Below are 41,799 nucleotides of genomic sequence, written 5' to 3' on the forward strand. Positions count from 1 at the left end.
CAGCGTGGTGACCACTCCGGCTTCCAGGGCGGCCAGTTCGGTCAGCGCGGGCCGGTCCCCGGGGGTGGGCGGTACGCCGCACTCGGTGAGCTTGCACTGGAGTGCCAGCCGGTTCGCGTCGGCCGGGCTCCGCCGCAGAACGCGCACCGCGGACCGGTCGGTGCCGTCCGAAGGCGCCTGCGCGGGCCGCCACGGAGCGGCGGCGGTGCCGGTGGCCGCTCGGTCGAGGGGCAGCAGGGGCTTCGACAGGACGAGGGTTGCGGCGGTTGCGGCGTCGGGCTCGAACATCGGGCGGCCTCCGGTCGTCGTGGTCCTGGCTTGCGCGCCCTGGAGCGGGCGGCTCGCTGACCGTCCCGACTGCCGTGCGCGGGTGTCCGGTTCCGCCCGCGGCGCGCTGTCACCCGATCGGCCGCGCGGCGGCCGCCCGGGGCCCGGGGGTTGGCGGGCCCGAACCGGTAGCGTCGCCGGTATGCATGCGATCACGATTCCCGAACCCGGCGGCCCCGAGGCACTCGTGTGGGCCGAAGTCCCCGATCCGGTGCCCGGTGAGGGCGAGGTCCTCGTCGAGGTGGTGGCCAGTGCGGTCAACCGGGCCGACACCCTCCAGCGGAAGGGCTTCTACGACCCGCCGCCCGGCACGTCGCCGCACCCGGGGCTGGAGTGCTCCGGCCGGATCGTCGAGGTCGGTGCCGAGGTGGCCGGCTGGGCGGTCGGTGACGAGGTGTGCGCCCTGCTGACAGGTGGCGGCTACGCCGAGAAGGTCGCCGTTCCGGTGGGCCAACTGCTGCCCGTCCCCGAGGGGGTGGACCTCGTCGAGGCGGCGACGCTGCCCGAGGTGACGTGCACGGTCTGGTCCAACGTCTTCATGATCGCGCACCTGCGTGCCGGCGAGACGCTGCTGGTGCACGGCGGGGCGAGCGGTATCGGTACGACGGCGATCCAGCTCGCCAAGGCGTTCGGCGTGCGGGTGGCGGTGACGGCGGGGAGCCGGGAGAAGCTCGACCGCTGCGCGGAACTCGGCGCGGACATCCTGATCAACTACCGCGAGCAGGACTTCCCGGCGGCGCTGGCCGAGGCCACCGACGGGGCGGGCGCGGACGTCGTCCTGGACATCATGGGTGCGAAGTACCTGGACCGGAACATCGACGCCCTCGCGGTGAACGGGCGGATCGCGGTGATCGGGATGCAGGGCGGCACCAAGGGGGAGCTGGACCTGGGCAAGCTGCTCGGGAAGCGCGGCGCCCTCACCGCGACCACACTGCGGGCACGGCCCGCGGCGGAGAAGGCGGCCCTCGTGGCGGCCGTCCGCGAGCACGTCTGGCCGCTCGTCGCCGACGGCCGGCTGCGGACCGTGGTGGACTGCCAAATTCCGATGGCGGAGGCCGCCGAGGGGCATCGGCTCATGGAGAGCAGCGGCCACGTGGGCAAGATCCTGCTGGTGCGCTGACCCGGTCCACCGATGCGGACGCGGTCCCGCGCGAACCGTTGACGCTCCGTCAAGCTGTACCCCGAGGGTGCCGGACGGGGGTATCCATGTGACCCTGGTAACACACATCGGACCACGGTCCTGCTCCGGGAAGGACTCCACCCGTGAAGGCGTGTGTGATCGGGCTGCTCGTCAGTACCGCGGTACTCCTCCCCGCTTCGGACGCCCTGGCCACTCCGAGCACCGACCCCCCTCCGTCGGGTTCGCCCTCGTTCCCCCTCCCGGGGGGCGAGGGCTTTTCGCTGTTCCCGCGGGAGCCACCGGACGTCCCGGCCTTCGAGCCGCCCGAGGCGTCGTCCCCGCCGGAGCCCTCGCAGGCGCCCTCGGAGTCCGCCTCGCCCAGCGGCAGCCCCTCCGCGTCGGAGTCCGTCTCCCCCGCCCCGTCGCCGGAACCCACCGAGGACGAGGTGTGGCGTCCCGTGCCGCCGCCCGCCCCCGAACCCCACTGGGTCCCCGCCCACGAGGTGCGCGAGGAGCCCGAGCCGGAGCCGCAGAAGGAGCGCGGCGACGAGGACGAGGGGGGTGAGGAGCCGGAGGGCGAGCAGCTCACCTTCCCCGGGGGCGGTGGTCCGCTGCTGCCGGTGCTGCCGCTCGGTGCGGGCATCGCCTCGCTCGGGGTGGGCCTCGGATTCCTCGCCCTGCGCCTGCGGCGGCAGTGACGGTGCTGCGCGGGCGGCGGCGACCGTACGGCGGTGACGAGCGGCGCAGGTGGCCATGCGGGGCAACGACCGGGCGACGGCATGCAGAATGGGGGTATGACACAGCCGACGAACGAACGGTCGCAGGAGCATCAGCAGGTCCTGGTCGTGGGGCCGGACGGCATGGCCCTCGGCAGCACCGCGGACAAAGGCAGCGGTGAGGAGGGCTCCCGCGAGGTCCCGGTGACCGAGATGGTCGAACAGCCGGCGAAGGTCATGCGAATCGGCAGCATGATCAAGCAGCTGCTCGAAGAGGTGAAGGCCGCGCCGCTGGACGAGGCGAGCCGGGCCCGGCTGAAGGAGATCCACTCCAGTTCGGTCAAGGAGCTTGAGGACGGTTTGGCGCCGGAGCTCATCGAGGAACTGGAGCGCATCTCGCTGCCGTTCGTCGACGACGTGGTGCCCACCGACGCCGAACTGCGGATCGCCCAGGCGCAGTTGGTCGGCTGGCTTGAAGGGCTGTTCCACGGCATCCAGACGGCGCTGTTCGCCCAGCAGATGGCGGCGCGAGCCCAGTTGGAGACGATGCGGCGGGCGCTTCCTCCGGGATCGGTGCCGGAGGACGGCGAGGTGCCCGAGCACCCCGGCGGTCAGACCCGCTCCGGCCCCTATCTCTGACCGGACCCGGCCCTCCGGACACCTGAGCGGCCGTGAGGCACCACCGCGGATGACTGTCGACATCCCCGAGAGGTGAGCGCCGGGCGGTCGGGCCCCGCCCGTGCAGGGCGGGGCCCGACCGTCAGGACCAGGTGATGAGCCGCTTGGGGTGCTCCAGCACGGCGGCGATGTCCGCGAGCACCTTGGAGCCCAGCTCGCCGTCGACCAGCCGGTGGTCGAAGGAGAGCGCCAGCGTCGTCACCTTGCGCGGCTTGACCTTGCCCTTGTGCACCCAGGGCTGGTCCCTGACCGCGCCGAAGGCCAGGATCGCCGACTCGCCGGGGTTGAGGATCGGGGTGCCGGTGTCGACACCGAAGACGCCCACGTTGGTGATCGTGACGGTGCCTTCGCGCATGTCGGCCGGTGCCGTCCTCCCCTCCCGCGCGGTCGCGATCAGCTCGCTCAGCGCCCCCGACAACTCCGGAAGCGTCTTGGCCTGCGCGTCCTTGACGTTCGGCACGATCAGCCCGCGCGGGGTCGCTGCCGCGATGCCCAGGTTGACGTAGTCCTTGTAGACGATCTCCTGTGCGGCCTCGTCCCAGGCGGCGTTGACCTCCGGGTGGCGCCGGATCGCGACCAGGAACGCCTTCGCGACCAGGAGCAGCGGATTGACGCGCAGCCCGGCCATCTCGGGGTCGGCCTTGAGCCGCTGCACGAGCTTCATCGTCCGGGTGACGTCGATCGTCACGAACTCGGTGACGTGCGGTGCGGTGAAGGCACTGGAGACCATGGCCGCCGCCGTCGCCTTCCGCACCCCCTTGACCGGCACCCGGCGCTCCCGGATGGCCGCCATCGACTGCGGCTCGACCGAGGGAACGCCCTGCTCCGGCGCGGTCCGAGGCGCCTGAGCCGCCGGAGCCGCCGGAGCCGCCGGCGCGGCGGGCGCGGTGGCGGACACGCCGGCGGCGGCCGCGTGCACGTCCTCACGGGTGATGACGCCGTCCGGCCCGCTGGGTACGACCCGGGCCAGATCGATGCCCAGGTCCTTGGCGAGCTTCCGGACCGGCGGCTTGGCGAGCGGACGCCCGCCCGTCGGGTCCGGCGGCGCCCCCTCGGGGGCACCGGCCGCCGTCGTGCCCGCGGAAGCGCTCGGGGCCGTGCCCGGGTCGGTGCTCGGGGGCGTGCCGTTCACCGGCTCGGGGGTCGGCTGCGGCTGCCCCGGCTGCGGCTTGCGCGGGCGGCGCTTGGTGGACGGGTTGGACACCCCGTAGCCCACCAGTACCGGCTGGCGCTTGCCGTCCCCGGACTCCGCGCCGTCCGCCTCGTCCGACGCGGGCGCGACCTCCGCTGCGGGCGCCGCGGGCGCGGCAGCGGCGGGAGCGGGCGCCGCCTGGGCGGACGCCGAGCCCGCCGGGTCGGTGTCCACGGTGATGATCGCGGTACCGACGTCGACGGTGGTGCCCTCGCCGAAGCGCAGCTCACCCACGGTGCCGGTGAACGGGATCGGCAGCTCCACCGCCGCCTTCGCCGTCTCCACCTCGCAGACGACCTGGCCGTCCGTCACCTGGTCGCCCGGCTGCACGAACCACTTGAGGATCTCGGCCTCGGTGAGGCCCTCGCCCACGTCCGGCATGTTGAACTCGCGGACCCCGGGTCCGCTCCCCGCCGCACCGGACGCGGTGGTCGCAGTAGTCATCGTCACGACTCTCCTCAGCCTCTCAGTACGCCAGGGCGCGGTCGACGGCGTCGAGCACCCGGTCCAGTCCCGGCAGGTACTCGTCCTCCAGCCGGGCCGGCGGGTACGGCGCGTGGAAGCCGCCGACGCGGAGCACCGGCGCCTCCAGGTGGTAGAAGCAGCGCTCCGTGATCCGGGCCGCCAGCTCGGAGCCGGCGCCGAGGAAGACCGGTGCCTCGTGCACCACCACCAGCCTGCCGGTCTTGACGACCGAGTGCTGGAGGGTGTCGAAGTCCATCGGGGAGATCGACCGCAGGTCGACCACCTCCAGCGACCGGCCCTCCTGCTCGGCCGCGTCCGCGGCCCCCAGACAGGTCTTCACCATCGGGCCGTAGGCGGCCAGCGTGAGGTCCGTACCGGACCGGGCGACCCGGGCCTGGTGCAGCGGGTACGGGAGGGCCGAGGTATCGACTTCGCCCTTGTCCCAGTAGCGCCGCTTGGGCTCGAAGAAGATGACCGGGTCGTCGCTCTCGATGGCCTGCTGCATCATCCAGTAGGCGTCCGCCGCGTTCGAGGGGGAGACGCACTTCAGCCCCGCGACGTGGGCGAACAGGGCCTCGGGCGACTCGCTGTGGTGCTCGACGGCGCCGATGCCGCCGGCGTAGGGGATGCGGATGACCACCGGCATCCTCACCTTGCCCAGCGCCCTGGCGTGCATCTTCGCGAGCTGGGTGACGATCTGGTCGTAGGCGGGGAAGACGAAGCCGTCGAACTGGATCTCCACCACCGGGCGGTACCCGCGCAGCGCGAGGCCGATCGCGGTGCCGACGATGCCGGACTCGGCGAGCGGGGTGTCGATGACCCGGTCCTCGCCGAAGTCCTTCTGGAGCCCGTCCGTCACCCGGAAGACGCCGCCGAGCTTGCCGACGTCCTCCCCCATGACCAGGACCTTGGGGTCGTTCTCCAGCGACGTGCGCAGCGACTCGTTGATCGCCTTGGCGATCGGCAGCTTCCTCACGGTCTCGGCAGCCATCTCACTTCACCTCTCCGGCGGGCTCCGCCTCGTCCGCGAAGGACGCCAGGTACTCGGCGAACTGCGCACGCTCCTCGTCGACGAGGGCGTGGCCGTCGGCGTAGACGTTCTCGAAGATGGCCATGGTGTCCGGGTCCGGCATGGTGCGGATCTTCTCCCGGACCGAGGTGCCCAGCTCCTCGCTCTCCGACTCCAGCGCGGCGAAGAACCCGGCGTCGGCCAGGCCCTCCTTCTCCAGGTAGGCGCGGAGCCGCTCGATCGGGTCCTTGGCGGCCCAGGCCTCGCGCTCCTCGTCGGTGCGGTAGCGGGTCGGGTCGTCGGACGTGGTGTGCGCGCCCATCCGGTAGGTGAACGCCTCCACCAGCATCGGTCCCTGTCCGGACCGGGCGTGTTCGAGCGCGGCCCGGGTGACGGCCAGCACGGCCAGCACGTCGTTGCCGTCCACCCGGACGCCGGGGAAGCCGTAGCCCTGGGCGCGCTGGTAGATCGGCACCCGGGACTGCTTCTCCGTCGGCTCCGAGATCGCCCACTGGTTGTTCTGGCAGAAGAACACCACCGGGGCGTTGTAGACCGAGGAGAAGGTGAAAGCCTCGGCCACGTCGCCCTGGCTGGACGCACCGTCGCCGAAGTAGGCGACGACCGCGGAGTCCGCGCCGTCCTTGGTGACGCCCATCGCGTAGCCGGTGGCGTGCAGGGTCTGTGAGCCGATCACGATGGTGTAGAGGTGGAAGTTGTTGCTCGCCGGGTCCCAGCCGCCGTTGTTCACGCCGCGGAACATGCCCAGCAGATTGGCCGGGTCGACCCCGCGGCACCAGGCGACGCCGTGCTCGCGGTAGGTGGGGAAGACGTAGTCGTCCTCGCGCAGCGCGCGGGCCGAGCCGATCTGCGCCGCCTCCTGGCCGAGCAGCGAGGCCCACAGCCCCAGCTCGCCCTGCCGCTGGAGCGAGGTGGCCTCGGCGTCGAAGCGCCGGGTCAGCACCATGTCGCGGTACAGGCCGCGCAGCTCCTCGGCGCTCAGGTCGATGGCGTAGTCCGGGTGCTCGACCCGCTCGCCCTCGGGGGTCAGCAACTGTACGAGGTCGGTCTGCGAGGCAGCGGCACCGGCGGCCGGACGCGCCCCGCGGGACGCCGCGCCTCTGCCGGAGCTCTTCTTCGCCGGGGCCTTCTTCGCGGTCTTCTTCGCCGCGGGCCTCGTGGCTGCGGACTTCGCCGGTTTCGCAGCGGTCGCCCGGTTCGCCGGCCTCGCGGGTGCCTCGGCGGCGCCGTCAGCGGCTGCCGCCGCCGGGCGCGTTCCGCCGCTGCGCGATTGTCCGCGCGCGGCAGTGCTCTCCACGGTCACGTGTGCTCCTCCGTCTGTCCGGCCCCCGGGGTCTCCGGAAGAGCCAGTGCGGCTCGCCCGGTACCGCTGCGCCGCACGGGGTGGGTGCGGCACGGACGGCCGGGCGGTGACTTCTGTCCCGTTCGACGGCCCGCTGGAACAGCACGTTACCCAGTATCTCCGCATGTGTGCGAAGAGGCCCTGACCTGCAATTTTCCTTGGTAATCCAAGTACATCGCGTCAGTCGGGAACATTACTGGTCACAGCCCCGCAAGCCTGTAGGACCCACGCACGTTAACCCCTGGGACGTGCCCTCGGGAAGGGTGGAGATCCGATCAGTATGTGAGACCGTCCGGGTGAGCGGAGCGCCGAAGGACGGGTTCAGCCACAGAAGGCGTCCTCGACCCGGGCGTACTCCCCGGTCCACCAGACCACCAGCGCCGCGGCCGCCGGGAACTGCGGGTCCGCCCTGCGGTCGTCCCGCTGGTAGCGCCAGCGCAGCATCCAGAAGTCGTTCAACCGCTCCCACCAGACCCGGTGCACGGCGGCGGCCAGCTCCGCACCGTCCGCCCGGGCCGCGCGCCGGTAAGCGCGGGCGTACCGGCGCACCTTGTCCAGCTCCAGCGTGCCGTCCGGCCGGACGAAGAAGATGGCGGCCGCCCGTACCGCCTCCTCGGCGCGTGGCTGCACCGCCAGTCGGTCCCAGTCCACGATGGCCACCGGGTCGAAGGGCGCCTCGGCCCGGTAGAGCAGGTTCAGCGGGTGGAAGTCCCCGTGCACCCAGCCCGTCACCGGGGCGGCGCCCGCCGGCGGCCGGCGGTGGCCGTGCCGGTCCAGCAGCTCCCGGCGCTCGGCCAGCCGCCGCCGGGCCAGGGCGTCGAAGCCGTCCGGGACCCGGCGGTCGCGGATCCGGGTGAGCAGTTCGTCGATCAGGTGCCGGGTGTCCTCCGGGTCCGCGCTGGGGTGCCCCTCGTCCTCCGGGCGTGCGGAGTGCGGTATCACCTGCTCCAGCCGGACGTGCACCGTGCCGAGGAGCGCGCCGAGCCGGCGGCACTGGCCCGCGGTCAGCTCCCCGCCGGCCCGGTGCCGCCCCTCCACCCAGGGATGCAGGGCGAAGCAGCCGCCGTCCACCAGGGCGACGGTGCCGCCGTCGGCGTCCGGAACGGGGGGCACTGTCGGCACCCCGAGTGCGCCCAGCTGGACGGTCGCCCGGTGCTGGTTGCCGATGGCCTCCGGATCGCCGTCCAGGTGGTGTTTGAGGAAGTACCGCCCGCGCGTGGTGGCGACCCGGTAGCCCCGGTTGAGCAGGCCCTCGGAGAGCGGTTCGCAGGAGAGCGGCTCCCCGGCGCAGTAACGGCGCAGGAGGGTGGTGAGGGTGCGCGAAGGGAGCGCTCGGGGTGGTTGCACGACCGGAATGCTAGATCACCCACGGCATCCGACCGGATGCTTTCGGTGATTCCCTTGCGGTTTCGGCTGCCGCTTGGTAGGGCGCGCGCCCACGGAGGCGGGTCGGGCGCGCAGGAGCGGGAAGGTCGGCGGGCACGGCCGAGGGCGGACAGCGGCGGGAGCACCAGGGGGCTCCCGCCGCCGGATCACTCCTCGGTGCCGCTGTTGGCCGCCTCGCCGGAGCCCTCGGAGCCGCCGGCCTCTCCGCCGCCTGCGGCCTCTCCGCCGCCTGCGGCTTCCCCGCCGCCTGCGGCTTCCCCGCCGCCTGCGGCTTCCCCGCCGCCTGCGGCTTCCCCGCCCTCGGAACCGCCTGCGGCTTCCCCGCCGCCGTTGCCCTCGGAGGCACCGCCCTCGGAGTCGCCGTTCTGGCCCTCGTCCGCGCTGCCGTCGGTGGTGCCCTCGTTCTCGTTGCCCCCGCCGGTCTCCGAGGGGTCACCGGACGGGTCGGGCTGTTCCGGAAGGGTCGGCTCCTCCGGCTGCCAGGACGGCACAGTGCCCTGCTGCCCGGTGTCGCCGGTGCCGCTGTCCGGCTCGCTCTCGCTCTCCTCCGGGGTGGACGGCTCGTCGGAGGGCTCGTCCTCGGACTCCGAGGTGCTGGACTCGATCGGCTGCTTCGGCTCGTCCCCGCCGCCACCGGTGTTCTGCATCACGAAGAAGATGCCGGCCGCGACTGCGAGTACCGCGAAGAAGGCGATGAGGGCGTATTTGACGCCACCCCCGCGGCCGTCGTCCCGCGGGCCGCCGTCGAAGCCGCCGTCGTCGTCCCGGTCCGGGCGTCCCATCAGCATCGGCGGGCCGAGCTGCGAGGTGTCGCCGTGCTGCGGGTAGTGGGCGGTCTGCTGCGCGCCGGGCGCGGGCGCGGTGCTGTGCACCGGCCCGGTGTTCCACAGACCGCCGGTGTGGCTGCCCTGCTCGTGCAGTTGGCGCAGCGCGTACTGGATCAGTCCGCGCATCTCCTCCGCGGACTGGAAGCGGTCGTCCGGCTCCTTGGCGAGTGAGCGCATCACCAGCCCGTCCAGCTCCGGCGGCACCTCGTCGGAGACCTCCGAGGGCACCACCGGGTCGTCCTGGACGTGCTGGTAGACCACCGACAGCGGGGTCTCGCCGGTGAACGGCGGGCGGAGCGTGAGCAGCTCGTACAGCATGCAGCCGGTGGCGTACAGGTCCGAGCGGGCGTCGACGGTCTTGCCCAGCGCCTGCTCCGGGGAGAGGTACTGCGGGGTGCCCATGACCATGCCGGTCTGCGTCATGGTCTGCGAGGCGCCGTGCAGCGCGCGGGCGATGCCGAAGTCCATCACCTTCACCGCGCCGGTGTTGGTGATGATCGCGTTGCCCGGCTTGATGTCCCGGTGCACGATGCCGTGTTGGTGGCTGTAGGCCAGCGCCTCCAGGATTCCGGACACGATGATCAGTGCCTGCTCGGGGGGCGGGGCCTCGGCGTTCAGCAGCAGGTCGCGGATGGTGCGGCCCTCGACCAGCTCCATCACGATGTACGGGACGACGTTGCCGTTGACCTCGTCCTCGCCGGAGTCGTAGACGGCGACGACGGCGTGGTGGTTCAGCCCGGCGACGGACTGCGCCTCGCGCGTGAACCGGGCCTTGGACACCGGGTCCTCGGCGAGGTCGGTGCGCAGCAGCTTCACCGCGACCGTCCGCCCCAGCCGGACGTCCTCCGCCGCGAACACCTCAGCCATGCCGCCGCGGCCCAGTCTGCCCGTGAGCCGGTAGCGGCCGTCACCGACGAGGCCGTTCTTTCCCCACAGTTCCGGCGAGCCGGCCCCACCGTTTCCGGTGTCCTCGGGCTCCGCTGGGTCTCCGGCGGCTTGCCTCTGTGCCATCAGTCCTCGCCGTAGTTGGAACCCGCTGGGGGCGGGCAAGCGTGTGGGGAAGTGGAACAGGCCATCCAACCCGCTCCGCGGAGGGGCTGGCAAGTTTGTGTCCATGCGTCCACACGTGAGCCGCGTGCCCGCACGTATTATCCGAGCATGGCAAGCGTCTCGTGCATCGGGTCACGGAACGGACCAGCGGCTTGACTCGTCACACCCCTGGGGCAGACTTGCCCAGGAACGCCGATCGATGGCAACCGTACACGCGCAGAGCCCGGGCCGGAGCGGCCTGTGGCGCCGAGGGGGAAGCAGTCAGATGAGTGACATCGGCGCACAGCCGGGCAATCCGGGTGATCACACGGGCCGGACGGTGGGCAACGGGCGGTACCAGTTGCGCGAGCTGCTGGGCGCCGGGGGCATGGCATCGGTGCACCTCGCCTACGACTCGGTGCTCGACCGCCAGGTCGCCGTCAAGATGCTGCACTCCGACCTCGGCCGCGAGGCCGCCTTCCGGGAGCGCTTCCGGCGCGAGGCGCAGGCGGTCGCGAAGCTGACGCACTCCAACATCGTCTCCGTCTACGACTCCGGCGAGGACCGCCTGGACGGCGCCCTGGTGCCGTTCATCGTGATGGAGTACGTGGACGGCCAGCCGTTGCGCGGCGCGCTCGACGAGGACGTCGCCCGGCACGGCGCGATGTCCACCGAGCGGGCGCTGAAGATCACCACCGACGTGCTGGCCGCGCTGGAGGCCAGCCACGAAATGGGCCTGGTCCACCGGGACATCAAGCCGGGCAACGTGATGCTGACCCGCCGCGGCGTGGTCAAGGTCATGGACTTCGGCATCGCCCGCGCCATGCAGTCCGGCGTCACCTCGATGACCCAGACCGGCATGGTCGTCGGCACCCCGCAGTACCTCTCGCCCGAGCAGGCGCTGGGCCGCGGGGTGGACGCCCGGTCCGACCTCTACACGGTCGGCATCATGCTGTTCGAACTCCTCACCGGGCGCCTCCCGTTCGACGCCGACTCACCGCTGGCCATCGCGTACGCGCATGTCCAGGAGGAGCCGGTCGCGCCGTCCTCGATCAACAGCTCCGTCCCGCGGGGGGTGGACGCGCTCGTCGCCCGCGCGCTGCGCAAGAACCCCAACGAGCGCTTCCCGACGGCCGAGGCGATGCTCCAGGAGTGCGAGCGGATCAACCGCTCCGGCACGGCCACCGGCGTCTCGCCGATCATCATCAGCGGTGGACCGCCGGCCGGGAGCGGCCAGGACGTGGCGCAGTCGGTGTTCCCGTCGATCAGCGCCACCGGCACCCCGCCGCCGCCCACCACCGTGCCGATGAGCGGCCAGGCGCCGGGGTACCCCACCCCGTACGGCCCGATGCAGGGCGGCTACGGCCCGTCCACGCCGCCGCCCGCCGGCGGCATGCAGCAGGCGGCCCACGGCTACCCCACCCCGTCGCCCTACGGCACCCCGCCCCCGCAGGCCCGCGGGGGCAACCGCGCGATGATGTTCATCGCGGTCGCCGCCGTGACGGCCCTGGTGGTGCTCGGGGGACTGATCGCGATAGGCCTCGCGGTCGGCGGTGACGACGACACCCGCGCCGGCACCGGCAACTCAACCGGCGGGGACGGCGGCAGTGACAGCGCGGGCGGCACCGCCGGCGGCGACGACACGAACACCGGTACGGACACCGACTCCGGCACGGGCGGCGCCGCCGATGACGCCGACGACGCCGATGACGCTGACGACGGGTACAGCGGCTTCAAGGACGAGGACAAGACCAAGACCATCGACGCCACCGAGTGCACCGAGGCGAGCGACTACTACGCCGACCAGGACGGGGACGAGCCCCGCAAGGCCATGCCCGACCTCACCTTCAAGCACCTGGACTCGGTGAAGGACTGCATCCGCAAGGCCGGCTGGATTCTCGACCCGGAGCTGTCCTACGAGGACGAGAACATCTACGGCAAGAACCTGGTGCTCAAGCAGTCCCCGAAGAACTACGAGGCGCTGGACCCGGAGGAGGACCGCATCAAGCTGACCGTCTCCACCGGCAAGTCCTGAGCCGACCCGTCCCCGAAGCGGGCCCGGCACGCTCCCTCGGGAGCGTGCCGGGCCCGCTTCGCGCGCGGCCGCCCCCGGTCCGCAGCGGTGCCCACCGGGCGGCCTAGCGGCCCCGTGCGGCTCTCCGATGTCCGGATCGCGGAAGCCGCTACCGACGGCGCCGCTGATGTATCTAAGGTGTGCACATGCCCTCGCCGCCCGCCCCCGCCGCCCACGATCCCGCCGCCCGGCCCGGTGCGCCCGGGCAGCGCCCGGGCGCACCGCAGGCCAGGCCCGTCAAGCAGCCCCCGGCCGCCGAGCGGGTGTACGCGCACGTCAAGCAGGCCGTCCTCGATCGCCGCTACGCCGGCGGTGAGCTGCTGACCGAGGGAGAACTGGCCGCGGCCGTCGGCGTCTCCCGTACCCCCGTACGGGAGGCGCTGCTCCGGCTGGAGGCGGAGGGGCTGATCCGGCTCTACCCGAAGAAGGGCGCGCTGGTGCTGCCCGTCTCCGCGCAGGAGATCGGCGACGTCGTGGAGACCCGGCTGCTGGTCGAACTGCACGCCGTGCGCAAGGCGTCACCAGTGCCCGCCGGGCTCATCGACCGGCTGGCGGAGTTGCTGGAGCAGCAGCGCCGGCAGGCGGAGGCGGGCAACCTGGCCGAGGTCGCGGCCACCGACCGCTGCTTCCACGCGACGCTGGTGCGCAGCACCGGCAACGAGATCCTGATCCGTCTCTACGACCAGCTCCGCGACCGGCAACTGCGGATGGGCGTGGCCCTGATGCACGCCCACCCGGAGCGGCTCGCAAAGAACATCACCGAGCACGCCGAGATCCTCGCGGCGGTCAGGGGCGGCGACACCGGGGCCGCGGTCGCCGCCGTCAGCCGACACGTCGGCTCCGTGCACGGCCTGCTGCGGGGCGAGGTGCGATGAGCTCGGCGATACGGCTGCCGGGCGACCCGCCCGGCGGCAGGCCCGCGGTGCTGATGTGGAGCCTGGGCGTCTCGGTCTACTTCGTCGCGATCACCTACCGCACCAGTCTGGGTGTGGCCGGTATCGAGGCGGCCGACCGCTTCGGCATCAACGCTTCGGCGCTTTCCACCTTCTCGATCCTCCAACTCCTCGTCTACGCCGGGATGCAGGTCCCCGTCGGACTGCTCGTGGACCGCTGGGGCACCAAGCGGGTGCTGATCCTGGGCATCGTGCTCTTCACCGTCGGCCAGTTCGGCTTCGCCCTGTCCGAGAGCTACGCGACGGCCCTCGCCAGCCGCGGTCTGCTCGGCTGCGGCGACGCCATGACGTTCATCAGCGTGCTGCGCCTGGGCTCGCGCTGGTTCCCGGCGAAGCGGGGGCCGCTCGTCGGGCAGATCGCCGGGCTGATCGGGATGGCGGGCAGCCTCGTCACCACCCTGCTGCTGGCCCGGTTGCTCGACTCCCTGGGCTGGACGCCCACCTTCGCCGGCAGTGCCGTCGGGGGCGCGGTGGTGCTGGTCCTGGTGCTGCTGTTCCTGAAGGACCACCCCGAGGGCTTCGCCCCGCAGCCCGTGCGGCACACCGGCGGGGGCTACGTCCGGCGGCAGATATCCGAGGCCTGGGGGGAGCCCGGCACCCGGCTCGGGATGTGGGTGCACTTCACCACGCAATTTCCCGCGATGGTCTTCCTGCTGCTGTGGGGGCTGCCGTTCCTGGTGCAGGCGCAGGGGATGACCGCCGCCGGCGCCGGCAGTCTGCTCACCGTGGTGGTGCTGTCCAACATGGCGATCGGGTTCGTCTACGGCCAGATCATCGCCCGGCACCACCGGGCGCGGGCCCCGATCGTGCTCGGCACCATCGGCACCACCGCGCTGGCCTGGGCGACCGTGCTCGGCTGGCCGGGCCAGGCGCCCGGCTGGCTGCTGGTGGCGCTCTGCATGGTGCTGGGCGCCTGCGGCCCGGCCTCGATGGTCGGCTTCGACTTCGCCCGCCCCGCCAACCCGCCGCACCAGCAGGGCACCGCCTCGGGCATCGTCAACATGGGCGGCTTCACCGCCTCGATGACGACCCTGTTCGCCGTCGGGGTGCTGCTGGACCTCACCGGCGACAACTTCCGCATCGCGTTCGCCGGCGTCTTCGTGCTCCAGGCGCTCGGCGTGAGCCAGATCCTGCGGCTGCGTAGGCGTGCCGACCGCCGTGAGCGGGAGCGCCTCGTCGCCAGCCGGGTCGAGGCGGTGCACGTCCCGGTGTGAGGCGGGTCCGCGGCGCCGCCCGTGCCGGGTGGCGGTCCGGTGGGTGCCACGGGCGGCGGGACCCGGCACGGGCGGCGCCGCGGAGGCGGTCAGGGGGTGACGGCGAAGTGGTCCAGGACCGCGTCGGCCATCTTCGGGTCGCCCTCGACCTTGATGCGCTCGCGCACCGCGGCGGGCCGGACCCGTCCGCAGGCCAGCCGTACGTAGGTCTCCCAGTCCATCGAGAACGTCGCCAGGGGCCCCAGCGAGGGGCTGCCGCTGACCGAGCCGCGGCCCTTGTCGTCCACCCGGACCGTCCGCATGAACTCCAGCGGACCGCTCACGTCCAGCACCACCGCCGAGTTGTGCGGCGCCCCGGCGTCCTTGGCGACCACCTTCGGCAGCCCGGCCAGGAGCATGTCCCGGGCGACGAGGGCACCCGGGGAGTCGAGGTTGCCGGGCTTGCCCAGCGCCCGGCGGAGGTCCTGCTCGTGCACCCACACGTCGAAGGCCCGCATCTGCAGCTGCCACTCCAGCGTGACCTCGTCGCGGCCGGGCAGCACCGAGCGGACCACGGCGTCCGGGGCGCGCTTCTCGTTGCGGAGCTGCCGCTGCCGGCGGATGAGGGTGTACTCCAGTTCGCCGGTCATCTCCGGGCCCGTGTGGTGCCGGCGGACGTCGACCTGCACCTCCATGTAGCGGCTCGTCTCGTCCGTCACGTGGTACAGGTCGCGGGGCAGGGTGTGGATCGGCCGCGGGTCGCCGAGGAGTTCGCACTCGATGCCGATGACGTGCGACACCACGTCCCGCACCGACCACGCGGGGCATTCGGTGCGCCGGTTCCACTCGCCCTCGACCAGCGGTGTCACCAGCTCGGATATTGCTTCGACGGAGTGGGTCCAGGCGTCAACATAGGGCTGAAGGCGTGGATGCTCGGTCACGGGACCCCTCGTGGCAGCGGTGCGGATCGGTTGTTCGCGGTGTGGGTGCTATCAAGTTAGTCTGCGGACAGGCACCCTGGCAGTGCTTTTGAGTGACGATCGTAGGACGCTTTGACGGGGAGGGTTTAACCCCCTCGGACCCACGGACGGTGGTACGGTGCTCGCTTCGTTGATCCAGATCGGTGTGGACCAGGACGAATCGGTCACCGCCCGTCGTGAACGCGCCGCCGCGCTGGTGCGCGACCAGGCGGCGTCCGACCTCGTCGTCCTTCCCGAGCTGTGGCCCACCGGCGCGTTCGCCTTCGAGCGGTTCGACGCCGAGGCGGAGAGCACCGAGGACGGCCCGACCGCGGTGGCGATGAGCCGCGCCGCGAGGGACGCCGGTGTCTGGCTGCATGCCGGGTCGGTCGTGGAGCGCGCCGGGAGTGGGGAGTTGTACAACACCTCGCTGGTCTACTCACCCGACGGCGAACTCACCGCCCGCTACCGGAAGATCCACCGCTTCGGCTTCGACCGCGGCGAGGCGACCCTGATGTCCGCCGGACGCGAACCGGTCACGGTCGAGGCCGCGGGGGCGACCCTGGGCCTGGCCACGTGCTACGACCTGCGCTTCCCCGAGCTCTTCCGGGCGCTGACCGATGCGGGCGCCCAGGTGCTCGTCGTGCCCGCCGGTTGGCCGGACAAGCGGGCCGCGCACTGGAGCCTGTTGGCCAGGGCCCGCGCGGTGGAGAACCTGACGTACGTCCTGGCCTGCGGCACCGCAGGAAGCCACGCGGGCGTGCCGCAGGCCGGCCGCAGCGCCGTCATCGACCCGTGGGGCGAACCGCTGGCCGAGGCGGCGGACGCGACCGAGCAGGTCATCAGGGCCGACCTCGACCTCGGCCGACTCGCCGCCGTCCGCTCGGAGTTCCCCGCCCTCAAGGACCGCGTCCCCGGCCTCGGCGGATAGCGCCACGCGGACCGCGCCCCCGGGACGGCCCGGCGCGGAATGCCGCCGGGGGCCGGGCGGTTGCACAGCGGCAAACGGGTGCGTCCGGCACGCAGCGGTGTACGGGCGCCCCTCGACGTGCGGAAACGGCAGGGAGTGCGCGGATGGGTGTGTTCGTTGTCGACGGCCACGGGACCGGCGCCGTCGCGCTGGGCCCGGCCGAGTCCCACGGGCAGATCGCCCGGGCCGACGTCGCCGCCACGCTCGCCGCGCTGCTGCACGAGTCCCGCATCGGCCGACAGATCCTGGAGCTCGACACGGGCTCCACCTCGATCGGGGACGCCGTCGCCGCCAACGTCCCCGGACCGCGCGGCTGAGCGTGCCGCCCGCGGAGGCCGGCGCCGGGCACGGGCGCGGGGGCGGAGTGCGGGCGCGTGGGTGAGGTCGCCGACCCGGGCTCCCGACGGGTGGTGGCCGACCCGTGCCGCCCGGCCCTCCGTGCGGGGGATCTCCGGGGTCGAGCGGCCTCGGGGGCGGAGGCGCCCGTCAGGGCCACCGTGCGGTGCGGGGATGCCCCGATCCGCGCCCGGGGCTCTGGGTGTAGCGCCGGTAGGTCGCTACCGTTTCAAGCGGTCTAGACCAAAGGTCCGGACCTGCACCGGCACTCGCATGCCGTGCCGCTCTCCCCCCACTTCAGGAGCCCTCCCATGCGACAGACGCCTGCCCTGCCCGCGGCCCTACGCGCCACCCGCCCCGCGGGGAGGCGCTCGTGAACCGCCTCGACGACCTGCGCGAGCACGTGCTCGGCCTGTTCCGGATGGTCGTCGGCCTGCTCTTCGCCTGCCACGGCGCCGCCTCCCTCTTCGGGGTGCTCGGCGGACCGCACGGCGGTCAGCCGCCTGCCCTCGGCCAGTGACCGGGCTGGTGGGCGGCCGCCATCCAACTCGCGGGCGGTGTCCTGGTGACGACGGGCCTGTTCACCCGGATCGCCGCGCTCGTCTGCTCCGGCTCGATGGCCTACGCCTACTTCGTGAAGCACCAGCCCGGCGGCCTCTTCCCGATGGAGAACGGCGGCGAGGCCGCTGCCATGTTCTGCTGGGCGTTCCTGCTGCTCGCCGCCCTCGGTCCCGGCCGATGGGCGCTCGACGGTCTGACCGGCCGGAGCCGCGAACGCGACCGTACCCGCACCCCCGGCGCGGTGGAAGGCGGTGTCCTCGCCCCCCTGAGCGCCCCGCGTCCGCCCCCGCCCCCGTCTCCCAGCCCAGGCAGCCGCGCCCACGCCGGGGGAGGCGGGGGCGCGGCAGCAACGTCTGCCAGGAGTGGCCCCGGCCACGTCCCGCCGAGTCGGGCCCGGCCACACGGCTGCGGTGTCCGGCGCGGTGTCCGCGACCGGTCATGATCTGTCGCAGCGAACTGTGAGCGTTCTCGACGAAGTTCGAGTGCTGCGGAGGGAGGTGGCCGGAGCCACGGGGCGGGTGGCGCCCTCAGGTAGCTGGGGTGTGCCAGGCGGTTTCGGCGTCCTGGGCGGTGCGGTAGGTGGGGAGGACTCGGTCCAGGCCGACGATGCGGAATATCCGGCTGACGCGGTCAGGGACTGAGGCCAGCGCAAGGCTCGCCTCGGCGGCGAGGGCGCGGTTGTGTGCGGCGATGAGCACGGTGATGCCGGTGGAGTCGCAGAAGGTGAGGGCGCCGAGGTCGAGCACGAGCTGCTGGCCAGGGTTCAGGTGGAGAGCCCGCAGTACGCCGCGGATCTCGGGTGCGGTGTGGTGGTCGAGTTCTCCTTCGAGCTCGATGACCCGCCCGGCCGGAGTGGTGCGGGTGTTGAGGGTCAGGTGCTTGGTCACTGCTGCTCGTCACTGGGGGGCTGGGGCACGTGGATGGCCAGGACGGCGGTGTCGTCGTCGACACCAGTGCCGAAGGCGTCGAGCAGGCCGCGGACCGCGCTGATGGTGCCCGTGGCGGTGGCGGGGGCCAACGCGCGGCCGAAGTCGAGGAAGGCGTCGTCGCCGTAGCGTTCGTCGTCGTCGTCGTCGCCGCCGCCGTCGCCGACGGCGGCGTTGGTGTGGGCTTCGGTGAGGCCGTCGGTGTGCAACAGGAGGGTGTCACCGGGGGCAAGGTGCACTGTGGCGGTGGAGATGTGGGCGTCTGGCAGGACGCCGATGAGCTGTCCGCCGGGGGTGGGAAGAAAGTCGGCGGTGCCGTCGTCGCGCATCAGCAGGGCCGGGGGATGGCCGCCGCTGGCCAGGGTGATCTGGAAGCCGCCGTGGAGACGGTCGGGGGTGAGCAGGCCGAAGATGACGGTGCAGAAGCGGGGGTCGCTGCCGTTGTATTCGTGGTTGAGGACGGTGTTGAGGTTGCCGAGTACGGCGACCGGGTCCGGGTCGTAGACGGCTGCGGCGCGCAGGGTGTAGCGGGCCAGCGAAGTGACGGCTGCCGCGGCGGCGCCCTTGCCGCAGACGTCGCCGAGGAACATTCCCCAGCTGCCGGCGGCGAGGGGGAAGAGGTCGTAGAAGTCGCCACCGACCTCGTCGACGGAGGCGACGTGGTAGTACGCGGAGACGTCCAGGCCGGGGACGTTCGCCAGGGCCGGCGGCAGCAGGGTCTTCTGCAGGGTGGATGTCAGCGTCTGGAGGCGGTCGCGTTCCCGGTCGGCGGCCTTGCGGGCGCGCAGCAGCTCGGTTTCGTAGGCGCGGCGGTCGCGGGCGTCGAAGATCGTGGTGCGGATCAGCAGCGGCTGCCCATCGCGGCCCTCCTTGACTGTGGAGGTGACCAGGACCGGGAGGTGCGAGCCGTCGGCGGCCTTCAGCTCCAGGGCGATGCCGTTGATCTCTCCCTGCATCCGCAGCATCGGGGCGAAGTGCGTCTCGTGGTAGAGCCGGCCGCCGACCGCGAGCAGATCGGAGAAGTGCTTGCGGCCCACCAGGTCCTTGCGCTGGTAGCCGAGCCAGTCCAGCAGGGTGGTGTTGACTTTCGCGATCCGGCCGTCGAGCTGGGTGGAGAGGTAGCCGCACGGCGCGTGCTCGTACAGATCCTCGGCACTGTCCTCAAGCAGCGCGGAGAACTGTGCCTGATCATTCACCGGCCCCTCGTCTCCTCTCGCTCCACCCTGTTCTTCGTCGTTCGTCCTGCTCATCACCGGGTGGCCTCCGCGAAGGCGGCGATCGTCGCGGCGGTCTCCTCGGGAGCGGCGAGCTGCGGGCAGTGCCCGGTCGCATCCAGCGTGACCAGCCGGCTGCCCGGTATCTGTGCCTGCACGAAGGCGCCCACCTCGGGCGGGGCGATCGCGTCGCTGGAGCACTGGGCGACCAGGGTAGGCACCCTCACCCTGGCGAGGTCGGCGCGGTTGTCGGACAGGAACGTCACCCGGGCGAACACCCGCGCGATCTCCGGATCGGTACGGCAGAAGCTGCTGGTCAGCTCCTCACCCAGCTCGGGCCGGGCCGGGTTGCCCATGATGACCGGGGCCATCGCACCCGACCAACCCAGGTAGTTCGCATCGAGCGACTCCAGCAGCTCGTCGATGTCCTCAGCACTGAACCCGCCTCGGTAACCGGCGTCGGGGTGGTCGATGAAGCAGGGCGACGGCGCCAGCAGCACCAGACCTGCGAATGCCCCGGGCTCTCGCGTGGCGGCCAGCACGCCCATCATGGCGCTCACCGAGTGCCCGACGAACGTCACCGGGCCCAGTGCGAGCTCCCGGCACAGTTCCAAGAGGTCGTCGACGTACCCGTCCAGGGTGGAGTACCGCTCCCGGCTCCACGCCGACAGGTCCGAATTTCCCGCTCCGACGTGGTCGAAGAGGACCACGGTGAAGTGGCGCTCCAGCTCCGGTACCACCAGGCGCCACATGTTCTGGTCGCACCCGAACCCGTGCGCCAGCACCAACGCCGGCCCACCATCCCGGCCGCTCACCCTTACGTGGTTCCTGCTCCGCACGTCCATGCGGCACATCGTCCCAGACCGGGTCCGCCATCCGCGCCCACCACAGTGACCTCTCCAGATCACCGGACCTCGGCGTCACTCGACCTTCGCCGGGGAACAGCGGCCACCCGCCTTCGTTGCGAGTCACCCAGCCTTCGGTGTGAGGAATCAGGTCTTCAGCCCCGCGCGGGAGTCAGGACGCCACGAGTCCGCTCGCTACGGCAAGGTCGTGGGGTACGGGCGTGACGTCCGCTGCCGATGGCTGTACGGCCGGGTGGCTCTACCCTCACGCAGCGGGCGGGGGCACCGCAGCAATTCCGTGGCTGTCGGGGGCTTGGGGCTCGGGGCATCGGAGCATCGGAGGCGCGCACACGCGCCGGCGTCCGCGCCGGGCCGACGGCCGTTCCCGGCGCGGCAGTGGCACCCTGGAGGGATGAGCAAGCGAGCCCGCGTCCGCGCCCCTGAGCTGCGAGGACGCTCCTGGATCAACACCGGCGGCAAGGAGCTGTCCCTCGCGGACCTCCGGGGCCGCATCCTCGTGATCGACTTCTGGACCTCCTGCTGCATCAACTGCCTGCACGTCCTGGACGAGATGCGGGAGTTGGAGGAGAAGCACCGGGACACCACGGTGATCGTCGGGGTGCACTCGCCGAAGTTCGTGCACGAGGCCGAACCGCAGGCGGTGCGGGACGCGGTCGAACGGTACGAGGTGCACCACCCGGTGCTGGACGACCCCGAACTGACCACCTGGAAGCAGTACGCCGTACGCGCCTGGCCCACCCTCGTCGTCGTCGACCCGGAGGGTTACGTGGTGGCCCAGCACGCCGGTGAGGGCCACGCGCACGCCCTCGCTGCCCTGGTGGCCGAGCTGGAGGAGGAGCACGCCGCCAAGGGCACCCTGCGGCGCGGGGACAGCCCGTACGTCCCGCCGGAGCCGGTGGCCGGCGAGCTGCGGTTCCCGGGCAAGGCCCTGCAACTGCCCGGCGGCACCTTCCTGGTCTCCGACACCACCCGGCACACCCTGGTCGAGCTGGACACCGACGGCGAGAGCCCGCTGCGCCGGATCGGCACCGGGCAGCGCGGGGCGGCGGACGGGCCGGCCGGTCGGGCGCAGTTCAGCGAGCCGCAGGGGCTCGCCCTGCTGCCGGACGGCAGCGTCGCGGTGGCGGACACCGTCAACCACCTGCTGCGCCGCTTCGACCCGGTCGGCGGCGAGGTGTCCACCCTGGCCGGTACCGGGACGCAGTGGTGGCAGGGCTCGCCCACCGCGGGGCCCGCCCGCGAGGTGTCGCTGTCCTCGCCCTGGGACCTGGCGTGGTTCGCGGACCGGCTGTGGATCGCGATGGCGGGCGTCCACCAGCTGTGGACGTACGACCCGGCAGACGGGCGGGTCGGTGCCGGGGCGGGGACGACCAACGAGGGACTGGCCGACGGCCCGGCGGCCGAGGCGTGGTTCGCCCAGCCGTCCGGCCTGGCGGCGACGGAGGACCGGCTCTGGGTGGCCGACTCGGAGACCTCCGCCGTGCGCTGGCTGGACCGCGACCTCGCGGTGCACACCGCCGTCGGTACCGGCCTGTTCGACTTCGGGCTCCGGGACGGTCCTGCCGGGCAGGCGCTGCTCCAGCACCCCCTCGGGGTGACGGCGCTGCCGGACGGCTCGGTCGCCGTCAGCGACACCTACAACCACGCGCTGCGCCGGTTCGATCCGGCGACCGGGGAGGTCAGCACGCTCGCCACCGGGCTGCGGGAGCCCTCGGACGCGGTCCTCGACGCGTCCGACCCGGGAGTCGTGGTGGTGGTCGAGTCGGCCGGGCACCGGCTGACCCGGCTGCGTCTGCCCGAGGAGGCCGTGCGGGTGGAGTCGGTGGCGCACCGCACCCAGCGCTCGGCCACCGAGGTCGCGCCGGGTGAGTTGGAGCTGGACGTCGTCTTCCAGGCGCCGCGCGGGCAGAAGCTGGACACCCGGTACGGGCCGTCCACCCGGCTCCAGGTGAGCGCGACACCACCGGAGCTGCTCGTCGAGGGCAGCGGTCAGGGCACCGAGCTGGGCCGGCGGCTGGTGCTGGACGGCAGCGTGCGGGAGGGGGTGCTGCACGTGTCGGCGATGGCGGCCTCCTGTGACGACGACCCGGCGAATCCGTACCCGGCCTGTCACATGCACCAGCAGGACTGGGGTGTGCCGCTCGTCCTCACCGAGGACGGCGCGCACCGGCTCCCGCTGGTCCTGGCGGGCGTGGACGAACGCGCCTGAACGGGCCCGGACCGGCGGACGTCCGCGCGAGCGGCAGACGCCGCCGCGCGTCGCCGCAGGCGGCGTGCAGAGGGGCGGACCGGTGTGCACCGATCCGCCCCTCTCCCCCCGTGCCCCCCGCAAAGACAAGCCTGTTGTCCGATCTTCACCACAGTGTCATGGGCGTTTCCCGGCTGTGTGACAGTCCGTCCCCGCGGTGTCACGGAGGCCGGGCCCTCGGGGAGGCGCGAAGGGTTCCGGAGACGGAACGTCAACCCTGGAGGAAGGCGGCCAGGGCCGAGGTGAGCAAGCCCGGGTCCGCAGCGCCGGCCAGTTCCCTGGCCGAGTGCATGGAGAGGATCGCGACCCCGACGTCCACCGTGGCGATGCCGTGCCGTGCCGCGGTGATCGGCCCGATCGTGGTGCCGCAGGGCATGGCGTTGTTCGAGACGAAGCTCTGCCACGGCACCTCGGCCCGTTCACAGGCGGCGGCGAACAGCGCCCGGCCCGTGCCGTCCGTGGCGTAGCGCTGGTTGACGTTGACCTTGAGGATCGGGCCGCCGTTCGGCATCGGGTGGTGCGTCGGGTCGTGCCGCTCGCCGTAGTTGGGGTGGACGGCGTGTCCGGTGTCGGAGGAGAGGCACACCGAGCCGGCGTACGCGCGGGCCCGCTCCTCCGGGCCGCCGCCGCGGGCGAAGACGGTCCGTTCCAGCACGTTGCCGAGCAGCGGGCCGTCCGCGCCGGTGTCGGACTGGCTGCCGTTCTCCTCGTGGTCGAAGGCGGCGAGTACGGGGATGTACGGGAGCCCGCCCTCGCTGGCCGCCCCGGCGGCGTCGGCCAGGGCGACCGTGCCGGCGTGGACCGAGAGCAGGTTGTCCATCCGGGGCCCGGCCAGCAGCTCTCGCTCCCTGCCCAGGTAGGCGGGCGGCTCGACGCTGTGCACCATCAGGTCCCAGCCGGTGACCTCGGCCGGTGCCAGGCCCGCCTCCTCGGCCAGGAACTCGATCAGCTCGCCCTCACGCGGGGTGCCCAGGCCCCACAGCGGGGTCATGTGCCGCTGGCGGTCGAGCTTGAGCCCGTCGTTGACCTGGCGGTCCAGGTGGATGGCGAGCTGCGGCACCCGCAGCAGCGGGCGGTCCACGTTGACCAGGCGGGTGGTGCCGTCCTTCAGGACGAGCCGGCCGGCCAGCCCGAGGTCGCGGTCGAGCCAGGTGTTGAGCAGGGTGCCGCCGTAGACCTCCACGGCGAGCTGCCGCCAGCCGTGCGCCCCGGTGTCCGGGGAGGGCTTCACTCGGAGGTTGGGAGAGTCGGTGTGCGCGCCGACGATGCGGAACGGCGTCGCCGGGGTGGCGTTCTCCGGGACGTACCAGGCGAGGAGTGCGCCGCCGCGCCGGACGTACCGGCCGCCGGCCGTTCCGTCCCAGGGGTCGGTCTCGGCCAGCTCGCGGAAGCCGGCCTTGTCCAGCCGCCCGGCCGCGGACTCCACCGCGTGGTACGGGGTGGGCGAGGCGGTGAGGAAGGCCACGAGGTCGTCGCTGTGTCCGCGGTCGAACCGCGCGGGTGTGTGCTGCATGGCGTCCAATATACGAACGCCGCACGCGACGGCGGAGGTCCCGCCTCCCCCGACCGGGGGCGGGACCTCCGCCGTCGCGCCGTGTCCGTGCCGCGGCACGGGCCCCGGGATCAGAACCCGGCTTCGTCCAGCTCCATCACGGAGAGGTCGATGGCCTCGGCCGCGCGCCGTTCGGTGGAGACCCCGGGCAGCACGTTCGCGGCGAAGAACTTCGCCGCTGCGATCTTGCCCTGGTAGAAGGGCACGTCCTTGGCCGGCGCGTCGGCCAGCTTCCCGGCGGCGACGGCCGCACCACGCAGCAGCAGGTAGCCGATGACGACGTCGCCCGAGGCCATCAGGAACCGGGTGCTGTTCAGCCCGACCTTGTAGATCGAGTTGACGTCCTTCTCGGTGGCGGCGAGGTCGGTCAGCATCGTGCCGACGATCGCCTCCAGGTCCGCGGTGGCCTGCGAGAGCTGCTCGCGGGCCGGTGCGAGGTCCTCGCCGCCGGGCGCCTCGACGAGGAACTTCTTCATCTCCTCGGAGAGCGAGGTCAGCGCCTGGCCCTGGTCGCGGACGACCTTCCGGAAGAAGTAGTCCTGACCCTGGATCGCTGTGGTGCCCTCGTAGAGGGTGTCGATCTTGGCGTCCCGGATGTACTGCTCGATCGGGTACTCCTGGAGGTATCCCGAGCCGCCGAAGGTCTGGAGCGACTGCGCGAGCTGCTCGTAGGACTTCTCCGAGCCGTAGCCCTTCACGATCGGCAGCAGCAGGTCGTTCAGGCGGACGGCGGCCGAGGCGTCCTCTCCGGCGTCCTCCTTCATGAGGATCTCGTCCTGCACCGAGGCGGTGTAGAGGACGAGGGCGCGCATGCCCTCGACGTACGCCTTCTGCGTCATGAGCGCGCGGCGGACGTCCGGGTGGTGCGTGACGGTGACGCGCGGCGCGGTCTTGTCGGTGAACTGCGCCAGGTCGGCCCCCTGCACCCGCTCCTTGGCGTACTCCAGCGCGTTCAGGTAGCCGGTGGAGAGCGTGGCGATGGCCTTCGTGCCGACCATCATCCGGGCGAACTCGATGATCTTGAACATCTGGCGGATGCCGTCGTGCTTCTCGCCGAGCAGCCAGCCCTTGGCCGGGTGGCGGTCGCCGAAGGTCATCTCACAGGTGTTGGAGGCCTTGAGGCCCATCTTGTGCTCGACGTTGGTGGCGTAGGCGCCGTTGCGCTCGCCCAGCTCGCCGGTCTCCCAGTCGAAGTCGTACTTCGGCACGATGAAGAGCGACAGGCCCTTGGTGCCCGGGCCGTGGCCCTCGGGGCGGGCGAGGACGAAGTGCACGATGTTCTCGGACATGTCGTGCTCACCCGAGGTGATGAACCGCTTCACGCCCTCGATGTGCCAGCTTCCGTCCTCCTGCCGCGCCGCCTTCGTGCGGCCGGCGCCGACGTCCGAGCCGGCGTCCGGCTCGGTGAGGACCATCGTCGAGCCCCACTGCCTGTCGACCATGAGCTGCGCGACGCGGTGCTGCTCCTCGGTGCCCTCCTCGTGCAGCACGCCGGCGAAGGCCGGGCCGGAGGCGTACATCCACACGGCCGGGTTGGCGCCCAGGATGGTCTCGGCGAAGCCCCACAGCAGCGAGCGCGGGGCGGCGGTACCGCCGAGCGCCTCGGGGATGCCCAGCCGCCACCACTCGGCGTCCATGTAGGCCTGGTAGCTCTTGCGGAAGGACGCCGGGACCGGCGCGGTGTTGGTCTTCGGGTCGAAGACGGGCGGGTTGCGGTCGGCGTCCTCGAAGGAGGCGGCCAGCTCGGTCTCGGACAGCCGGGCGATCTCGGAGAGCACGCTCCTGGCGGTATCGACGTCCATCTCTGCGAACGGCCCCTTGCCGTACACCGCGTCGCGACCGAGCACCTCGAACAGGTTGAACTCGATGTCGCGGAGATTCGACTTGTAGTGCCCCATGGCGACAGGCTCCGTAAACGACGGGGAGGGCCGTGGGATGGACTCCTCCGATGCGTACCAGTACGTTCTCCCCATCATGCTACCCACCGGTAATAAGAAGCAACCCCCACCGTGCGTGAGTGTGACCGACTCGTCGTCCCGTCGGCGTAACCTTGGGCGCATGTACGGCTACGACCAGACCGCGTCCGCGGGACACCAGGGCTACCAGCAGGCCCAGGGCCCGTACGCCGGCCACCACGCGCAGCAGCCCCCGCCCGGTTACGGGCAGCAGCCGCAGCAGCAGCCGCTCTACCCGGAGCCCTCGCCCCCCTCGCTGTCCGAGGCGGTCCGGGCCTTCACCACCGGCGCGATGTCACCGGAGGACTTCCAGGGCGTCTTCCACAACGCCAAGGTCTACTGCCCGCGCGGTGACACCCCCGGTTTCCTGGCGCTGCACAACACGCAGCAGCCGGTGATCCCGATGTTCACCACGCTCAAGGAGTTGCGGGCCTACGCGGGCAAGGAGTCCCGGTACTTCGTCATCACCGGCGGCGAGGTGCTGGACCTGCTGCCCTTCGGCTACGGCTTCGTCCTGGACATGGAGGGCGACCACCGGGTCGTCTTCGACGCGAAGGCGGTCGAGGAGCTGACCGACTTCGCGATGCGCCGGATGTACGGCTGAGGCGAGCGGCGCACGGCTTCCCGGTCGTGAGCGGGTCCGGGCTGCCGGGCCTTCGGGGGTGGGCGGCGCGTCCGGGGGGTGTTCCGGGAACACGTGCGCCTCGGTGAAGGTTGACAGTTCAACTAGATTGGTTGGATCAGCCGAGGAGGCGCCCGATGCCCGCGATCACCGTGGAGAACCCGCTCACCCTGCCCCGCGTCACCGCACCCGCCGGTGAGACGCTCCCGCGTCCGGTGCGTGCCGTCAGCACCGCGCTCAGCGGCTTCGAGGGCGAGGGCTTCCCCGTCCGCCGCGCCTTCGCGGGGATCAACCACCGCAACCTCGACCCGTTCATCATGATGGACCAGATGGGCGAGGTGGAGTACGCGCCCGGCGAGCCCAAGGGAACCCCCTGGCACCCGCACCGCGGCTTCGAGACGGTCACCTACATCATCGACGGGATCTTCGACCACCAGGACAGCCAGGGCGGCGGCGGCACCATCACCAACGGCGACACCCAGTGGATGACGGCGGGCTCGGGCCTGCTGCACATCGAGGCGCCGCCGGAGCAGCTGGTCGTGTCCGGCGGTCTCTTCCACGGCCTCCAGCTCTGGGTGAACCTCCCGGCCGGGGACAAGATGATGGCCCCCCGGTACCAGGACATCCGCAGCGGCAGCGTCCAGCTCCTCACCTCCCCCGACGGCGGCGCGCTGCTGCGGGTCATCGCCGGCGCGCTGGACGGCCACGAGGGCCCCGGCGTCACGCACACGCCGATCACGATGGTCCACGCGACCCTCGCGCCGGGCGCCGAGGTGACCCTGCCCTGGCGGGAGGACTTCAACGGCCTCGCCTACGTGATGGCCGGGCGCGGATCGGTGGGAGCCGAGCAGCGCCCGATCCACCTGGGGCAGACGGCGGTCTTCGGGGCCGGCGGTTCGCTGACCGTCCGCGCGGACGAGAATCAGGACGCGCACACGCCGGACCTGGAGGTCGTCCTGCTGGGCGGGCGGCCGATACGTGAGCCGATGGCGCACTACGGCCCGTTCGTCATGAACACCCAGGCCGAACTCCAGCAGGCTTTCGAGGACTTCCAGAAGGGCCGGCTGGGCACGGTCCCGGCCGTCCACGGGATGTCCGAGGGCGGGCTGTAGGGAGCAGGTCCGGGCGCCGCACCCGTGGCCCGCCGGGGCAGGAACCCGCCCGGCCGGCGGCTGCGGCGGGTTCAGCCCCATACCGGCGGGGGCGCGTCCTCCAGATCTCGAACCAGATGGACTTGCCCTCGCCGCGCGGGTCCACGCCCCAGGTCCCGGCCGGCAGGTCCAGCTCGACCCAGTCCACCGCGTTCAGCCGGGACCGGACGGCCCCCTCATCCGCGGTCGCCGGTTCCGCGGGCACCCCGAGGACTCCGCCGCCACGGCGTCCAGGGTGAACTCGGCGCGGCCTTCGTCCCACCGCCAGATGCCGGTCCCGGTGGCGGCCAGAACATCCTCGGTGCGCATACGCCCCACTTTGGGAAGAATGATCGGCTCCCGCCCGGCAGGGCGGGCCAGGACGGTAGTCTTTGAGCCGCCTCACCACAGCCTGACGACTTGGATGAACGATGCATCGGTACCGGTCCCACCACTGCGGCGAACTGCGAGCGCCGGACGTCGACACCGGCGTCCGGCTGAGTGGCTGGCTGCACAATCGTCGTGACCTGGGCGGCATCCTCTTCATCGACCTGCGCGACCACCACGGCCTCGTTCAGCTCGTGGCCCGGCCCGGTACCCCGGCCAACGAGGCGTTGAGCCACCTCACCAAGGAGACCGTCGTCCGGGTGGACGGCCGGGTCGCCGCCCGCGGTGCCGAGAACGTCAACCCCGAGCTGCCCACCGGGGAGATCGAGGTGGAGGTCGGCGAGGTCGAGGTGCTGGGCGCCGCCGGGCAGATCCCCTTCACCATCAACGCCGAGGACGGCGTGAACGAGGAGAAGCGGCTGGAGTACCGCTTCCTGGACCTGCGCCGGGAGCGGATGCACCGCAACATCCTGCTGCGCACCTCGGTGATCTCCGCGCTGCGCCAGAAGATGACGGCGCTGGGCTTCAACGAGATGGCCACCCCGATCCTGTCCGCCACCTCGCCGGAGGGCGCCCGCGACTTCCTGGTCCCGTCCCGGCTGCATGCGGGCCGCTTCTACGCACTCCCGCAGGCGCCGCAGCAGTTCAAGCAGTTGCTGATGATCGCCGGCTTCGACCGCTACTTCCAGATCGCGCCGTGCTTCCGGGACGAGGACGCCCGCGCCGACCGCTCGCCGGGCGAGTTCTACCAGCTCGACGTCGAGATGAGCTTCGTCGAGCAGGAGGACGTCTTCCGCGTCATCGAGAAGGTGATGACGGAGGTCTTCCAGGAGTTCGGAGGCGGCCGCGAGGTCACCTCGCCCTTCCTGCGAATCCCCTTCCGGGAGGCCATGCTGAAGTACGGCTCGGACAAGCCCGACCTCCGGGCCAAGCTCGAACTCGTCGACGTGTCGCAGGTGTTCGAGGGCTCCGGGTTCAAGGCGTTCGCCGGCAAGCACGTCCGCGCGCTCGCCGTCCCGGACACCGCCGACCAGCCGCGCAAGTTCTTCGACCAGATGGGCGAGTTCGCCGCCACCCACGGAGCCAAGGGCCTCGCCTGGGTGCGGGTCGGCGAGGACCGCGCGCTCACCGGCCCGATCGCCAAGTTCCTCGACCAGGACGACGTCTCCTCGCTGCTCGACGCGCTCAAGGCCGAGCCGGGCACCGCGATCCTCTTCGGTGCGGGCGAGTTCGACGAGGTGTCCCGCATCATGGGCGCCGTCCGGGTGGAGGCGGCCAAGCGGACCGGGCACTTCGAGGAGGGCGTGTTCCGCTTCTGCTGGATCGTCGACTTCCCGATGTACGAGAAGGACGAGGACACCGGAAAGATCGAGTTCTCGCACAACCCGTTCTCCATGCCCCAGGGCGGCCTGGAGGCACTCCGCACCCAGGACCCGCTGGACGTCCTCGCCTGGCAGTACGACATCGTCTGCAACGGCGTCGAGCTCTCCTCCGGCGCCATCCGGAACCACGAGCCGGAGGTCATGTACGAGGCCTTCGAGATCGCGGGCTACAGCAAGGACGAGGTCGAGCGGGAGTTCGGCGGCATGCTCCGCGCCTTCAGCTTCGGCGCCCCGCCGCACGGCGGGATCGCCCCGGGCGTCGACCGCATCGTGATGCTGCTCGCGGACGAGCCGAACATCCGCGAGACCATCGCCTTCCCGCTGAACGGCAACGCCCAGGACCTGCTCATGGGCGCGCCCAGCGAGGTCGACGAGTCGCGGCTGAAGGAGCTGCACCTCTCGCTCCGCAAGCCCCCGCAGGGCAAGTGACCCGACCACCCGCCGACGTCCGCGCCCGCAGACGTCCGCCCCCGCGAACGGCCGCGCCGGCCGACCGGACCCCGGTCGGCCGGCGCGGGTGAGCGCGGGGGCGGACGGCCCCTCGGGAGCGTCTGCCCGCGGACCGGACGGCCGCCGCCGCGACTCTCCCGCCCGGCGGGAACCGAGTGGGGGCCCCGCCGAGCGGGTACGGCCCCTGGGGGACTCCCGCCCCGCGCGGGACCGCGTCCCTCGGGCCGGCAGTCCCGCCCCACCGCACGCGCCGCCGGTCCCCGTCCGTCCCCCACTGAAAGGGGCGCCCCCATGCCCGTTCACCCGGTGCCGGCCGGAGCCGTTCCCGCCGCGCTCGCCGCCCTCTCGGTCCTGGCGCTCGTCGGCTGCTCCGGTGGTTCGGCGGACGCCGGAGCCCGCGGGGGGCCGGAGCAGCCCGCGGACCGGAAGCCGCCGACGGTGCAGGCGAACCGTCCGGCGCTGCCCGCCGAGCTGCCCGGCCTGGGGCCCGAGACGGCCGCCGAGGTGCCGGAGGACTCGCGGCAGGTTCTCATCGCCACCGGGGAGGGCAGGGACTCCGCCGAGTCGACGGTGGTGCTGCACGAACGCACCGACGAGGGCTGGCGGGCCGGCGAGGAGTGGCCCGCGCACAACGGCCACCGGGGGTGGACGCACGACCACCGGGCCGGTGACCTGCGGACCCCGATCGGGGTGTTCGCCCTCTCCGACGCCGGCGGTCTGCTGCCCGACCCGGGCAGCCGACTGCCCTACGACCGCTCGGACGCCTTCACCATCGACGGCACCGGCTTCGAGGGCGACCCGCTGGCCGGGTCCTTCGACTACGTCGTCGCCATCGACTACAACCGGACCCCGGGTGTCACTCCGCTGGACTGGACGCGCCCTGAGGGCGCCGACAGGGGCGGCGGCATCTGGCTGCACGTGGACCACGACGGCCCGACGCAGGGCTGTGTCAGCCTCGCCGCACCGGTGATGCGTGAGGTGGTCCGCACTCTCGACCCGGAGCGCGACCCCGTCATCGTGATGGGCGACCGCGAGTCCCTCGCGCGCTGAGGGCCGCGCGGCCGCCGGCGGTCAGGCCTCGGAGCCGCCGAACCGGGCGCGGTAGGAGTCCAGGTCGTCCTCGGTGATCTTCGCGAACAGCACCGGCGGGACGGTGAACGCGGTGCCGGCCGGGACGGTGGCCAGCGCCCGCGCCTGCTCGGCGGTCACCCACGGCGCGGTGTCGCCGGCGAGTGCGAACGCGGACCGCATGGTGCGGGCGGCGCCGGGGACGAAGGGCTCCGAGAGCACCGCGTACAGGTGGATCAGGTTCATCGCCGTGCGCAGGGTGAGTGCGGCGGCCTCCCGGTCGGTCTTGATCTCCAGCCAGGGGGCCTTCTCCTCCAGGTAGGCGTTGCCGGCGCTCCACAGCGCGCGCAGCGCCTGGACGGCCTTACGGAACTGGAGGGCGTCCAACTGCTCCTGGTACTCGGTGACCAGCCGCCCGACCTCGGTGCCGAGCCGCTGCTCGGCCTCCCCGGCCGCGCCACCCTCCGGCACGGTGTCGCCGAAGCGCTTGCGGGAGAAGGAGAGCACCCGGTTGACGAAGTTGCCCAGGGTGTCGGCCAGGTCCTTGTTCACCGAGGCGGAGAACAGCTCCCAGGTGAAGCTGGTGTCGTCGGACTCCGGAGCGTGCGCCATCAGGAAGTAGCGCCAGTAGTCGGCCGGCAGCAGTTCCAGCGCCGTGTCGGTGAAGATGCCGCGCTTCTGCGAGGTGGAGAACTTGCCGCCGTAGTAGTTCAGCCAGTTGAAGGCCTTGACGTAGTCGACGCGCTTCCACGGCTCCCGGGTGCCGAGCTGGGTGGCCGGGAACATCACGGTGTGGAAGGGGACGTTGTCCTTGGCCATGAACTCGGTGTACTGCACGTCGCGGGCGTCGTACCACCAGGACTCCCAGTCGCGCTCGCCGGGCGCCAGGTCGGCCCACTCCTTGGTGGCGCCGATGTACTCGATGGGGGCGTCGAACCAGACGTAGAACACCTTGCCCTCGGCCGCGAGCGCGGGCCAGGTGTCGGCGGGCACCGGAACGCCCCAGTCCAGGTCGCGGGTGATGGAGCGGTCCTGGAGGCCCTCGGTCAGCCACTTGCGGGCGATCGAGGAGGCCAGGGTGGGCCACTCCTCGCCCACCTCGTCGATCCAGGCCTCCACCTCGTCGGCCAGCTTCGACTGGAGCAGGAAGAGGTGCCTGGTCTCGCGCACCTCCAGTTCGCTGCTGCCGCTGATGGCCGAACGGGCATCGACCAGGTCGGTCGGATCGAGCACCCGGGTGCAGTTCTCGCACTGGTCGCCGCGGGCCTTGTCGTAGGCGCAGTGCGGACAGGTGCCGACGATGTAGCGGTCCGGCAGGAACCGCTCGTCGGCCAGGGAGTACACCTGGCGGACGGCGCGCTGCTCGATGAAGCCGTTGGCCTGGAGGCTGCGCGCGATGCGCTGGGTGATCTCGGTGTTCTGCGGTGAGGAGCTGCGGCCGAAGTAGTCGAAGGCCAGTGAGAAGCCGTCGTAGATCTCCTTCTGGGCCCCGTGCTGCTGCGCGCAGAACTCGGCGACCGGCAGGCCGGCCTCCTTGGCGGCCAGCTCGGCCGGGGTGCCGTGCTCGTCGGTCGCGCAGATGTAGAGCACCTCGTGGCCGCGCTGCCGCAGGTAGCGCGCGTACACGTCGGCCGGGAGCATGGACCCCACCATGTTGCCCAGGTGCTTGATCCCGTTGATGTAGGGGAGGGCGCTGGTGATGAGGTGTCGAGCCATTGCGGCTGCTCCCAAGTCGTTACCGTGAGTGACTGTTGGCTCTGACAGCTGGCTCAGAGCCACCGCATATCGTATCCGAGCGGGAGAGGCCGCCCGCGAGCCGATTTCGCCGAGCGGATCGGCGGCCCGGGGTTCCCGGGGCCGTGTGGCGCCGCCGGAGAGCCGGAGAACCGCCGGAGGCCGCCGGGGACGCGCGACGGCGTCCTCCGGCGGCCTCGGAACCGGCGATGCACCGGCCTGCGCGCGGGGGTCAGCGCACGATGCCGGCTTCGCGGGCCGTGGCGAGCCACTGCGGGAACTCCGCGGTGAGCGCCTCGTAGAGGTCGGCGTCCGAGACGCTGCTCGGTTCCAGCCCCGCGTGGTGGAAGCCCGCGTTGTCGACCCTGCGGCGCTCCGGGACCGGCAGCCCGCTGTCCAACTTGCGCAGGAAGTTCAGCCCGGCCGACTTGGGGTCGCCGAAGCCGATGAACTGCCAGAAAAGCGGCTTGTCCGCGGCCTCGCACAGTGCGCGTTCGGCCTCCGCCTTGCTGGAGGGGGCACCGTCGGTCTGGAAGACCACCAGGGCCGGCTCGTTCGCCCCGGACGCCTCGTAGTGCTCGATCACCGTGGAGATCGCCCGGTGGTAGTTGGTGCGCCCCATGTGGCCGAGGCCGTCGTGCAGTTCGCCGATCCGCCCGGCGTGGTGGGCCAGGTCGATCTCCGCGGTGCCGTCGATCTCGGTGGAGAAGAACACCACCGGCACGGTGCCGTCGTCGTCGAGGTGCGCGGAGAGCCCGAGCACCTGGTCGGCGAGCCGCTGGACGGTGCCGTCCTTGTAGTAGCGGCGCATCGACCCGGAGCGGTCGAGCACCAGGTAGACGGCGGCCCGCTGACCGGCCAGCCCGTGCTTCTCCAGCGAGACGCCGGCCGCCTTGTAGAGGCTGACCAGGGCGGGCGCGGTGGCCTCGACCTTCTCCAGCGGGACCGCGGAACCCTTCCCGGCCGCCGCGGGCTCCGCCGCCGCCGGCTCGGCGGGCGCGGGGGCGGTGGCGGCCCCCGGAGCCGGCGCGGGCGCCGGCTCCGGGGAGACCGCGGGCTCGGGCGCCGCGACGGGCTCGGGGGCGGGTTCCGGCTCGGGCGACGGTGCGGGGGCAGCCGCGGGCGCGGGCTCCGGCTCCGGCTCCGGCTCGGGTTCCGGCTCGGGCTCCCGTGCGGGAGCCGGACGCGGAACGGGTGTCGGTGCGGGGGCGGGCGGTGCGGGAGCGGCCAGTGGGCTCGAACGGGCCGGCTCGGGCTCCTCGCGGGCCTCGGGCACCATGGAACCGCCCGGCGAGGCGGCGGGTTCGGCGGTGATCACCGGGTCCGGGGCCGGCGAGCTGTCTACCGGGGCTGTCTCCTCCTCCGCCGATGTCGTGCTGCCGGCCGTGCGCTGACGCCCGAATACGTCCCTCAGGAAGCTCTTTATGCCCATGGGAGAGGCCTTTCACTCAAGGTGGTGCGTGGCGGAGACGCAAGACTAGTGCCCTGCCGCCGCGGTTCCGCGTACGACGACGCCCCGCGGCAGCTCCCTGCTTTCATATCGCGTTCACCGAGAGGACGTCCGTCGGTGGGACCGAGCCCATAGCTTCACCAGGCGTATGGCTATGACGGAGGGACTCCTATGCCCAAGCACCTGCCGCTGATCACCCCGCACCAGGGTGGCCGGTCCGCGATGACCTGCCACTACCGCTGCGGCGACGCCTGCTTCCAGGAAGTGCCGAACCGGAGCGGCAACGAGTACTTCGGCGATCTCGCCGCCGGAGCGATGTCCCGCCGCGGTGCGCTGCGCGCCGGCGCGGTCGCGACGGTGGCCGTGACCGCCGGCGCCGCGCTACTGGGCGGCTCGGCCCCCGCGGCCGTCGCCAAGGACAACAAGCCGGGAGGCGGACACGGCCACGGGCCGAAGGAGAAGGGCGCCAAGGGACTGCGGTTCACGCCGGTGGCGCCGAACACCGAGGACACCGTCACCGTCCCGGACGGGTACGAGCAGAACATCGTGGTCCGCTGGGGCGAGCCGATCCTGCGAGGCACCCCGGACTTCCGCCCCGACCGGCAGTCCGCACGTGCGCAGGCGGGCCAGTTCGGGTACAACTGCGACTACCTCTCGCTGCTGCCGCTGAGCGAACGCGGTCGGCAGGTGCTCTTCGCGAACCACGAGTACACCGACGAGCAGTTGATGTTCACCGGGTACGACAGCGAGTCACCGACCCGGGAACAGGTCGCCATCGCCCAGGCGGCGCACGGCCTCTCCGTCGTCGTGGTAGAGGAGCAGGGCCCCGCGGGCAAGCTGGAGCCGGTACGCCACCACCTCAACCGCCGCTTCCACACCGGCACCGAGTTCCGGCTCACCGGCCCCGCCGCGGGCAGCGCGCTGCTCCGCACCCGTGCCGACCGCAGCGGGACCAAGGTGCTGGGCACCCTCAACAACTGCGCAGGTGGGACCACCCCGTGGGGAACCGTGCTCTCCGGCGAGGAGAACTTCAACCAGTACTTCGCCAACGCGGCCTCGGTCACCGACCCGGAGACCAAGCAGCGGTTGTCCCGCTACGGGATGACCGGCGGCGCCAGCTCCCGCAAGTGGGAGCGGTTCGACGAGCGGTTCGACCTGGCCGAGGAGCCGAACGAGCCCAACCGGTTCGGCTGGGTCGTCGAGGTGGACCCGTACGACCCGGACTCCGTGCCGCGCAAGCGGACCGCGCTGGGCCGGTTCAAGCACGAGGGAGCGGAGCCGCAACTGACCGCTGACGGACGCGCGGTGATCTACCTCGGCGACGACGAGCGGTTCGACTACTTCTACAAGTTCGTGTCCGACAAGGCGATGCGCAAGGGCGACAGCCGCGCCGCCCGCGAGCACAACCTGACCCTGCTCGACGAGGGCACTCTCCATGTCGCCAAGCTGACCGGCGACAGCCCCTCCGAGCAGATCGACGGCTCGGGGAAGCTGCCCGCGGACGGCGAGTTCGACGGCAGCGGCCAGTGGATCAAGCTGGCCTCCGGGGCCACCTCGTACGTGCCGGGGATGACGGCAGAGGAGGTCTACGTCTTCACCCGGCTGGCCGGCGACAAGGTCGGCGCCACCAAGATGGACCGGCCCGAGGACGTCGAGCCCAGCCCGCGCACCGGCCGGGTGTACATCGCGCTCACCAACAACTCGGCCCGCGGCACCGGCGGCAACGCCCCCGCCGACGAGGCGAACCCGCGCAACGCGAACAAGCACGGCCAGGTGCTGGAACTCGTCGAGAACCGGGACGACCCCGCGGCGGACGGCTTCTCCTGGCGCCTGTTCCTGGTCTGCGGCGACCCGGAGGACGAGTCGACGTACTTCGCGGGCTACCCCAAGGACCGGGTCAGCCCGATCTCCTGCCCGGACAACCTGGCCTTCGACTCCTTCGGCAACCTGTGGATCTCCACTGACGGCAACGCGCTCGGCAGCCACGACGGCCTGTTCGGGGTGGCCACCGCGGGGGACCGGCGCGGTGAGGTCAAGCAGTTCCTGACGGTGCCGGCCGGCGCCGAGACCTGCGGGCCGATCATCCAGGACCGCCGGGTGCTCGTCGCCGTGCAGCACCCGGGCGAGATCGACGGCGCCACCGCCGAGCGTCCGCTGTCCCGCTGGCCCGACGGCCCCGGACGCCTCAACCGTCCCTCGGTGGTCGGCGTCTGGCGCGCCGACGGCCGCGACATCGGCGTCTGAGCCCGCCCGCAGCCGCCCGGCCGCCGCACACCGGGGCCGGGCGGCTGCGGCACGCCCGGGGCGGGTGCACCGATGTGCGCGGCGCCGCCCGTCGCGCGGTGCGGGCGTCCCGGGGACCGCGGCGGTGGGGCGCCCTGGGCTCAGTCGTTCGGCGCAGCAGCGCATGCGCCGTACCGCCCGGGCGCCGAGGCTTGAGGGCATGGTCGGGGCACACGGAAGAAGCGGTCAGAGCGCGTCGGGTTTCGCGGGCACGGTACGAGCGGCGGTCACCGGCCGCGCGGTGCTGCTGGTACTGGGGGTGCTCGCACTCCAACTCGGTTTCATCGCCTCGTACATCGGTGCCTTGCATCAGCCCGGCGCGGACCGCGTACCGATCGCCCTCGTCGCCCCCGAGCAGGTGCGGGACGAGTACCGGCGGCAGCTCGACGGACTTTCCGGCTCTCCGCTGGAGGTGGCGCGGGAGACCGCCGAGGAGTCCGACGCCGTCCGGCAGATCGAGCAGCGCGCGATCGACGGTGCCCTCGTCGTCGACCCGAACGGTACGACCGACCGGCTCCTGGTGGCCGGCGGCGCCGGTGCGGCGCTGGCCCAGGCACTGGAGGAGGTGCTCCGCTCCGTGGAGCGGGAGCAGGGCCGCACGCTGGAGGTCGAGGACATCGTCCCGGCCGACCCGGGCGACCGCCGCGGCCTGTCCTCCTTCTACCTGGTCGTCGGCTGGTGCGTGGGCGGCTACCTCTGTGCGGCCATCCTGGCCATGAGCTACGGGGCCCGGCCCGCCGACCTCGGCCGGGCGGTGATCCGCCTCGCGGTGCTCGCCTGCTACTCGCTGGTGGCCGGACTCGGTGGGGCGGTCCTCGCCGGCCCGGTCCTCGGCGCGCTGCCCGGCAGCGTGCTCGGGCTGAGCGCCCTGGGCGCACTGGTGGTGTTCGCGGTGGGCGCCGCCACGCTGGCCCTCCAGGGGCTGGCCGGCGTGGTGGGCATCGGACTGGCGATCCTGCTGGTCGTGGTGCTGGGCAACCCGAGCGCGGGCGGCGCCTACCCGGGTCCGCTGCTGCCGCCGTTCTGGCGCGGGATCGGGCCCGCCCTGCCCCCGGGCGCCGGAACCTGGTCGGCGCGGTCCCTCGCGTACTTCGACGCCGCCGCGCTCACCGGTCCGCTGCTCGTCCTGGCCGTCTGGGCGGTGCTGGGCACCGCCCTGACCGTGGTGGCGGCCGTCCTCCGCTCCCGCGACGCATCCCCCGCCGCCCCGCACGCCGGCCGCACGTCACCGGCCCCCGGCTGACGCCCCCGCCGTCCGACTCCGTGCCCGTGCCCGGTCCTGGGTTCGGACGGCGTGCGGGAGGGGTGCGCTACCAGGGGAGAGAGCCGAACAGCCGGGGCACGTTGCCCGGCATCTTCGTCCTCGTCAGTGGGCTGAGCAGCAAGGGTCTGCTCAGCGCCGAGGAGGAGGCGTTCCGCCTGACGAACAACGACTGGTACGACGCCGCCTGCACCAACCCGAGCCACGTCGATCCCGGCGTCTACGACCGCGCCGTCGACCCGGGCGCGGTGGTCTGGTTCCGTCCGCCGTCCATCTGCTCGCACGGGTGGGCGGCTACCTGTGAATCCTGGACGTCCACGGTGTCGCCTGGCGGCTGGGGCGGTCCGTGGACCCGGGGCGGGTGGTGTACGAGGACGCGCACCAGGTCGTCGCCGTCCCCCGCCCCCCCCGGCGGGAGGCACGCCCGGCACCCGACCGGCCTGACGCAGCCGGTCCGGGCCTGGTCCAGCCGCCCGGGGCGGGCCTCGCGCGGCGCCCGGGGCGAGGATCAGGCGGTGGGTCGGAAGCGGCGCAGGCGCAGGCTGTTGGCGACCACGGAGACCGAGGAGAACGCCATCGCGGCGCCCGCGACCATCGGGTTGAGCAGTCCGGCGGCGGCCAGCGGCAGGGCGGCGAGGTTGTAGCCGAAGGCCCACATCAGGTTGCCCCTGATCGTCGCCAGCGTCCGGCGGGAGAGCCGGACGGCGTCCGCGGCGACCCGCAGGTCCCCGCGCACCAGGGTGAGGTCCCCGGCCTCGATGGCGGCGTCGGTGCCGGTGCCCATGGCGAGACCGAGGTCGGCCCGGGCCAGGGCGGCGGCGTCGTTCACGCCGTCCCCGACCACGGCGACCGAACGGCCCTCGGCCTGGAGGCGCTCGACCACCTCCACCTTCTCCCGGGGCAGTACCTCGGCGATCACCTCGTCGATGCCGACGTCCGCGGCGACGGACTCGGCGGCGGCCCGGCTGTCGCCCGTCAGCAGGATCGGCCGCAGGCCCAGCGCCCGCAGTCGGCGGACCGCCTCGGCACTGGTGGGCTTCACCGCGTCCGCGACCTCCAGCACCGCGAGTGCCCGGCCGTCCGCGATCACCACCACGGCGGTGCGTCCCGCCGCCCGCGCCTCGGCGGCCCGCGCCGCGAGCGCCCGGGGCAGGGCGTCCGCGCCGCCGTCGAGCAGCTGCTCGCGGCCGACGAGGACCGTGCGGCCCTCGACCACGCCCCGGACGCCGGTCCCGGCGAGGTTGGCGAAGTCGGTCGGTACCGGGAGCGGTCCGGTGCGTTCGGCCGCGCCCGCCGCCACCGCGCGGGCGATCGGGTGCTCGGACGCCTGTTCCAGTGCCCCCGCCAGTCGCAGCGCCTCGGCCGCGTCCCGCTCGCCGCTGCCCGCCTCCGGGCTCCGCCCGGTGTCCGGTTCGGCGGTGTGCACGGCGAGCAGTGTCATGGTGCCGGTGGTGACGGTTCCCGTCTTGTCCAGGACGACGGTGTCGATCCTGCGGGTGTTCTCCAGCACCTCCGGGCCCTTGATCAGGATGCCCAGTTGCGCCCCTCGGCCGGTGCCCACCATGAGGGCGGTCGGGGTCGCCAGACCCAGGGCGCAGGGGCAGGCGATGATCAGCACGGCGACGGCCGCGGTGAAGGCCGTGCTCACCGCGGCGCCGGCGAGCAGCCAGCCGCCGAGGGTGGCCAGGGCCAGCACGATCACCACCGGCACGAAGACGGCGGAGATACGGTCGGCGAGACGCTGCGCGGCGGCCTTGCCGTGCTGTGCGTCCTCCACCAGCTTCGCCATCCGGGCGAGTCGGGTGTCGGAGCCGATCCCGGTGGCGCGCACGACGAGCCGTCCCCCGGCGTTGAGGGTGGCACCGGAGACGCCGTCCCCCACGGTGACCTCGACGGGCACCGACTCGCCGGTGAGCATCGAGGTGTCCACCGCCGAACTCCCCTCGATCACCAGGCCGTCGGTCGCGATCTTCTCGCCGGGGCGGACGAGGAAGCGGTCTCCGACGGCGAGTTCGGCGGTCGGGACGAGCAGCTCCCGGCCGTCCCGCAGCACGGTGACCTCCTTGGCGCCCAGTTCGAGCAGCGCCCGCAGCGCGGCCCCCGCCTTCCGCTTCGAGCGGGCCTCGAACCAGCGCCCGGCCAGCAGGAAGGTGGTCACCCCGGCGGCGGCCTCCAGGTAGAGGTTGCCGGTGCCGTCGGCCCGGGAGAGCGAGAACGAGAAGCCGTGGGTCATGCCGGGGTGGCCGGCGCTGCCGAGGAAGAGCGCCCACAGGGACCACAGGAAGGCGGCCGAGGTGCCGAGCGAAATCAGGGTGTCCATGGTGGCCGCTCGGTGCCGGGCGTTCGTCCAGGCCGCCCGGTGGAACGGCAGGCCGCCCCAGACGACCACCGGCGCGGCCAGCGTCAGGGAGAGCCACTGCCAGTTCGTGAACTGCCACGCGGGGACCATGGCCATCGCGATCACCGGCACGGACAGCAGGACGGAGACCAGCAGACGTTGCCGGAGCGCGGCCGTAGCGTTCGGCGGCGCCGCGTCCGCCCGGCCCGACGCGGCTGCCGTCGCGCCCGGTGCCGCGGGGGCGCCCGATCCCCCGCCCGATCCCCTGCCCGGTTCCGCGGCCGGCGACGCCGCCGGGGCCGGGGCCGGTGGGGGAGGCGTCGCGGTGTAGCCGGTGGCGGTCACGGTGGCGACCAGGTCCGCGACGGCCACCTCGGCCCGGTGGGTGACCCGGGCCTTCTCGGTGGCGTAGTTGACGGTCGCCTCGACGCCGTCCATCCGGTTGAGCTTCTTCTCCACCCGGGCGGCGCAGGAGGCGCAGGTCATGCCGCCGATGGCCAACTCCGTCTCAGTACGCGCGCGTTCCGGGTCCACAAGGAACCCCGCGCCCGTACCGGCGGACTGTCCGGCGCCTCCGCCTGTCGTGGTCATCGCCGTCGCTCCTCAGCCCTCGTCCTCGGCCACCGGTCGGTGCCCCGGAGCCCGGATACCCTGTAGGGGTATCCGATCGCCAGGGTATACCCCGGTGTACGGCCCGGTGCAAGCGCCCGGCGGGGTGTGGGGCAAAATACGGGGTGGGGGTATGCAGACACGGAGAGGTGCCCGCAGCCGGACCCGTTCAGCCCGGGGCCGGCGCGCAGAGCTCGGGTCGGGTCCGTCGCGCCCGGCGAGGACGGCCAGGGCGCCCTGCCTCAGCCGGGGCAGGAAGCGCTCGCGTAGCCAGACCTCCAGGTCCTGGCAGCGCTCGAAGGTGTCCACCAGCAGGACGGCCGGCTCCGGGCCCAGCGCGGCGGGCCTCGGCCTCGAAGGCGTCGGGGGAGGGGGCGAGGATACGGCCGTCGAGCTGGACGACGGTCCGGCCGGCCCGCTCCGCCTCCTCCGCGAACCGCTGCAAGAGCATCGACTTCCCGACGCCGCCGGGGCCGTGCAGGTAGAGCACGCTGGGCGCGCCCTCGTCCCCGGCCATCGCGGAGCGGAAGAGGTCCAGTTCCCGGTGCCTGCCGACGAACGCCCGGTGCCGGGCGGCCTGGAGCCGCGCTCCCAGCCGGGAGGGGCCGGTCCGGGTGGCGGCCCGGACCGGTGCGACGGGGACGGCCGTCCGCGCCGGGTCGCGGGGATCGCCGTGGGTGGCACGCTCGCTCGGGGACGGCCCGGGGTGCCGCTCGGGCGGTGCGCTCGCGGAGGGGGCCGCGGACAGCAACGGACGCCGTCCTCGGTGGCCGGCGGGCGGCGGTGCTGGTCGAGTCGGGAATCGGGAATCGAATGCCCCTGCCGGTCGGTGACGGGTGCCGCCACTGTCCCGTCGGCCGGAGCCCAGAAGGAATGGGGGCGGTGTTCACCGTGGTCGTCCGGGGAACACCGCACGGCGGTGGATTCATCGCCGGTGGCGTTCATTGTGGGCAACCGGTGCAAGCAGGGTCAAGAAAACAATTCCCGGGCGTGCGGCGGTAGTAGGTGAACGGCCAGGGCTTCGGCGTAGTTCGATGTCGTCCCTTTTGATCAGTTGAGGCCGAGCAGGGTGAGGGGGCGGGTCTGGTCGCGGGCGGTGCGGCGGAGGCCCGAGGCGATGTTGCGGACGCCGGCCAGGCGGAAGGCGCCGATGGCGAGGTTCCGGTAGG

The 41,799-nt window shown here is 72.6% G+C and carries 32 protein-coding genes and 1 pseudogene (1 of these 33 running past the window's edge); 16 read left to right on the forward strand and 17 right to left on the reverse strand.

The features are described 5' to 3' along the window. On the reverse strand, positions 1-288 hold the 5' end (the start) of the coding sequence (locus H300_RS29380) for a hypothetical protein (RefSeq protein WP_051270142.1). The gene continues 312 nt to the left of window position 1, outside the view; only the first 288 of its 600 coding nucleotides appear in the window; the start codon lies at positions 286-288; the stop codon falls past the left edge of the window. 181 nt (positions 289-469) lie between these two features. On the opposite strand from H300_RS29380, the gene H300_RS0117405 reads away from it, so the two are divergent. The 3 genes from H300_RS0117405 (at position 470) to H300_RS0117415 (ending at position 2,802) form a co-directional block, all read left to right on the forward strand. Next, positions 470-1,447, forward strand: coding sequence for an NAD(P)H-quinone oxidoreductase (locus H300_RS0117405; RefSeq protein ID WP_028428455.1), 978 nt, complete (start codon positions 470-472; stop codon positions 1,445-1,447). 143 nt (positions 1,448-1,590) lie between these two features. Then, a complete protein-coding gene (locus tag H300_RS0117410) occupies positions 1,591-2,145 on the forward strand; it encodes a hypothetical protein (protein ID WP_028428456.1) in 555 nt (184 codons plus the stop codon). 96 nt (positions 2,146-2,241) lie between these two features. Beyond that, positions 2,242-2,802, forward strand: a complete 561-nt coding sequence (locus H300_RS0117415; RefSeq protein WP_028428457.1) for a bacterial proteasome activator family protein — start codon at positions 2,242-2,244, stop codon at positions 2,800-2,802. 121 nt (positions 2,803-2,923) lie between these two features. On the opposite strand, the gene H300_RS0117420 is transcribed toward H300_RS0117415, so the two are convergent. The 5 genes from H300_RS0117420 to H300_RS0117440 all read right to left on the reverse strand — a co-directional run bounded on the left by H300_RS0117420 (position 2,924) and on the right by H300_RS0117440 (position 10,091). Then, the gene (locus H300_RS0117420) at positions 2,924-4,477 is read right to left on the reverse strand and encodes a dihydrolipoamide acetyltransferase family protein (protein ID WP_028428458.1); all 1,554 of its coding nucleotides are present in this window, start codon (positions 4,475-4,477) and stop codon (positions 2,924-2,926) included. A gap of 22 nt (positions 4,478-4,499) precedes the next feature. Continuing rightward, positions 4,500-5,489: an alpha-ketoacid dehydrogenase subunit beta gene (locus H300_RS0117425; RefSeq protein ID WP_028428459.1), complete on the reverse strand. Its 990-nt coding sequence runs from the start codon at positions 5,487-5,489 to the stop codon at positions 4,500-4,502. 1 nt (position 5,490) lies between these two features. Then, positions 5,491-6,828, reverse strand: coding sequence for a pyruvate dehydrogenase (acetyl-transferring) E1 component subunit alpha (gene pdhA / locus H300_RS0117430; RefSeq protein ID WP_028428460.1), 1,338 nt, complete (start codon positions 6,826-6,828; stop codon positions 5,491-5,493). Between the two features lie 360 nt (positions 6,829-7,188). Beyond that, positions 7,189-8,214: a phosphotransferase gene (locus H300_RS0117435; RefSeq protein WP_028428461.1), complete on the reverse strand. Its 1,026-nt coding sequence runs from the start codon at positions 8,212-8,214 to the stop codon at positions 7,189-7,191. Positions 8,215-8,399: 185 nt separating this feature from the next. Next, positions 8,400-10,091 carry a protein kinase domain-containing protein gene (locus H300_RS0117440; RefSeq protein ID WP_037980816.1) on the reverse strand — a complete coding sequence of 564 codons (1,692 nt, stop codon included), beginning with the start codon at positions 10,089-10,091 and terminating at the stop codon, positions 8,400-8,402. A gap of 304 nt (positions 10,092-10,395) precedes the next feature. Here H300_RS0117440 and H300_RS0117445 point away from each other — a divergent pair, with 304 nt between their 5' ends. The 3 genes from H300_RS0117445 (at position 10,396) to H300_RS0117455 (ending at position 14,350) form a co-directional block, all read left to right on the forward strand. Continuing rightward, positions 10,396-12,144 (forward strand): protein kinase domain-containing protein, encoded by a 1,749-nt coding sequence (locus H300_RS0117445; RefSeq protein WP_028428463.1) that lies wholly within the window; start codon positions 10,396-10,398, stop codon positions 12,142-12,144. A gap of 185 nt (positions 12,145-12,329) precedes the next feature. Further along, entirely contained in the window at positions 12,330-13,058 is a 729-nt protein-coding gene (locus tag H300_RS27490) for a GntR family transcriptional regulator (protein WP_078516093.1), read from the forward strand. Next, entirely contained in the window at positions 13,055-14,350 is a 1,296-nt protein-coding gene (locus H300_RS0117455; RefSeq protein WP_028428464.1) for an MFS transporter, read from the forward strand. Before H300_RS27490 ends, H300_RS0117455 begins: the two co-directional genes overlap by 4 nt. An 89-nt stretch (positions 14,351-14,439) precedes the next feature. Here H300_RS0117455 and H300_RS0117460 read toward each other — a convergent pair whose 3' ends face one another. Beyond that, entirely contained in the window at positions 14,440-15,270 is an 831-nt protein-coding gene (locus H300_RS0117460) for a maleylpyruvate isomerase family mycothiol-dependent enzyme (RefSeq protein ID WP_028428465.1), read from the reverse strand. A gap of 157 nt (positions 15,271-15,427) precedes the next feature. On the opposite strand from H300_RS0117460, the gene H300_RS0117465 reads away from it, so the two are divergent. From H300_RS0117465 to H300_RS32525, 3 genes and pseudogenes are all read left to right on the forward strand, one after another. Next, positions 15,428-16,219 (forward strand): carbon-nitrogen family hydrolase, encoded by a 792-nt coding sequence (locus H300_RS0117465; protein ID WP_028428466.1) that lies wholly within the window; start codon positions 15,428-15,430, stop codon positions 16,217-16,219. 143 nt (positions 16,220-16,362) lie between these two features. After that, positions 16,363-16,575 (forward strand): hypothetical protein, encoded by a 213-nt coding sequence (locus tag H300_RS0117470; RefSeq protein WP_028428467.1) that lies wholly within the window; start codon positions 16,363-16,365, stop codon positions 16,573-16,575. A gap of 440 nt (positions 16,576-17,015) precedes the next feature. Further along, positions 17,016-17,378, forward strand: a pseudogene (locus H300_RS32525) (DoxX family protein); the annotation flags it as partial. A 304-nt stretch (positions 17,379-17,682) separates the two neighbouring features. Here H300_RS32525 and H300_RS0117480 read toward each other — a convergent pair. From H300_RS0117480 to H300_RS0117490, 3 genes are read right to left on the reverse strand one after another with little or no spacing between them, the layout of a single operon-like run. After that, complete coding sequence (locus H300_RS0117480; RefSeq protein ID WP_028428468.1) at positions 17,683-18,042, reverse strand: STAS domain-containing protein; 360 nt, start codon at positions 18,040-18,042, stop codon at positions 17,683-17,685. Continuing rightward, the gene (locus H300_RS0117485; RefSeq protein WP_028428469.1) at positions 18,039-19,331 is read right to left on the reverse strand and encodes a SpoIIE family protein phosphatase; all 1,293 of its coding nucleotides are present in this window, start codon (positions 19,329-19,331) and stop codon (positions 18,039-18,041) included. Before H300_RS0117485 ends, H300_RS0117480 begins: the two co-directional genes overlap by 4 nt. Next, complete coding sequence (locus H300_RS0117490; protein ID WP_028428470.1) at positions 19,331-20,140, reverse strand: alpha/beta fold hydrolase; 810 nt, start codon at positions 20,138-20,140, stop codon at positions 19,331-19,333. Before H300_RS0117490 ends, H300_RS0117485 begins: the two co-directional genes overlap by 1 nt. A 412-nt stretch (positions 20,141-20,552) precedes the next feature. Here H300_RS0117490 and H300_RS0117495 point away from each other — a divergent pair, with 412 nt between their 5' ends. Then, complete coding sequence (locus H300_RS0117495; protein ID WP_028428471.1) at positions 20,553-22,370, forward strand: NHL domain-containing thioredoxin family protein; 1,818 nt, start codon at positions 20,553-20,555, stop codon at positions 22,368-22,370. A gap of 250 nt (positions 22,371-22,620) precedes the next feature. On the opposite strand, the gene H300_RS0117500 is transcribed toward H300_RS0117495, so the two are convergent. After that, entirely contained in the window at positions 22,621-23,922 is a 1,302-nt protein-coding gene (locus tag H300_RS0117500) for a M18 family aminopeptidase (RefSeq protein WP_028428472.1), read from the reverse strand. A 110-nt stretch (positions 23,923-24,032) separates the two neighbouring features. Further along, positions 24,033-25,859, reverse strand: a complete 1,827-nt coding sequence (locus H300_RS0117505) for an acyl-CoA dehydrogenase (RefSeq protein WP_028428473.1) — start codon at positions 25,857-25,859, stop codon at positions 24,033-24,035. Between the two features lie 160 nt (positions 25,860-26,019). Between H300_RS0117505 and H300_RS0117510 the strand changes: the two genes are divergently transcribed. Further along, complete coding sequence (locus tag H300_RS0117510; RefSeq protein WP_028428474.1) at positions 26,020-26,520, forward strand: SseB family protein; 501 nt, start codon at positions 26,020-26,022, stop codon at positions 26,518-26,520. A gap of 155 nt (positions 26,521-26,675) precedes the next feature. Continuing rightward, complete coding sequence (locus tag H300_RS0117515) at positions 26,676-27,650, forward strand: pirin family protein (protein WP_028428475.1); 975 nt, start codon at positions 26,676-26,678, stop codon at positions 27,648-27,650. 192 nt (positions 27,651-27,842) lie between these two features. Here H300_RS0117515 and H300_RS31540 read toward each other — a convergent pair whose 3' ends face one another. After that, positions 27,843-27,998 carry a hypothetical protein gene (locus tag H300_RS31540; RefSeq protein WP_158678380.1) on the reverse strand — a complete coding sequence of 52 codons (156 nt, stop codon included), beginning with the start codon at positions 27,996-27,998 and terminating at the stop codon, positions 27,843-27,845. A 101-nt stretch (positions 27,999-28,099) separates the two neighbouring features. On the opposite strand from H300_RS31540, the gene aspS reads away from it, so the two are divergent. Next, positions 28,100-29,866, forward strand: coding sequence for an aspartate--tRNA ligase (aspS, locus tag H300_RS0117525; protein ID WP_028428476.1), 1,767 nt, complete (start codon positions 28,100-28,102; stop codon positions 29,864-29,866). A gap of 312 nt (positions 29,867-30,178) precedes the next feature. Next, positions 30,179-30,937, forward strand: a complete 759-nt coding sequence (locus H300_RS0117530; RefSeq protein ID WP_051270144.1) for a L,D-transpeptidase family protein — start codon at positions 30,179-30,181, stop codon at positions 30,935-30,937. A gap of 21 nt (positions 30,938-30,958) precedes the next feature. Here the strand turns inward: H300_RS0117530 and metG are convergent, their stop codons facing one another. Next, positions 30,959-32,671 carry a methionine--tRNA ligase gene (metG, locus tag H300_RS0117535; RefSeq protein WP_028428478.1) on the reverse strand — a complete coding sequence of 571 codons (1,713 nt, stop codon included), beginning with the start codon at positions 32,669-32,671 and terminating at the stop codon, positions 30,959-30,961. Between the two features lie 250 nt (positions 32,672-32,921). Next, the gene (locus tag H300_RS30415; RefSeq protein WP_078516094.1) at positions 32,922-34,121 is read right to left on the reverse strand and encodes a VWA domain-containing protein; all 1,200 of its coding nucleotides are present in this window, start codon (positions 34,119-34,121) and stop codon (positions 32,922-32,924) included. Between the two features lie 189 nt (positions 34,122-34,310). On the opposite strand from H300_RS30415, the gene H300_RS0117550 reads away from it, so the two are divergent. After that, positions 34,311-36,383: a PhoX family protein gene (locus H300_RS0117550; RefSeq protein WP_028428479.1), complete on the forward strand. Its 2,073-nt coding sequence runs from the start codon at positions 34,311-34,313 to the stop codon at positions 36,381-36,383. A 199-nt stretch (positions 36,384-36,582) separates the two neighbouring features. Further along, positions 36,583-37,665 (forward strand): ABC transporter permease, encoded by a 1,083-nt coding sequence (locus H300_RS0117555; protein WP_106966865.1) that lies wholly within the window; start codon positions 36,583-36,585, stop codon positions 37,663-37,665. 526 nt (positions 37,666-38,191) lie between these two features. Here H300_RS0117555 and H300_RS0117565 read toward each other — a convergent pair. Together H300_RS0117565 and H300_RS0117570 are read right to left on the reverse strand one after the other, a co-directional pair. Next, positions 38,192-40,507 (reverse strand): heavy metal translocating P-type ATPase, encoded by a 2,316-nt coding sequence (locus H300_RS0117565; protein ID WP_051270148.1) that lies wholly within the window; start codon positions 40,505-40,507, stop codon positions 38,192-38,194. Positions 40,508-40,799: 292 nt separating this feature from the next. Continuing rightward, positions 40,800-41,381: an ATP-binding protein gene (locus H300_RS0117570; protein ID WP_028428483.1), complete on the reverse strand. Its 582-nt coding sequence runs from the start codon at positions 41,379-41,381 to the stop codon at positions 40,800-40,802. Positions 41,382-41,799 lie beyond the last annotated feature (418 nt).

The sequence above is a fragment of the Streptomyces sp. TAA040 genome (genome assembly GCF_000424845.1).

Excerpts from the sequence above, each read along its gene's own strand:
- H300_RS0117405 (WP_028428455.1), top strand. The coding sequence starts at position 470 with ATGCATGCGATCACGATTCCCGAACCCGGCGGCCCCGAGGCACTCGTG.
- H300_RS0117415 (WP_028428457.1), top strand. The coding sequence starts at position 2,242 with ATGACACAGCCGACGAACGAACGGTCGCAGGAGCATCAGCAGGTCCTG.
- H300_RS0117420 (WP_028428458.1), bottom strand. The coding sequence starts at position 4,477 with ATGACTACTGCGACCACCGCGTCCGGTGCGGCGGGGAGCGGACCCGGG.
- H300_RS0117425 (WP_028428459.1), bottom strand. The coding sequence starts at position 5,489 with ATGGCTGCCGAGACCGTGAGGAAGCTGCCGATCGCCAAGGCGATCAAC.
- H300_RS0117440 (WP_037980816.1), bottom strand. The coding sequence starts at position 10,091 with ATGGCACAGAGGCAAGCCGCCGGAGACCCAGCGGAGCCCGAGGACACC.
- H300_RS0117445 (WP_028428463.1), top strand. The coding sequence starts at position 10,396 with ATGAGTGACATCGGCGCACAGCCGGGCAATCCGGGTGATCACACGGGC.
- H300_RS27490 (WP_078516093.1), top strand. The coding sequence starts at position 12,330 with ATGCCCTCGCCGCCCGCCCCCGCCGCCCACGATCCCGCCGCCCGGCCC.
- H300_RS0117455 (WP_028428464.1), top strand. The coding sequence starts at position 13,055 with ATGAGCTCGGCGATACGGCTGCCGGGCGACCCGCCCGGCGGCAGGCCC.
- H300_RS0117470 (WP_028428467.1), top strand. The coding sequence starts at position 16,363 with ATGGGTGTGTTCGTTGTCGACGGCCACGGGACCGGCGCCGTCGCGCTG.
- H300_RS0117485 (WP_028428469.1), bottom strand. The coding sequence starts at position 19,331 with ATGAGCAGGACGAACGACGAAGAACAGGGTGGAGCGAGAGGAGACGAG.
- H300_RS0117490 (WP_028428470.1), bottom strand. The coding sequence starts at position 20,140 with ATGGACGTGCGGAGCAGGAACCACGTAAGGGTGAGCGGCCGGGATGGT.
- H300_RS0117495 (WP_028428471.1), top strand. The coding sequence starts at position 20,553 with ATGAGCAAGCGAGCCCGCGTCCGCGCCCCTGAGCTGCGAGGACGCTCC.
- H300_RS0117500 (WP_028428472.1), bottom strand. The coding sequence starts at position 23,922 with ATGCAGCACACACCCGCGCGGTTCGACCGCGGACACAGCGACGACCTC.
- H300_RS0117505 (WP_028428473.1), bottom strand. The coding sequence starts at position 25,859 with ATGGGGCACTACAAGTCGAATCTCCGCGACATCGAGTTCAACCTGTTC.
- H300_RS0117510 (WP_028428474.1), top strand. The coding sequence starts at position 26,020 with ATGTACGGCTACGACCAGACCGCGTCCGCGGGACACCAGGGCTACCAG.
- H300_RS0117515 (WP_028428475.1), top strand. The coding sequence starts at position 26,676 with ATGCCCGCGATCACCGTGGAGAACCCGCTCACCCTGCCCCGCGTCACC.
- H300_RS31540 (WP_158678380.1), bottom strand. The coding sequence starts at position 27,998 with ATGCGCACCGAGGATGTTCTGGCCGCCACCGGGACCGGCATCTGGCGG.
- aspS (WP_028428476.1), top strand. The coding sequence starts at position 28,100 with ATGCATCGGTACCGGTCCCACCACTGCGGCGAACTGCGAGCGCCGGAC.
- H300_RS0117530 (WP_051270144.1), top strand. The coding sequence starts at position 30,179 with ATGCCCGTTCACCCGGTGCCGGCCGGAGCCGTTCCCGCCGCGCTCGCC.
- metG (WP_028428478.1), bottom strand. The coding sequence starts at position 32,671 with ATGGCTCGACACCTCATCACCAGCGCCCTCCCCTACATCAACGGGATC.
- H300_RS30415 (WP_078516094.1), bottom strand. The coding sequence starts at position 34,121 with ATGGGCATAAAGAGCTTCCTGAGGGACGTATTCGGGCGTCAGCGCACG.
- H300_RS0117550 (WP_028428479.1), top strand. The coding sequence starts at position 34,311 with ATGCCCAAGCACCTGCCGCTGATCACCCCGCACCAGGGTGGCCGGTCC.
- H300_RS0117555 (WP_106966865.1), top strand. The coding sequence starts at position 36,583 with ATGGTCGGGGCACACGGAAGAAGCGGTCAGAGCGCGTCGGGTTTCGCG.
- H300_RS0117565 (WP_051270148.1), bottom strand. The coding sequence starts at position 40,507 with ATGACCTGCGCCTCCTGCGCCGCCCGGGTGGAGAAGAAGCTCAACCGG.